At 40.4% G+C, this 57671-nt stretch carries 43 protein-coding genes (1 of these 43 running past the window's edge); 28 read left to right on the forward strand and 15 right to left on the reverse strand.

Annotated features, from left to right (window positions below; translation table 11 throughout):
• The first annotated feature begins 212 nt into the window (after nt 1-212).
• The 3 genes from aceK (at nt 213) to QL984_RS10685 (ending at nt 3502) form a co-directional block, all read left to right on the forward strand.
• A complete protein-coding gene (gene aceK, locus QL984_RS10675) occupies nt 213-1931 on the forward strand; it encodes a bifunctional isocitrate dehydrogenase kinase/phosphatase (protein WP_013464685.1) in 1719 nt (572 codons plus the stop codon).
• A 16-nt stretch (nt 1932-1947) separates the two neighbouring features.
• On the forward strand, nt 1948-2886 hold the full coding sequence (locus QL984_RS10680) for a LysR family transcriptional regulator (protein WP_013464684.1): 939 nt from the start codon (nt 1948-1950) through the stop codon (nt 2884-2886).
• A 172-nt stretch (nt 2887-3058) separates the two neighbouring features.
• Nucleotides 3059-3502 carry a PA2169 family four-helix-bundle protein gene (locus tag QL984_RS10685; protein ID WP_024601388.1) on the forward strand — a complete coding sequence of 148 codons (444 nt, stop codon included), beginning with the start codon at nt 3059-3061 and terminating at the stop codon, nt 3500-3502.
• Nucleotides 3503-3567: 65 nt separating this feature from the next.
• On the opposite strand, the gene QL984_RS10690 is transcribed toward QL984_RS10685, so the two are convergent.
• The 3 genes from QL984_RS10690 to QL984_RS10700 are packed head-to-tail and all read right to left on the reverse strand — an operon-like array spanning nt 3568 to nt 8240.
• On the reverse strand, nt 3568-6600 hold the full coding sequence (locus QL984_RS10690) for a TonB-dependent receptor (protein ID WP_036956219.1): 3033 nt from the start codon (nt 6598-6600) through the stop codon (nt 3568-3570).
• A gap of 9 nt (nt 6601-6609) precedes the next feature.
• Nucleotides 6610-7686: a FecR domain-containing protein gene (locus tag QL984_RS10695; RefSeq protein WP_036956218.1), complete on the reverse strand. Its 1077-nt coding sequence runs from the start codon at nt 7684-7686 to the stop codon at nt 6610-6612.
• Nucleotides 7683-8240: a sigma-70 family RNA polymerase sigma factor gene (locus tag QL984_RS10700; protein ID WP_013464680.1), complete on the reverse strand. Its 558-nt coding sequence runs from the start codon at nt 8238-8240 to the stop codon at nt 7683-7685. Before QL984_RS10700 ends, QL984_RS10695 begins: the two co-directional genes overlap by 4 nt.
• 300 nt (nt 8241-8540) lie before the next feature.
• Between QL984_RS10700 and QL984_RS10705 the strand changes: the two genes are divergently transcribed.
• The 6 genes from QL984_RS10705 to QL984_RS10730 all read left to right on the forward strand — a co-directional run bounded on the left by QL984_RS10705 (nt 8541) and on the right by QL984_RS10730 (nt 15840).
• A complete protein-coding gene (locus QL984_RS10705; RefSeq protein WP_013464679.1) occupies nt 8541-9149 on the forward strand; it encodes a PilZ domain-containing protein in 609 nt (202 codons plus the stop codon).
• Nucleotides 9150-9263: 114 nt separating this feature from the next.
• Nucleotides 9264-10319, forward strand: a complete 1056-nt coding sequence (locus tag QL984_RS10710; protein ID WP_013464678.1) for an agmatine deiminase family protein — start codon at nt 9264-9266, stop codon at nt 10317-10319.
• The gene (locus QL984_RS10715) at nt 10316-11209 is read left to right on the forward strand and encodes a carbon-nitrogen hydrolase (protein ID WP_013464677.1); all 894 of its coding nucleotides are present in this window, start codon (nt 10316-10318) and stop codon (nt 11207-11209) included. The genes QL984_RS10710 and QL984_RS10715 overlap by 4 nt, the downstream gene beginning before the upstream one ends.
• A 50-nt stretch (nt 11210-11259) precedes the next feature.
• Nucleotides 11260-14733: a transcription-repair coupling factor gene (mfd, locus tag QL984_RS10720; RefSeq protein WP_013464676.1), complete on the forward strand. Its 3474-nt coding sequence runs from the start codon at nt 11260-11262 to the stop codon at nt 14731-14733.
• The gene (locus QL984_RS10725; protein WP_036956216.1) at nt 14733-15569 is read left to right on the forward strand and encodes a peptidoglycan binding protein CsiV; all 837 of its coding nucleotides are present in this window, start codon (nt 14733-14735) and stop codon (nt 15567-15569) included. The genes mfd and QL984_RS10725 overlap by 1 nt, the downstream gene beginning before the upstream one ends.
• Before the next feature lie 16 nt (nt 15570-15585).
• The gene (locus QL984_RS10730) at nt 15586-15840 is read left to right on the forward strand and encodes a hypothetical protein (protein WP_013464674.1); all 255 of its coding nucleotides are present in this window, start codon (nt 15586-15588) and stop codon (nt 15838-15840) included.
• Between the two features lie 23 nt (nt 15841-15863).
• Here the strand turns inward: QL984_RS10730 and QL984_RS10735 are convergent, their stop codons facing one another.
• From QL984_RS10735 to QL984_RS10745, 3 genes are all read right to left on the reverse strand, one after another.
• Entirely contained in the window at nt 15864-17231 is a 1368-nt protein-coding gene (locus QL984_RS10735) for a hypothetical protein (protein ID WP_013464673.1), read from the reverse strand.
• A 107-nt stretch (nt 17232-17338) separates the two neighbouring features.
• A complete protein-coding gene (locus tag QL984_RS10740; RefSeq protein ID WP_013464672.1) occupies nt 17339-20026 on the reverse strand; it encodes a TonB-dependent receptor in 2688 nt (895 codons plus the stop codon).
• 755 nt (nt 20027-20781) lie between these two features.
• The gene (locus QL984_RS10745; RefSeq protein ID WP_013464671.1) at nt 20782-21210 is read right to left on the reverse strand and encodes a hypothetical protein; all 429 of its coding nucleotides are present in this window, start codon (nt 21208-21210) and stop codon (nt 20782-20784) included.
• A 337-nt stretch (nt 21211-21547) separates the two neighbouring features.
• On the opposite strand from QL984_RS10745, the gene ccoN reads away from it, so the two are divergent.
• The 12 genes from ccoN to ttcA all read left to right on the forward strand — a co-directional run bounded on the left by ccoN (nt 21548) and on the right by ttcA (nt 32967).
• Nucleotides 21548-22981, forward strand: a complete 1434-nt coding sequence (gene ccoN / locus QL984_RS10750; protein ID WP_013464670.1) for a cytochrome-c oxidase, cbb3-type subunit I — start codon at nt 21548-21550, stop codon at nt 22979-22981.
• A gap of 12 nt (nt 22982-22993) precedes the next feature.
• Nucleotides 22994-23668, forward strand: coding sequence for a cytochrome-c oxidase, cbb3-type subunit II (gene ccoO, locus QL984_RS10755; RefSeq protein ID WP_013464669.1), 675 nt, complete (start codon nt 22994-22996; stop codon nt 23666-23668).
• Nucleotides 23669-23674: 6 nt separating this feature from the next.
• Complete coding sequence (locus tag QL984_RS10760; RefSeq protein ID WP_010389598.1) at nt 23675-23860, forward strand: cbb3-type cytochrome c oxidase subunit 3; 186 nt, start codon at nt 23675-23677, stop codon at nt 23858-23860.
• Nucleotides 23857-24891, forward strand: a complete 1035-nt coding sequence (gene ccoP, locus QL984_RS10765; protein WP_013464668.1) for a cytochrome-c oxidase, cbb3-type subunit III — start codon at nt 23857-23859, stop codon at nt 24889-24891. The genes QL984_RS10760 and ccoP overlap by 4 nt, the downstream gene beginning before the upstream one ends.
• 149 nt (nt 24892-25040) lie before the next feature.
• A complete protein-coding gene (locus QL984_RS10770; protein WP_013464667.1) occupies nt 25041-25532 on the forward strand; it encodes a FixH family protein in 492 nt (163 codons plus the stop codon).
• An 8-nt stretch (nt 25533-25540) separates the two neighbouring features.
• A complete protein-coding gene (locus QL984_RS10775; protein ID WP_036956214.1) occupies nt 25541-27913 on the forward strand; it encodes a heavy metal translocating P-type ATPase in 2373 nt (790 codons plus the stop codon).
• On the forward strand, nt 27910-28077 hold the full coding sequence (ccoS, locus tag QL984_RS10780; RefSeq protein ID WP_008109812.1) for a cbb3-type cytochrome oxidase assembly protein CcoS: 168 nt from the start codon (nt 27910-27912) through the stop codon (nt 28075-28077). Before QL984_RS10775 ends, ccoS begins: the two co-directional genes overlap by 4 nt.
• Complete coding sequence (locus tag QL984_RS10785; protein ID WP_036956213.1) at nt 28070-28741, forward strand: sulfite exporter TauE/SafE family protein; 672 nt, start codon at nt 28070-28072, stop codon at nt 28739-28741. Before ccoS ends, QL984_RS10785 begins: the two co-directional genes overlap by 8 nt.
• Nucleotides 28742-28783: 42 nt before the next feature.
• Entirely contained in the window at nt 28784-29521 is a 738-nt protein-coding gene (locus QL984_RS10790; protein ID WP_013464664.1) for an FNR family transcription factor, read from the forward strand.
• Nucleotides 29522-29717: 196 nt separating this feature from the next.
• Nucleotides 29718-30872 carry a right-handed parallel beta-helix repeat-containing protein gene (locus QL984_RS10795; protein ID WP_013464663.1) on the forward strand — a complete coding sequence of 385 codons (1155 nt, stop codon included), beginning with the start codon at nt 29718-29720 and terminating at the stop codon, nt 30870-30872.
• A gap of 161 nt (nt 30873-31033) precedes the next feature.
• On the forward strand, nt 31034-31960 hold the full coding sequence (gene uspE / locus QL984_RS10800) for a universal stress protein UspE (protein WP_013464662.1): 927 nt from the start codon (nt 31034-31036) through the stop codon (nt 31958-31960).
• A 92-nt stretch (nt 31961-32052) separates the two neighbouring features.
• The gene (ttcA, locus tag QL984_RS10805) at nt 32053-32967 is read left to right on the forward strand and encodes a tRNA 2-thiocytidine(32) synthetase TtcA (protein ID WP_013464661.1); all 915 of its coding nucleotides are present in this window, start codon (nt 32053-32055) and stop codon (nt 32965-32967) included.
• Nucleotides 32968-33015: 48 nt separating this feature from the next.
• Here the strand turns inward: ttcA and QL984_RS10810 are convergent, their stop codons facing one another.
• Both QL984_RS10810 and QL984_RS10815 read right to left on the reverse strand, forming a co-directional pair.
• Complete coding sequence (locus QL984_RS10810) at nt 33016-34080, reverse strand: hypothetical protein (RefSeq protein WP_013464660.1); 1065 nt, start codon at nt 34078-34080, stop codon at nt 33016-33018.
• A 64-nt stretch (nt 34081-34144) separates the two neighbouring features.
• Nucleotides 34145-35203: a hypothetical protein gene (locus QL984_RS10815; RefSeq protein ID WP_013464659.1), complete on the reverse strand. Its 1059-nt coding sequence runs from the start codon at nt 35201-35203 to the stop codon at nt 34145-34147.
• 324 nt (nt 35204-35527) lie between these two features.
• Here QL984_RS10815 and QL984_RS10820 point away from each other — a divergent pair, with 324 nt between their 5' ends.
• On the forward strand, nt 35528-36817 hold the full coding sequence (locus QL984_RS10820; RefSeq protein WP_036956171.1) for an amidohydrolase: 1290 nt from the start codon (nt 35528-35530) through the stop codon (nt 36815-36817).
• 130 nt (nt 36818-36947) lie between these two features.
• Complete coding sequence (locus QL984_RS10825) at nt 36948-37580, forward strand: trimeric intracellular cation channel family protein (protein ID WP_013464657.1); 633 nt, start codon at nt 36948-36950, stop codon at nt 37578-37580.
• Between the two features lie 13 nt (nt 37581-37593).
• Here QL984_RS10825 and recD read toward each other — a convergent pair whose 3' ends face one another.
• The 6 genes from recD to QL984_RS10855 form a co-directional block, all read right to left on the reverse strand.
• On the reverse strand, nt 37594-39612 hold the full coding sequence (recD, locus tag QL984_RS10830) for an exodeoxyribonuclease V subunit alpha (RefSeq protein ID WP_290172710.1): 2019 nt from the start codon (nt 39610-39612) through the stop codon (nt 37594-37596).
• Nucleotides 39609-43175: an exodeoxyribonuclease V subunit beta gene (gene recB, locus QL984_RS10835; protein WP_036956169.1), complete on the reverse strand. Its 3567-nt coding sequence runs from the start codon at nt 43173-43175 to the stop codon at nt 39609-39611. The genes recD and recB overlap by 4 nt, the downstream gene beginning before the upstream one ends.
• Nucleotides 43162-46461, reverse strand: coding sequence for an exodeoxyribonuclease V subunit gamma (recC, locus tag QL984_RS10840; RefSeq protein ID WP_138764666.1), 3300 nt, complete (start codon nt 46459-46461; stop codon nt 43162-43164). The genes recB and recC overlap by 14 nt, the downstream gene beginning before the upstream one ends.
• A 169-nt stretch (nt 46462-46630) precedes the next feature.
• Nucleotides 46631-47692 (reverse strand): alkaline phosphatase D family protein, encoded by a 1062-nt coding sequence (locus tag QL984_RS10845; RefSeq protein ID WP_036956166.1) that lies wholly within the window; start codon nt 47690-47692, stop codon nt 46631-46633.
• On the reverse strand, nt 47689-48819 hold the full coding sequence (locus tag QL984_RS10850; protein ID WP_036956164.1) for an alkaline phosphatase family protein: 1131 nt from the start codon (nt 48817-48819) through the stop codon (nt 47689-47691). Before QL984_RS10850 ends, QL984_RS10845 begins: the two co-directional genes overlap by 4 nt.
• Nucleotides 48820-48888: 69 nt before the next feature.
• The gene (locus tag QL984_RS10855; RefSeq protein ID WP_036956163.1) at nt 48889-51162 is read right to left on the reverse strand and encodes a TonB-dependent receptor; all 2274 of its coding nucleotides are present in this window, start codon (nt 51160-51162) and stop codon (nt 48889-48891) included.
• A gap of 404 nt (nt 51163-51566) precedes the next feature.
• Between QL984_RS10855 and QL984_RS10860 the strand changes: the two genes are divergently transcribed.
• Nucleotides 51567-53306, forward strand: coding sequence for a PAS domain S-box protein (locus tag QL984_RS10860; RefSeq protein ID WP_036956241.1), 1740 nt, complete (start codon nt 51567-51569; stop codon nt 53304-53306).
• Between the two features lie 59 nt (nt 53307-53365).
• Here the strand turns inward: QL984_RS10860 and QL984_RS10865 are convergent, their stop codons facing one another.
• Complete coding sequence (locus QL984_RS10865) at nt 53366-54409, reverse strand: alkene reductase (protein ID WP_128583387.1); 1044 nt, start codon at nt 54407-54409, stop codon at nt 53366-53368.
• Nucleotides 54410-54582: 173 nt separating this feature from the next.
• On the opposite strand from QL984_RS10865, the gene QL984_RS10870 reads away from it, so the two are divergent.
• The 4 genes from QL984_RS10870 to QL984_RS10885 all read left to right on the forward strand — a co-directional run.
• Nucleotides 54583-55161, forward strand: coding sequence for a TetR/AcrR family transcriptional regulator (locus tag QL984_RS10870; protein WP_013464648.1), 579 nt, complete (start codon nt 54583-54585; stop codon nt 55159-55161).
• Between the two features lie 64 nt (nt 55162-55225).
• Complete coding sequence (locus QL984_RS10875; RefSeq protein ID WP_013464647.1) at nt 55226-55615, forward strand: DUF2750 domain-containing protein; 390 nt, start codon at nt 55226-55228, stop codon at nt 55613-55615.
• A gap of 229 nt (nt 55616-55844) precedes the next feature.
• On the forward strand, nt 55845-56957 hold the full coding sequence (locus tag QL984_RS10880; protein ID WP_128583386.1) for a methyl-accepting chemotaxis protein: 1113 nt from the start codon (nt 55845-55847) through the stop codon (nt 56955-56957).
• 299 nt (nt 56958-57256) lie between these two features.
• A protein-coding gene (locus QL984_RS10885) for a c-type cytochrome (RefSeq protein WP_058154430.1) crosses the window boundary here: on the forward strand, nt 57257-57671 show its beginning. It continues 467 nt past the right edge of the window; the window shows 415 of its 882 coding nt (coding positions 1-415); it begins with the start codon at nt 57257-57259; the stop codon falls past the right edge of the window.

Raw genomic sequence — 57671 nt, forward strand, 5'->3', positions numbered from 1 at the left:
ATACCAATTGCATTAAATTAGTGATCTATTATAGCGACAAAGAAATAAGTCGATAACAAGGCGAAAATTATGATACATAGTTGTTCTATATAAATAATTTTTAACGCAGCTAGCGGATTATTTAAAACGCTAGAATGATCATGTTTTTAATAAAATTGGTATAACCACCGGCATTATCCTAAACACCTAAAGGCGTCTATTAAGGAGTACTGATGCAACCACGCCAAATTGCTGAATTAATTTTAACCGGTTTTAAAAAGCATTATTTGCTGTTTCAAAGAACAACAGCCAAGGCTCCCTACGCTTTTGCTAAAAGAGACTGGCAAGCTATTAATGATATAAGTCGCCTGCGTATAAGCTATTACGATGATCGGGTAAACGAAACAACAAAAACACTAAGGGAACGCCAGCAAACAGACGCGCTAAACGAGAGCTTATGGCTTGAAGTGAAAAAGCTTTACCAACACTTTTTATGTTTTCATCCGCAAGCAGAACTTGCTGAAACATTTTATAATTCAGTATTCTGCCGCCTGTACCACCGCCGCTATTTTCACAATGACTTTATTTTTGTAGAAGCCACGCTCAAAGATGCGCCTTCTGTGCCCGTTGAAGCTGAATACCGTAGTTATTTTCCTGTTGTAGATGGTTTAAAGCCCACCATTAAGCGTATTATTAATCACTTTGATTTTAAGGCCGACTTTGTCAACCTAGAACGCGATATTCGTTTATTAGTTAAAGCCTTTTATAAACAAGCACCCGATACACACCACCAGCATTGGCAAATGCGTTTTGATATATTACATACCCCATTTTATCGTAATAAAGCCGCTTACATTGTGGGGCGCGTTGTATCACAAAGTGGCGTTCAGCCTTTTATTATTGCCGTGTTACACCATGAAGATAAAGGCCTCTATTTAGATGCCTTACTTACAAAGTCGTCGCAAATGCGCGTTATTTTTGGCTTTGCGCGTGCCTATTTTATGGTAGAAACTCATGCTCCTTCAGCGTTAGTGCGGTTTTTAAATCAACTTATGCCTAATAAAACCCTCGCCGAGCTTTACAACGCCATAGGCTTTCATAAACAAGGTAAAACCGAGTTTTATCGCGAGTTTTTGAATCATTTAACCCATTCTAATGACGAATTTACCATTGCTCCCGGTACACCGGGTATGGTGATGATGGTATTTACCCTACCCTCGTTTGGTTATGTATTTAAAGTTATTAAAGATAAATTTGGCGAAAGTAAGCCGTTTGGTCGCGATACGGTATTAAAACGCTATCAACTGGTTAAAAGTCATGACCGTGTTGGCCGAATGGCTGACACTATAGAGTATTCAAACGTCGTATTTCCTTTGGCACGATTTGATAGTAACTTGTTAGCACAGTTGCACAAAACCATTGGCTCATCGATGGTGATTGAGGGTGACTGGTTAATCATAAAACATTTATACATTGAACGGCGAATGACACCGCTTAATTTGTTTTTAGAAAATGCAGACGAAAAAAGTGCCGCCGATGCCATTGAAGAGTATGGCCAGGCGCTTAAAGAAATGATTGCCGTGAATATTTTCCCTGGCGATATGCTGTTAAAGAACTTTGGTGTAAGTAAGCACAAACGTATTATTTTTTATGATTACGATGAAGTGCAATATTTAACAGACATGAACTTTAGGGCACTACCCAAAGCAAAAAGTTATGATGATTATTTGATGGATGAACAAAGTTACTCGGTTGCTCCGCAAGATGTATTTCCAGAGCAATTATGTACCTTTGTAATGCCTAACCCAACATATAAACAATTTTTAACCAGTACGCACCCTGAACTACTTGATGTGAGCTTTTGGAAACAAGCACAACAAAATATAAAAAATGGAAAGGTGAGTCATATTTATCCCTATCCTACAGCACAGCGTTTTATCCATTACTGGTAAACGTTAAGGACACACAATGAATATAAGTAAAATAGATTTAAATTTACTGGTTTACCTCGATACATTACTGCGCGAATGTAACGTTACTCGTGCTGCTAACCAGCTTAGTATTACTCAACCGGCAATGAGTAATGGACTTAAACGCCTACGTAACCTTTTTAACGATCCTATTTTAGTGCGTACCAGCGATGGTATGGTGCCGACCGAGCGCGCTATTGAGTTACAGCCTGTTATTCGCGGTATTTTGATGACGCTTGAAGAAACGCTAGCACCTAATCGCGAATTTGAAGCTAAACAAAGTAAACGCGTGTTTAGAATTATGGCCAGTGACTATGCAGCCAGTACCATGGCACCGCGTTTATTAGGGAAATTACATGAAGAAGCCCCAGACACCACATTAGATATTTTAACGCCCAGCGATGTAACCTTTCATGATGTAGAAAACGGTAAAGTAGACATGGCAATTAACCGCTTTGAGAACTTACCGCAATCGTTTCATCATAAGCGAATTTGGAAAGATAGCTTTTGCTGTTTAGTAAAATCCGACAACCCTATTATTGAAAACTTTAGCCTAGATAGCTATTTAAAAGCCCGCCATATTTGGGTAAGTAAAACAGGCTTTGGTGTTGGGGTTGGCATGGATCCTAAAGATGTGCAAAAGCTGGGTTGGGTTGACGAAGCGCTCGCACATTTTGGGAAGCATCGAAATATTGCCACCTTTACTCGTAACTACCATGTTGCGATTCATTTAGCGAAAGAAAAAAACCTCGTGGCGACTTTACCTTCAAAAGCGGCCAATATTTATGTAGACGATCCGGGGCTTAAAATACTTGAACCACCCTTTCCAATTCCACCATTTGAACTTGATATGATATGGAGCCCTTTGTTACACAGAGATGCTAGCCATATTTGGTTACGTCAAAAAGTAGCCGAAGTAGCTGAAGAGCTTAAATAACCTTCTTACATGCTTTTATGTAAATTTTGCTTGCTAGCAGCATGTTAGCAAGCTTGCCTAGACCTCCCCATAATAATAAAACCATGAAAAACAATTAGTTAAAAAATAAAACCGCGTTGGAATGCCGCTTGCTTAGTTATCTATGTATTTTAAATTAACAGAGGTCATTATTATGAGCACCCATCAAGGACAAGAGATAAATCATATCACCGACATTATCCAAGTAATGAATAGCGGTATCGACTTTTACGAAAAAGCACAAGATAAAGTACAAGATCCTAGCGTAAGTGCATTATTTCAGCGCATGATCGACGCCCGCAAAGTAAGTGTTGAAAGCTTACAACCCTATGCAATTAATCAACAAGGTGCACGTGAAGATGGCTCTTCGTTCGCGGTAGAAGCACGCAGAGCATTTACCGCTTTGCTCAGTACATTTACTAGCGATAACGACCAAACCTACATTAAAGAGCTTGAAGAAGTAGAAGATAAAACCTTAGAAGAAATTAAAACAGCGTTAAAAAAGCCTCAATCACATGATTGTGAAGCGGCGCTGTCAAAGGTATTGCTTACCATGCAAAGCTGTCATGCTGAAATGAGTAAAATGCAAAAACATTAAGTTTAAAAACTATAAAAGGGCCTTACGGCCCTTTGGTTGTTAAATAACAATAGGAGAGTTATTAATTAAAAGCGGTATTCTGCACCTACGTAGTAGTAAGCACCGTTAAAACCAAATGGCGCTGAACGACGAGAGTACTTAAATACCCCATCACTGCTGACAATGGTATTACCTTGAGCATCTACAATAGTACCCGAACGTGAATTACCTATGGTGTTTTCATCAGGGTAAACATCAAATAAGTTATTTGCGCCAATATTTACCGATAAATTATCAGTTACAAAGTAATTAACTTTAATGTCAGTTAAAATTTCAGCACCGTAAGTCTGGCGACCGCCATCTTCAACTGTGTACTCACCAAAACGATTAAGTGATAAATTAACAGTCCAGTCGTCACGGCGATAAAGTGCACTTAAGTTAATGCGATCTTCTGGTTGCCATTCTTCGATGATAGAAATTTCTTGATCAGAAAACACATCATCGACTGGCACGGTTTCAAGACCAGAACCTGCAGGTGTAAATAACGACACCACATCGGTTTCGGTAAAGTTGGCCGCTAATGTAAAATCAAGTGTGCCGCCTAGGCCTTCTGTATTCCATGTAGCCACAAAGTCGATACCTTGCGTTTCTGTGTCAGCCCCATTTAAGAAAAACTGTCCTGCACCAGCACCCGAGCTCAATAACGCGGCATCAAGACTGTTTGATAAACCTTTGCCTAAGCGATTACTAATTACAATACGGTCGTCAATATCGATTGAGTAGTAATCAAGCGTTACATTAATATTATCGCTTACATTATAAACAATACCTAAACTGCGGTTTTGAGATTTCTCTTCTGTTAACTTAGGAATACCTAAACTTTGCGCCAAGGTTGAATCGTTTCTAAACGTGCCCACTTCTTCAGCCACTAAATTGCCATTAGGACCAACAACAAACTGCGTGCTGATATTGTTAAAGTACAACTGCTGCATTGAAGGCGCTCTAAAGCCTGAGCTTAATGCACCACGAAGTGAAATATCTTCGGTTAGTGACCAGTTACCCGCGAGTTTAAAGTTAACTGTATCGCCAAATCCTTTGTAATTATCGTAACGTAACGCCCCTGAGATAATCACATCTTCAATAACGTAAGCTTCAGCGTCTAAATAAAACGAGATCACATCGCGCGACTCATCAACCGACGATGCTGGCGATGAACCACCAAAGCCTTGTGTGCCACCTGATGCATTTTCGCTACCAATACCACCGCTTAGTCCATCATAAATATTAACACCATTGTTGGTATCGTAATCACGGTATGCGTATTCGCTGCCCTCTAAAATACGGTACTCATCGGTGCGTATTTCTGCGCCCATTGCTAATGAGTAATCATCAAAATTTTGAGTAAAATCAAGATTAATCGTTTGCAGTGATAGCTCCATACCATACGCGTAACCTTCACGTGGAATAGTGGCGCGAATATCTGCAGCGCTTAAGCCTTGGTCGTAACGTAAGAAGTTGGCATAAGAGGCATTAATCGTATCGCTAGTGGTGTAATCAATGCTGTTTTCACCATAGGTGTACGATAAGTCTAAGCTTGAGTCGTTATCAAACTGCGTTTTATAACCAAAGTTATATGAAATATCGTCAATCGTAGTGTTTATTTTTGGTAAAAAGCCAGCCGGAACTGTCGCATCACCATCTTGTAATACTGGGTTACCACCGGCATTGGCATTATGACGGAAAAATGCTGCTGATTCGTTATCACGCGTTGAATAGGTAATAAAACCGTATAGTTCACCCGCTCCTAATTCGTAGCCGGTGTTAACCGTTAAACCAAATTGTTGAGAGTCGGCATCGCCAATTCTAAATGTATCGCGTGGCGCGGTTAGTTCACGCGGGTCGCCTGCCAGTAACGTGCCGTCACTGAGCTCAGTACAACCATAAAATTGACATGAACCATGAAGCCCTGCACGGTTAGTTGGTGCGCGGTCACGGTAGTTTATAGTTGTATTTAAATAACCATTGTCACCTAAAGCAAAGCCTTTATTAAAGTCGATGTTAACAGTTTCGCCATCACCTTCTGAATACTCACCGTAGTTAATAGCGGCTTTACCACCTTCGCTGCCATCTTTGAGCACAATATTTATAACACCGGCAATTGCATCAGAACCATATTGAGCCGCAGCGCCATCACGCAGTACTTCAATACGTTTAATTGCTGAGGCTGGAATAGCGTTCATATCGGTACCCGCCGTACCACGCCCCACCGAAGTATTAATATGAATAATACTGGCTTGGTGACGACGCTTACCATTGATCAATACCAACGTTTGATCTGGCCCTAGGCCACGTAGCGTTGCTGGTCTTAATGCGTCAGTACCATCACTGATAGATGAACTTGAAAAGTTAAAAGAAGGTGCGATAGCTTGAAGCATGCGGCCAACTTCTGTTTGGCCGGTATTTTCGAGTGCTTCTGCACTTAAAATATCAACGGGGACAGGTAAGTCTTCAACTGAGCGCCCTGCCACACGACTACCTACAATAGCAATTTTTTCGATGTTTTGTTCTGCGCTTTGTTCAGCGGCATTGATTCCTTGTGAATTAACTGCAAGTAAAGCAGGTAATACAGCTGCACTAACTCCTGAAAGCTTCATCATGTTGTTATCTTTCCTATTGATTTGTTTGAGTTTAATACTCAGTAAACCATTTTGATCAACAACCGCATCGAGCTGTGTCTCAGCCAGTAATGCTTTTAGTGCATCAAGTTGAGAATAAAATCCATACAACGAATTTGCTTCGTATTGCTTGGCAAGTTCATACGAAAAAACCACAGTTTGTTCTGTTTGCTTAGCAAATTCTATTAAGGCTTTGTCTGCTCGTTGCGCTTTTATATCAAATTGCATCATTTGCCCCTCGGTTTGACTTGCATACACACTGATACTTAAAAACAGCGGTGCAACAAGGCCAAATTGAGTTAAATGGCACGTATGGTTACTGCGCAACTTATATAAACAGTTAGCAAACAAAAATCCTCTATAGTTTTTTATCATTTTTTTAATCTTTAAATTACTTTTTACACTCTTATGAGCAACATTGATTAACAATGGTGTGATTTTCATTACGATTACCTATGATTTTTTTTGATATTTTAGGCTAACAACATGCTCGCCTAAACGTTCATGTTCAATCGAAAAATTATTTTGCAAGCTCTCTAACAGGCCTGCCACATCACCCGCTTTAAAAACACCGGCCACTTTTATACGGGCTAACTCATCAGATGATAGTTCAAACCGCGTAGCGGTATAACGGCTGACTTCGTTTAAGGCATCTACCAGTTGCTCACCATTAAATATCAACATGCCATTTTGCCAAGCTAAGTCACGCTGTACATCATCAACCGATAAGTGTGTGATTGGTTTGGTAACGCTTTGTTCAATAATGGCTTTTTCACCGGAAATCACAATATTGGCATTAATTTGACGAATTTCATGATTGTTATTATCAGCTTGTTGATACGCTTTGAAATCATCAGCATTAACAGCAACGCTAGGATCGGTGATCATCACTTTACCCTCAGTAACAACCAGCTCGAGATCTGACGAAGTATTGCGCTGCACATTAAATACAGTACCGAGAGCGGTAAAGCTTTTATCACCGGCCATCACGCTGAATGGGCGTGATGCATCTTTAGCAACATTAAAACGGCCCTCGCCACGACTTAGTAACAATTGCCTACGGCCTTGGCTATAAGCGACTTCCAATGAGCTATTGGTATTAAGTTGTACAATTGTGCCATCTGGTAAAACATAGGTTGCTTGCTCACCAACTTTTGTTTTATAAATTTTTGTATAATTTACCTTGGCTAAATTTTTGTTGAAATTGCTATCTATATTTAGCAATAAATAGCTGCACATCATTAATGCAGCAACAATACTTGCTGCCATGCCAAATACATACGCAGGCTTTGTTTTGCTATTAGCCGATTGTTTATTTGGAAATAATACGCTGAGTTCGTTAAGTACACTCAGGTCATCCCAAAGCTGAGCTAATTCATACACCGCATTTTGATGAGCAGTACTTTGTAGCATCCACAGTTTAAATTGTTCCTGCTCTTCTTTTGTAAGGCCACGGTCAATAGCACTGATCCATTGCGATGCTTTTTCTAATATTAATTCTTTTGAGGTAAATTGATGGATGTTATTCATTTTGCTGCCCTCATTATGTCCGCACTTTGTTGGCAATGGTCGCTCTCATCGTGTGACTGTTCGCGCATATATAGCATGGTATTTAATAACCCTTTGGCAATGTGTTTTTCTACCGTACTTTGACTTAGCTGCATTTGCTGTGCGATCTCTTTTTGGCTCATTCCATAGACTTTTTTTAAAATAAAGCACTTTCTTACAACAGGACTTAATTGCTCAGTCGCCCGACAAAATAATAAAAAACGTTCTTTAGAGGTGTATTCGTCTTCTAATTGCATTGATTTAAGCAATTTGGGAAGTTCAGTTTCGTGGTTTAAAGGGGTACTAAATTTATTATCCCATTTAGCTATATGATTAAGTGCTAGGTGTTTAGCTGTTTTTAACATGTAGCTACGGGTGTATTGAATATCTTGCTTTAATTCAGCTTCATAACTTTTAACAAAGGTTTCTTGAACAATATCATCAACATCGTCAGGCAACACAATTTTAGACACGAAGCGCCGCAGTTGCGTGGATATGTCTGAGAATGTACTGGCTAATTTAAGTCCTCGAGCCACGTGGGTAGTCCCTTGTTATTATTATTACCGTAAGATTACGAGTTTTAGGGCTAATTACAAGGAGTTTTGTTAATTATTGGTTATTTATTAGTTGCTAACATACATAGTGCAATGTAAACGTATTACCTTTTAAAACTTTTTTAATCATTATGCCTGTTTGGTAAATATTGAAAGTTAGCGCAATTTTAGTTGATTTGGCTTTTTATAATGAGGGCAAACAGATATTTAGCTTAATTTTATTGGCGTGTTGTGTAGTAATTTAGTAGTCGCAACGCTACTATTAACGGATAGGAGTTACATATGAATAATCAAAAATTATCAGATTTTGAGCTTTATTTTCAAATTGAGGAAAGTAATCGCGTCAATCTGTTTGCCGTGGATGATTCGGCTGTGCCAAAAAGCTTAGCTGAACTTGACGCTGATATTCCGCCTTTATTTAAACTTGCTAACGAAGTAAGCAGTTTAGAGCAAAGCGCCTTAGGCCCTTTGCGTAATTTAGGTGATATTGCCCAAGAACTAACTACTTTTTTACAAGCTCAGTCGCGCAAAATAGATTTGATCATGAGTCATATTTTAGCCTCTGAACAACCAGAAGATAACTCTATCTATTGCGACAGTTACGGCGGTGGCGGCATTAAGTTTACCAGTGAACATTTGTATACATTAGGGCAAAAGTTTCGTACTAAACTTTTTTTACAACACGAGGCCTCTGCGGTGTATTGTTATAGCGAAGTGGTTGCCATTGAAAAACAAGATAATGAGCACTACCAATATACTCTGTTATTTGTATCAATAAGAGACAGCGACCAAGAGCTGGTTGTAAGAGCCAGCTTACATGCGCAAACTCGCCAGCTTAAAAAGCGCCAGCAACTTGAAAAAGCCAAAGAGAGTACAAACGATAAAAGCTAGCGTTTATTTACTTCTCAAATCGCTTTAAAATTGTGAGCCAAACGCTCATTTAGAAGTGACTTAGCAGTAATTGAACTGCTAAACTAGCCCCATCTTTATTTGTATTAAAAATCCATGAACTTTAGACTTTTACCTGAATGGGCCGAGCAAGACGCTGTTATGCTTACATGGCCGCATAAAGACACAGATTGGGCTGATAATTTAGCCCGTGTAGAACCTGTATATATTGAGCTTGCTAAGCATATAACAACGCAGCAAAAGCTTGTGATTGTGGCGCATAATAGCGCCTTAAAAATGCATATTACAGCATTGCTAAATAGCGCTAACATCCCTTTGAATCGTGTTCATTTTGTAGTAACCCCTACCAATGATACGTGGGCTCGCGATCATGGCCCGCTTACTTGTAGCGCTATTGACTCACCCGAGCAACTAAAAGTATATGATTGTACTTTCAATGGTTGGGGCAATAAATTTGAAAGCGCATTAGATAATCAAATTAATCGTACTTTGGTAAAAGAGTTAAGTAGCAAAAACAACCACTATCAAGCGCTCGATATGGTACTTGAAGGAGGCGGTATTGAAATAAACGAGCATGGTGTGTTGCTAACAACCAGCGAATGTTTGCTTAATAAAAACCGTAACCCAAATTTAAACCCAAGTGACATAGAAGCGCTTTTAAAAGCGCACTTGGGCGCAACAGACTTTTTATGGGTTGATCATGGCTATTTAGCAGGTGACGACACCGACAGCCACATTGATACCTTAGTGCGTTTTGCACCAAATAATACCCTTGTGTATGTGCAATGTGACGATAAAAGCGATGAGCACTTCAGCGCGCTTAATGCCATGCAAAAGCAACTACAAAGCTTTAAAACTGCCGATCGCACCCCATATAAGCTAATTGAGTTGCCATGGCCAAAAGCCGTGTACGATGATGAAAACACGCGCTTACCCGCCACCTATGCAAATTACTTAATTATTAACAATGCGGTATTAGTGCCTACTTATAACGATGTAAACGACCAACGCGCGTTAGCACAGGTTCAAAAAGCATACCCAGATCACACAATTATTGGGGTAAATTGTTTACCTATTATTGAGCAATTTGGCAGTCTTCACTGCATTACAATGCAATTACCTCGTGGATTTTTAGCTGGAGCAGCACAATGACAAGCCCTGCAAATTTATCAGTTGCCTTAGTGCAACAAAGCAACAGTGACAACGCTGAACACAATATTGAAAAATCAATTGCTGGCATTCGCGATGCAGCCAGTCAAGGTGCACAACTTGTTGTGCTACAAGAGTTACACCGTAGTTTATACTTTTGCCAAACCGAAGATGTCGACGTCTTTGATTTAGCCGAAACAATACCTGGGCCGAGTAGTAATACGTTAGGTGAACTTGCTAAAGAGCTTGGTATTGTGATTGTGGCGTCTTTATTTGAAAAGCGCGCTACAGGCCTTTACCACAATACCGCAGTGGTGCTCGAAAAAGACGGCAGTATTGCCGGTAAATACCGTAAAATGCATATACCGGATGACCCTGGCTTTTATGAAAAGTTTTACTTTACCCCAGGCGACTTAGGCTTTGAGCCTATTCAAACCTCAGTGGGCAAACTTGGCGTACTGGTGTGTTGGGATCAGTGGTTTCCTGAAGCGGCGCGTTTAATGGCGATGGCAGGTGCAGAGCTTTTAATTTATCCAACGGCCATAGGCTGGGATCCACGCGATGATAAAGACGAGCAAACCCGCCAAAAAGATGCTTGGGTTATTTCACAGCGAGCCCATGCGGTAGCCAATGGCGTTCCAGTGATTAGCTGTAATCGTGTTGGTCTTGAGCGCGACCCGAGTGGACAAAGTGACGGCATTCAATTTTGGGGTAACTCGTTTATTGCAGGTCCCCAAGGCGAAATATTGGCAGAGGCCGATAATCAAAGTGAACAAATATTAATGGTTGAACTTGATCAAAAACGCAGCGAGAACGTAAGACGTATCTGGCCGTATTTACGCGACCGCAGAATTGATCATTATCAAGATTTAACAAAAATCTATCGCGACTAAATAATAGTATGGCTCTTAGCAGCTAAGAGCCTAATTTAATGGAGTAATTAATGGCGTTTGAGCAATGGGCAGCCTTGCCTTGGGTAAAATCTCAAAAAGATAAAATTCAATGGGGCGAGCTTTTAGGCAGTGGCTTGAGCATTGCCATTGCACAAGGTGTAAAACAACAAGATAACTTAGTGTTAATAGTTACGCCAGATACACCAAGTGCTTTGCGCCTTGAAACCGAATTAGAGTATTTGCTTCCTGATAATCCGGTAATGATATTTCCGGATTGGGAGACATTGCCTTATGATCATTTCTCTCCCCATCAAGATATTATTTCAGCGCGCTTAGCAACGCTTAATACCCTGAAAAACGAGCAACAAAGCGTGCTCATTATGCCTGTATCAACGCTGATGCTGCGCACGGCCCCAGCTTCGTTTATATACGGTTCAACGCTTAATTTTAAAGTGGGCGATAGATTAGACACCCACGCTTTGCGTGAAAACTTAGAGCAAGCGGGTTACATGCACGTGCAACAAGTTATGGAGCATGGCGAATATGCAATACGTGGCTCTATTGTTGATTTATATCCGATGGGCAGTAAACACCCATTTAGGCTCGATTTTTTTGATGACGAGCTTGATACCATTCGCTTATTTGATGTGGAAACACAACGCTCAGATGAAAAAGTAGAAAAAATTGAGTTACTTCCTGCCCATGAGTTCCCCACTAACGACACGGATATTGAACGCTTTAGAATAAACTACCGTGAAAAGTTTGGCGCAAGCGCAGAGCAAGACTCTGTCTATATGCAAGTTAGTAAAGGTAATTGGCCTGGAGGTATTGAATACTACATGCCATTATTTTTTGATGGCTTGGCGACTATTTTTGACTATTTGCCTGAATCAACAACCGTGATGCAGCTAGGCGATTTAGAACATGCGGCGGATAACTTTTGGCACGATGTTAATGTACGCTATGAAAACCGCCGTGTGGACCCCTTGCGCCCACTTTTACCGCCGGATGAATTGTATCAGCCAATCAATGAGCTATTTTCAAACCTGGGCAATTATGGCCGTATTCGTTTATCGCAAGCAAAATTGGGCACTAAAGCGGGCAATAAAAACCTTGCCGTTAATGAATTACCCAATGTCCGCATTGATCATAAACAACATGAACCTTACAACGCATTCATTAGCTATGTGGCAGAGCAAAAAAAGAAAAAAGGCCGAGTTGTCATTAGTGTTGAGTCGGATGGTCGACGTGAATCTTTACTGAGTATATTAAAACCCAGCGGCTTGAAATTTAAAGAATTTGATACTTTTGAGCAATTTACCAACAGCAGTAGTGACGTTGGTTTAATTGTAAGCCCACTTGAACAAAGTGTCGTGCTTAGCACAAAACCTAGCCTGAGCATTATTACTGAGCAAGAATTGCTTGGAATTAAAGTATCACAACGCAGACGACGTAAGCACAAGTATGAAGCAAGCCAAGATGCGCTAATTCGTAACTTAGCAGAGTTAAAAGAAGGCCAACCGGTTGTGCACCTTGACCATGGTGTTGGCCGTTATCAAGGACTGCAAACAATTGATGCTGCCGGTGTGGTTACTGAATTTGTAACCATTATTTATGCCGGTGAAGCAAAGCTCTATGTGCCGGTATCAGCGCTTCATATGCTTAGCCGTTACTCTGGCGGTGAAGAAGCCAGTGCCCCACTGCATAAGCTCGGCTCTGATGCGTGGGATAAGGCAAAAAAACGCGCCGCTGAAAAAGTACGCGATGTCGCTGCTGAATTGCTCGATATCTACGCTCAGCGCCAAGCAAAGCCGGGTAATAAATTTACGCTGGATGGCCAAGCTTATCGTCAATTTAGTGATAGCTTCCCGTTTGAAGAAACGGATGATCAACGTAACGCTATTGAAGCTGTACTGGGTGATATGCAATCAAAACAAGCCATGGATCGCTTGGTCTGTGGTGATGTAGGCTTTGGTAAAACCGAAGTAGCAATGCGTGCAGCCTTTGTTGCGGTTAACGATAATAAGCAAGTTGCTATTTTAGTCCCTACCACCCTACTTGCTCAACAACACTACGATAACTTTAAAGACCGCTTTGCTGATTTTCCAATTGAAGTGGGTGTATTGTCTCGGTTTAACTCAACTAAAGAGCAAAAAGAAACCCTTGAAAAAATGAGTAATGGCAAGCTTGACGTGGTTATTGGCACGCACAAACTAATTCAACAAGACATCAACTTTAAAGATTTAGGCCTGTTAATTGTTGATGAAGAACACCGATTTGGGGTGCGCCAAAAAGAAAAAATTAAAGCCCTGAGAGCTGATGTTGACATACTCACCCTGACCGCTACGCCTATTCCTCGTACGTTAAATATGGCCATGAGTGGTATGCGCGATTTATCTATTATTGCTACCCCACCGGCTAAACGCTTAGCCGTTAAAACGTTTGTGCGCCAACGCGACGAAGAGCTTATTCGCGAAGCGGTACTGCGTGAAATTAAACGCGGCGGCCAGGTGTACTTTTTACACAACAATGTAGAAACCATTGAGCGTGTTGCTCAAGAAATTAGCGAATGGGTGCCTGAGGCAACAGTTACCTCAGCCCACGGGCAAATGCGAGAGCAAGAGCTTGAGCAGATCATGACCGATTTTTATCACCAAAAATACAATGTACTGGTATGTACTACGATTATTGAAACCGGCATTGATGTACCCACAGCAAATACCATTATTATGGACAGAGCCGATAAACTAGGTCTTGCTCAGCTGCATCAATTACGCGGACGTGTTGGTAGAAGTCATCACCAAGCCTATGCTTATTTACTCACAGGTAACCCTAAAGCGCTCTCTAAAGATGCGAAAAAGCGTTTAGATGCCATTGCCTCATTAGAAGATTTAGGCGCAGGCTTTGCCTTAGCAACCCACGATTTAGAAATTCGTGGTGCCGGTGAGCTATTAGGAGACGATCAATCTGGACAAATGCAAACCATTGGCTTTAATTTATACATGGAAATGCTTGAACAGGCTGTTAACGCGCTTAAAAATGGTCAAGAGCCAACCCTTGAAAATTTATTACAAAAACAAACCGAAGTTGATTTAAAGCTACCTGCCTTGTTACCTGATGATTATATTCATGATGTTAACGCGCGTTTAGGTATGTACAAGCGTGTAGCAAGTTGTGCTAACCTTGCTGATATTGATGAACTGCAAGTAGAATTGATAGATCGATTTGGTTTATTACCTGATGCAGCTAAAAACCTATTTAGTTTACAACAACTAAAAATGCAGGCGAGCAATTTGGGCATAACCAAAATAGAAGCTAACCCGAAAGGAGGCTACTTTGAGTTTAGTCAAAATACCAAGGTTAATCCTAGCTTCATTATTGGTTTGATACAAAGTGCGCCACACATTTATAAAATGGATGGCGCAAATAAATTACGCTTTGCCATTAGCGAGGCGAATGCCCGTGAACGCTTAAAAATGATCACTGCTATGATTGCAGATTTCGAAAAAAAGGTTAGCCATTAATGTTGCTGAAAAAATCGCTGGTTATTTTATGCTGCTTATTTAGCAGTACTGCATTTGCAGAGCGCTGGTTTGAAGTAGAAGTGTTAATATTTAAACAGCGCCCTGCTCCTTACTTACAAGAAGACTTTAGCTTAAAGCATGACGCCATTGAAGATAAAAACACCTTAGATTTATTGGCCTCTGCTTATAAAAACCAAGCAATGGACGCGTGTATAAACGGTGACCCACGCTTTCAAACACGTACATTTGCTGACACTTTGGTTAATTCAAACCCACAGTCTGCAGCGTGTAACGACAGCATTGATTATGTAAAAAGTTACGATGTGCTGCCAGTAACCCCTCAAGCACCAGTACAAGATACGATGGAGCAAACTTACCTGCTCGCTCCTGAACAACTGCAGTTTGAACAACAACGCCAAGCTTTAGACCGCAAAGGACTCACCCCTATATTACATACCGGCTGGCGGTTTGAAGGCGCAAGTAAATCACGCTCCCCTAGTATGCACTTATTTGCAGGCAACCAATTAAAAAACAATATGAACACCGGTTTTAGTTACGCCAATTCCGACTTTATTAGCTTACTTGATACTCCTGAGCCATTGTTTAATAAAGCACAGTCTCCGACCATGAAATGGGAGTTAGATGGCTTATTGAAAATACATTTACGCCATTATTTATACATTAATGCGGATTTCGACATTAGTGAAAAGCAAGATAATGGTGAGCTAGAATCAGCCCGTTTTTCACAATTTAGACGCGTTTTCAGCGAAGATATTCATTACTTTGATCATCCTCGTATGGGTATGATTGTACAAATTCGAAAATTTAACCATTAACAGTAGGAAAATAATAATGAAGAAGCTCCTAATAATTGCTGCAGCACTGAGTCTTGCTGCTTGTTCAAAAGTAAGCATGGAAAATTACGAAAAAATTAAAATTGGTATGGACAAAACAGAAGTTGAAGCACTTTTAGGCAGTGCTGATAACTGTGTAGAAAAAACATTACATACTAGCTGTACTTGGGGTGATGACGCTAAAAACATCGAAATTACCCTGGTATCAGACAAAGTAACGCTTTACAGCAAAAAAGGGCTAACGGATAAATAAGGACAACAAAGGAATAACGTATGTTATTCCTCTTTTTTTGCATCGCTGGTGTAAATAAGCTCTATGTTGACTATTTTACTGCGGTTTAAAGTGATTTTGTAACGCTGATAGAGCGTTTTATCCGGTTCGGTTAGAACCAATACCATGTTTAACTGATAGCGCCTTTCTACTCCCTGTTTAGAAATTTTATTGTTTTCTAAATGATAGAGCTTCCCTTCCCCTTTTTTTAAATAACGTGCAAACGGCGCGAGATTAAATTGCAGCGTTTGCTGCAAGCTATCGTAGCCTGGCAAAAATTCTTTAGCACTTACCCGGGTTTCACTAGCAAAATGCAGCCATTGCGCCGCCTGTTTGTTTTGCTGACGACGCTTAGAAAAAATTTTCCTCACTTCTTTGGGGATTTTTTTAAACCGAGTGTACTCTAACCAAATAAACTGACTCGCCACTTTATCTTTTGTGATACTGTTTTTAAAAATAAAGCGCCATTTTGGCCGCCCTCGCACAATAGCACGCCAAATAATACGGGTAATATCTTCTTTAAATATTTCTCTTAGCCCGTAAATAACCCCTAAAATTAGAATTAATGAAGCGGTTATTTCAGTAAAGGTAGAACGCGCATTTAAAATAACCACCATCACAAAAGCCATTATAACAGCTGTTACAGAGCCTTTTACCAACCGCTTTAAATAGCTATTAAGATAGCGTGTTTGGCGCTGTAAAATCACTCCATGCTCTATTAAACGCTGGAGTAAACGCATCTTATTAGTAATTCTGTTGGCGTCTTTAAGCGTTGAGTCAGAATTATATTGCTGCTCTGCTCGATACTCACTCTCTGACTTACAAAAGTTTAATAAGTCATTTCGCTCTTTAGCGTGATCGCTACTACGCGGGCCTTCATCAAGTAGCTTTAAAAAAGTTTGTTCAATTTGCCAGCTTAGGTAGTTATCAGCATTAGTATAAAACGGGATCAGCTTTTCGTTATCTGGGGTGTAACGTCTGAGTTTTCTAAGTAGGCTTTGGCTTTGTTCACAGAGCTCCATGGCTCGTTGATAAAACTCATCGCTTTCTTGAATTTTTAACGCATCTTTAATATCGGCATCAATTGCCAGACGCACTTGATAACAATATAAATTTAAATTTTGTCGGTAATCTTGCTGCTCACCTTTGTTCTTACTCACAAAGCGGCTTCGTACCAATGGAAGATGAATGTTATTCGCGTTATAGGCTACAAAAGATTTAAATTGGTTATTAAAGTAAGACTCTTCGCTGAGTGTTTGCGCGTTAATACCCATTTCGTTTGGGATAGAAAAATAAAGATCGAGACGCTGCTCTGCACGCGGTGATAGTTGCGGTTCAATAACAAACGATAAATTTTCGTCTTGCTTTAACAATGATGCCTCCTTCGGTTACCTACCTGAGTTTACGTGCCTCTTTAATTTTGTTCAACAAAAAAGGCCTAGTAAAAACTAGGCCTTTTAGTAGTTCTAATGAATTAAAATTAGAACTTAACGTTTACGCCAGCGAATAAACGACGACCTAACGTATCAAACGTGTACGGGTCAGTGTTTGAATCGTTATTACCTGAGTAATACGGTGGCTCTTTATCAAATAAGTTATTAACACCTGCAGACAATGTCACTGTATCATTAATTAAGTAAGATCCACTAATGTCATGGTACACAACTGAAGGCGTTGAAGGTGCATAACATGTCTCACCATCAATACATGCGAAGCTATCTAGGCCAGCAATGTAGCGTGCTTCATAAGTTGCATCCCAGTTATCTCCTTTAACTGTTAAGTTAAAGTTTGATTTGATATCTGCGTAACTACCAGCTCCACCCGTAATGTAACCAGCGTAATCTACAACAGCACCCGTATCAACAACGTATTCATCTAAATATGTTGTATCAAGGCCAGCTCTCCAGCTTAAGCCTAATGCATCAAATGAATACTTCAGATTTAAGTCAATGCCAGATGTTTTTTCAGAACCAATATTACGAAGCTGATTATTGAAAACAATGCGACCATCAGCTTGTAAAATTGCACCTGTGCTTGCACAAAGTTCGTTTGAACTGCTGTTTGAATTACCAATACATTGATCAACAACGAATTGGTTGTTGTATGTTGAAATAGCATTTTCGATTTCAATGTCGTAGTAATCTACGGTCATTGAGAAACCTTCAAACCATTGTGGTTCGTACACCACACCAAACGTTAAAGTATCAGCTTCTTCTGGTGTTAGATTTTGATTACCGCCCACAGTTACTTCTGCCTGGCTATCAGCACCTGGGTATTTTACTTGCTCATAAGATGGCGCATTACCTGAGTAAAGCTCATCTACCGTTGGAGCACGGAATGCGGTTGAACGTACGCCACGGAACATCAATTCATCATTTGCTTTCCAAGTAAAACCAAGTTTCCATGTTTCATCAGAACCAAAAGTGCTGTAATCAAACGCGCGGATTGCCGCACTTAATTCAACATATTCTGCAAATGGAAGCTCAGATAGTAAGGGTAATGCAAACTCAACATAAGCCTCATTCACATCAAACCCACCACTTGTTGGATCTACACGTGGATCGTTACCTAGACCTTGAGCAGCAATCGAATCAGGATTATACCATGCCTTTTCTTGGCGACGCTCTACACCCGCTGCAAATGCAGCATAACCTGCAGGTAGCTCAAACATTTCACCAGATAATGAAGCTGCCAAAATAAATAACTGGCTTCCACCTGAGTTTTGCTCTGTGTATATATAATCTTGAATGTTTTCTTGTGACCAAGATGCCTCATTTAAAGGCTTAAATGTACCTGCAGCTAAGTCTTCTGTGATTGCAGAAACGTTGTGCAGATTACTCATTTTATCAACAGAATCATTGCGACCAAAGTTTGCTGATGCATCCCATGAATAATCACCAATAATACCTTCAGCACCCACAACAACACGAACAGTATCAACTGTTTGCGATAAGTCACGAGTACCACTTTCAGCCATACGACGACGGTAGCTTATTTCATCACCATAGGCGTAATTAGTCGGTGTTGTAACGTAATTATCATTAGCATCTTTTACAAATGCACCATTAACGACTTGTCGCTTATCATAAGTTTGTGACAGTAAGCTGTCACCCATATCTTCGGTATATTTAAAGCCAAAGTTGATAGGCTGTGGTGCTAACTTTTGCTCTGACCAGCGCTTAGTATAGGTAAACTCGCTGAAAAGCATTGTGTCATCATTTAGTTCATAATTACCTAAACCTGTGATGTTTAAGCGTTCCATAGGTGTGTATAGGTAGCTTTTAGACGCATAGTTGTATGCATCGTTTTCATCGGTATAGCGGTGTAAGTTACCGCCAAGGCCACTTAAACCAGCATCGTCAGCAACACCCTGCTTCTCGATTTCACCTTTATCGTTGATGATATTAGCTGTATTAACATTGTAAATATGGCCGCCTTCGCTGAATGAAGAACCGCCACAGAAAAGTCCATTTTCGCCTTCAAATAAAGGACATGATGAGAAACCACGATCACCTTGACTTGCTTCACCACGATCAGTGTATTGAATACCAAAAACCATATTACCTTTGTCAAATGTTGTACCTAAGGTAAAGTCGATTGATGTTTCTGACGCATCATGTTTTGAAGTCATGGCTGTGTTGACGTTTAAATCTAAACCTTCAAAGTCATTTTTAAGGATAATATTTACAACACCCGCTACAGCATCTGTGCCGTATACAGCAGAAGCACCGTCTTTAAGTACTTCAATTTGTTTGATCATTGATACTGGAATAGTATTTAAATCAACCGTTGAAGCCGCACCAGTACCTGAATTGATCATACGACGACCATTAACAAGTACTAAAGTACGCTGTGAACCTAAACCACGTAAATCTATAGATGCACCACCGCCAGAGCCATTATTAACGCCAGGGTTTGTCATTGCACCACCCGTAGCCGTCATTTGTTGTAATACGCTATCTACAGATGTTGCACCTGATGCTTTAATTTCATCGGCACCGATAAGTGTAACTGGGCTAGCAGTTTCCATATCTGAACGCTTAATACGAGAACCCGTTACTTGAATTTTTTCAATTGACTTTGCTGCTTCGTCTGCAGCTAAAACCTGAACACTTGAGAACATTGGGATCGCTGCAATTACAGCTAAACCAAGAGTTGATTTTTTCATGGATGAACCCTACTTGTTGAAAATTTACCTAAATTGGTAATGCTCACTTTTATGAGAATTTTGAGTGAGCGGGAGCAACTTAGGCGCCTTTAACTGAATGAAAACTTAACGAACGATCACTATGCAACCAATGAAAATTAAGACGTCCCACGAAAGGAACAAAGGTTACAGTATGTTTCATTGTTAATTAATAAAAACAGTTAAAAATCATAAACTAAAGACCAAGCAATCACATAAAAAACACAGCTGAAATCAAATGAGTAGAGTTTGTAATCAAATGTAATTATTACAATAATGTGCCCTAAACAGGAAAATTAACATGTTAATCACAGCTCGTTATTAAAACGGTAAAACTAGGTGTTAATTCCTAACCATATTTATGCAAGTAGATTGTTTATTTAGTCTGAATTTTTTTGTTATAAGTTTTAATCATGCAAATTTTATGTGTATTGAAGGTTTCAGACGGGCTGCCAATTAAACTAAAAACGGCTATCAAAGTGGGTCCATTAGATAAATCTACATATAAATGATATAGGTGCTTTATTGCACGTATGAGCACAATTGAATAAGTAAGCCAAGCAGAGCTTAAGTTATAAACTTGGAAGGTAAATGGGTATATAAAAGCTTTATTAAGAATGGTTATTTTATCAGATGTACTTTAATTACAAATAACTATTAAATGTGAGGCATTTGGCTTTGCCGCTATAATTTTACGGGAATGGCGCAGTTAAAAACCACGCCTGAGTAGAAAGCCTTTAATAGGTAACGTTAAAAAAATATTCAACATTTTCACTTATGCCAGTGTTTGTATCGACAGTAGTAAGAATAAGCTTCCACACCATGTTTTTTTCTGAGCAAATCCCTACCATAGTATTAGCTACCCAAACGCTGCCCTGATTTTTAAATTGTACGGGAATGTAACCCATATACATGCTAACGCCTTCTAATTTAGCTGCAGTTATTGTTACACCAGTCGGTAACTGAGTGTAAATTGAAAACGGTGTCTCTGGTGATAGGGTTTCTTCGCTTAGCCAAACTTTAACTTGATTTGGAAAAATACACGGGTTGTTATTTTTACACTCTGTTTGTGATTGATTTACTTTTGGTGTTGATGTTGATCCAGAAAAGTCACAACCTAGTAAGAATAGTAGAAAAGAAAGTAAACATACTCTATATATATACATGCAGGTTCTCAAAGTATCTAATGTATTAGCCCAACATTTGGGCACGTTGGTTGATTATCGGCTTTAATGGGCAAGTAAGGTACAAATCACCTCAAAAAATAGACAGCAAGTTAATAAAGTTTGATTGATGTCATATTATTACGCAATTGACCTATCTTTTTAAGGCCAAAAAATTTATCATTTCAACCGCAAAAAAAACAAGTATTTCTTGAGATTATTATCTTTAACAACCACATATTGTGGGTTTTAGATAGTATACTTTGGAATAATAGTAGGTCCTACTTTTACAAGTAGGTAATTCATTTCTAAACGCATTTATTGCAGCGGAAGCCAGAAAATGAGCCAAACAGTAGCATCACAAACTGAGTACAATTATAAAGTTGTACGCCAATTCGCTATTATGACAGTGATTTGGGGCATCGTTGGCATGGGTATTGGGGTTCTGATAGCTGCCCAATTAGCTTGGCCAGCTCTTAACTTTGACACACCATGGTTAACTTACTCTCGACTTCGTCCGTTACACACGAACGCAGTAATTTTCGCATTTGGTACAAGTGCACTTTTTGCGACGTCTTATTACGTCGTACAACGTACATGTCAAACGCGCCTTCTTTCAGACAAATTAGCCGCCTTTACCTTTTGGGGTTGGCAGTTAGTTATTGTTCTAGCAGCAATTACTCTACCTATGGGTATTTCAAGTTCTAAAGAGTATGCAGAACTTGAGTGGCCAATCGATATCTTAATTGCTGTTGTTTGGGTAACTTACGCTATTGTATTTATGGGCACTATTGCAAAACGCAAAGTAGCGCATATTTATGTAGCTAACTGGTTCTATGCTGGTTTCATTATTACCGTTGCTGTTCTACATATTGTTAACAGCATGGCAGTCCCAGTCTCATTGACTAAATCATATTCAATCTATGCAGGTGCCGTAGATGCAATGGTTCAGTGGTGGTATGGCCACAACGCAGTAGGCTTCCTTCTAACTGCGGGTTTCTTGGGTATGATGTATTACTTTGTACCAAAGCAAGCGGGTCGCCCTGTTTATTCATACCGTTTGTCGGTTGTTCACTTTTGGGCACTTATCTCTCTTTACATTTGGGCAGGTCCTCACCACCTTCACTACACTGCGCTTCCTGATTGGACGCAAAGCTTAGGTATGGTGATGTCTATTATCTTATTCGTACCGTCTTGGGGTGGTATGATCAACGGTATTATGACGCTCTCAGGTGCATGGCATAAGCTACGTACTGACCCTGTTTTACGTTTCTTAGTGGTTTCATTGTCTTTCTACGGTATGTCGACGTTTGAAGGCCCGATGATGGCAATTAAATCTGTTAATGCGTTATCGCACTACACAGATTGGACTGTAGGTCACGTTCACTCAGGTGCATTAGGTTGGGTTGCGATGATTTCTATCGGTGCTATTTACCACCTTATCCCTGCGTTATTCTCGCAAGGTCGTATGTACAGCATTAAATTAATCAATACACACTTCTGGTTACACACAGTGGGTGTTGTTTTATACATTGTTGCAATGTGGATTTCAGGTGTAATGCAAGGTCTAATGTGGCGTGCAGTTAACTCTGACGGTACATTAATGTACAGCTTTGTACAGTCGTTAGAAGCCTCTCATCCTTTCTATGTTATGCGTTTCTTAGGCGGTGTATTCATCGTTACAGGTATGCTGGTTATGGCTTATAACGTTTATCGTACAGTTTCAGCGAAAAATAACTCGTTAGAACTTGATGAACAAGCGCAGTTAGCATAACGGAGTTAGATAATGAGCAATAAAAATTCACAAAACAAACACGAAATTATCGAGAAAAACATTGGCCTCATGGCCATCTTGACTGTTTTCGCAATCAGCTTCGGTGCATTAGTAGAAATTACGCCGCTAATGTTCCAAGACGATACAACCAAGCCAGTGGATGGGTTACGCCCGTTAAACGCACTAGAGTTTGAAGGTCGCGACATTTATGTACGTGAAGGTTGTGCTAACTGTCACTCTCAAATGATCCGTCCATTTCGTGATGAAGTTGAGCGTTACGGTCACTACTCTGTAGCAGGCGAGTCAGTATGGGATCACCCTTTCCTTTGGGGTTCTAAACGTACTGGCCCTGACTTAGCACGAGTAGGTAAACGTTACTCAGATGATTGGCATTATGCGCACTTAATGGATCCACGTGCCGTGGTTCCTGAGTCTAATATGCCAGGTTTCCCTTGGTTAGCAGAGAACACGCTTGATACAAGTCTGACTCTGAAAAAACTACAAATTTTCCGTGACACGTTTGCTATTAATCCAGAAAACCCAAAACACCCGGGTCTAGGTTATGGCAGTGACGAGGAATTAATCGCTGACATTGCTAAGGTTGATGCAATGAATGACGGTAAAGGTGCAACAGAAATGCAAGCCCTTATCGCTTATTTGCAACAACTTGGCACACATTTGAAGTAGATTATTATGGACTACGGGACATACAGAGGCATTTTGACTCTGGTAATTTTAGTATTATTTATTGTGATTGTTGGATGGGCATATAGCAAGCGTAGTAAAAGTCGTTTTAAAGACGCTGCTAATGTCATATTTGAAGATGAAAAAAAACACAACAATACACTCTCTAACGAGGAAAAGGGGTCTGAGAAATGACTAGCTTTTGGAGTATATGGGTTATTGTATTAACCCTTGCATGCTTAATCATTATCTTTGGTCTACTAGTTTGGAACTTAAAAAACTATGTAGGTGTAAAAGAAGGTGAAAGCTGTGGACATGAGTTTGACGGCATTCAAGAATTAAACAATCCACTACCGAAATGGTGGACTTACATGTTCTTCGCAACGTTTGTGTGGTCTGTTTATTACTTAGCAGCCTACCCAGGTTTAGGTAATTGGGAAGGTTTAGCAAAATGGACAAGCTCAAACCAAGGTATTACCTCTTTAACTGAATCGAAAGAAGCAGTCATTGAAGCGAAAGAAGATGGCCGTTTTGTAAAGCTAGATGCTGAATACCGCGCTGCTGAAGAACGTTTTGGTCCTATTTTTAATGAATTGGCTCAAATACCTGTTCTAGATTTAGTAGAGTCTAAATTTGCTGGTGATGCAGCACAGCAAGTTGCGCTAGAAAACGGCACTAAACATGAGCAAACTCAAGGTCAACTCGCAGTTGAAATTGGTCAACGTTTGTTCTCACAAAACTGTGCACAATGTCATGGCTCTGATGCTCGTGGTGGTACTGGCTTCCCTAACCTTACTGACAACGATTGGTTGTACGGTGGTTCTCCTGACAAGATCAGAGAAACATTACTTTTAGGTCGTGTTGCAGCAATGCCACCTTGGGGTGATGCATTAGGTGAGCAAGGCGTGAAAGAAATGACGGCTTACGTACTTAGCCTATCTGGTCGTACTGTTAACCAAAAAGATGCCGATGCAGGTAAAGCAAAATTTGCTATGTGTGCTGCGTGTCATGGTCCAGATGGTAAAGGTTCAGTTGCCCATAACCTACCGTTTGGTGCACCAAACTTAACTGATAACATTTGGTTATACGGTGGTTCTCAACGCGCTGTTGAAGAAACACTTAACCATGGCCGTGCTGGTGTAATGCCTGCATGGAAAGAGATTTTAGGCGAAGATAAAATTCACCTATTAACTGCTTACGTTTACAGCTTATCGCAAGATAAATAACGATAAAGTTAACAAAACGTTTCAGTTTTAATCTTTTTATTTCAGTAGATTAATTCAGATCAAAAAAGCCTCCACTCGGAGGCTTTTTTTTAGTCTTTTCATTCTATTTATTATAATATAGTCGCACATTAATTAATTTTAGAGCGACTATGCAACCGACTCCGTGGTATAAAAATTTTTGGCCTTGGTTTTTAATCTTCTTTCCTTTAGCTGCAATTATTGGCTGCATTAGTTTATTTATTACAGCCATTGGTAACGGCCCAGATATGGTTGTAGATGATTACTATAAAAAAGGCAAAGCAATCAACTTAGAACTCGTTAAGTTTGATAAAGCAAAAGCGTTGTATTTACATGGCGACCTAAATGTATCAGATGAGCGTGTAAGCTTTAAATTTACCAAAGGCGATACCAGTAATATACACGCATTAAGATTGTCGTTTTTTCACCGTACTATAAAAGCGCACGATTTTGAGGCCACTCTCACCCCCAATGCTAATCAAGAGTTCACTGCATTATTAGAAAGCTATACACCAGGCGCATATTCGGTGTTTATTGAACCCGTTGATAACAGTTGGAAAATGAAAGAAAACGTTAGTTTACCAACCACCGCCACCGTTTTAGTGACTCCTAACTATAAGTAGTATTTAGTATGTCTAAAAATTGCTTTCATTGTCTTGAAAGTGTCCCTGCTGGATTTAGCGCACATGTTGTTATAGACAATACCGCTGAGCCAATGTGTTGCATTGGCTGCCAAGCTGTTGCACAAAATATCATTGACCAAGGGATGACCGACTACTACAAATATCGCACTGTTAGTGCCGGTAAAGTAGAGCAACTCGTCCCTGAACAACTCGCTTTTATTAAAAGCTATGACAATGAAGATATTCAAGATGGGTTTATCAGTACGCATAACGACAACTCTGAGGTGCTTCTCAGTGTTGAGGGCATTACCTGCGCCGCCTGTGCCTGGCTTATTGAAAAGCAATTACTTAACCTTAAATCGGTAAAGCGCGTTGATGTAAACACCTCAACTAATCGCGCTATGATCCAATGGGATAAAAGCGCAACCCCTTTAAGTGAGCTAATCACCTCACTGGCTGAAATAGGCTACAAAGCCTATCCATTCCAATCAGATTTAGAAGCCCAGCAAAAACAACAAACAGCTAAAGCCTATATTCGCCGCCTCGGCGTGGCAGGCTTAATGACCATGCAAGTGATGATGTTTGCCTTTGCTATGTACTTTGGTATGTTCTCTGGGATGGACAGCAACTTTGAACAGTACTTTAGATGGATCAGCTTGATCCTTGCAACGCCCGTAATTTTATACAGCGCCCTGCCCTTTTTAAGTAATGCAATTAACGGCTTAAAAGCAAAACAACTGAATATGGATTTACCGGTATCATTGGCGATTTTTGGTGCCTATGGTGCAAGCTGTTACGCCACCGTAATGGAAGTCGGTGAAGTTTACTTTGAATCTATTTGTATGTTTACCTTTTTACTCTTATTAGGTAAATACTTAGAATTTAGAGCGCGCTTAAAGGCCAGTGAATTTACAGCCAACTTACAGAAGCTACTGCCACTGACTGCCCGTACACTCGATGAAAACGGCAAAGAGCACATAATTGCCGCTAAAAAGCTCAAGCTTAACGATATCGTTTTAATAAAAGCAGGCGAAACTATCCCTGCCGATGGCATCTTAGTCAAAGGCAGCACCAGTGTTGATGAGTCTATGATGACTGGTGAACATCAGCCAGTACGAAAGTATATTAATCATAACGTGTATGCGGGCACGGTTAATCATGATGGTATTATTGAAATAAAAATCAATAAGCTGGGCCAAAATACCCTGCTTAATCAAATTATTCGCCTGCAACATAATGCCCTAACAAAACGCCCACGGTTAGTAGAAATTACCGACAAAGTCGCGCAGTGGTTTGTTGCCGTATTACTGGTATTTGCCTCTCTAACCGCCATTGGCTGGTATCAAATTGACCCTGATGTCGCTTTTTGGATCACTATATCGGTGTTAGTGGCCACCTGCCCGTGCGCATTAAGTTTAGCTATTCCAACCGCGTTAACGTGTGCTGTGGCTACCTTAACTCGTAAAGGTATATTAATTAAGCAAGCACATGTGCTCGAAACACTCTCAAAACTTACTTTAGTTGCTTTTGATAAAACCGGTACGCTTACGCAAGGTAAATTTAGCCTCGACGTTGTTGACATACTTGATGGTAAGTACAGCAAAGAGCAAATTCTTGATATTGCAGCACAGCTTGAGAGCTATTCTGAGCACCCTATTGCTAGCGCCTTTAAAGAGTTTAAAGGTCAGCGTAAATTTGACGATGTACAGCTCCATCCAGGGGTTGGGATCAGCGCTCAATACGATAATACGCACTACGCCATTGGTAAAAGTGGCTGGTTTGATACCAAAAAAACCAATGCGCAAGCTACCCTTTACATAAACAAGCAACCCGTTGCACGCTTTTACTTTGTTGATAAAGTAAAAACAGATGCCGATAAACTCATTAACTCGTTAAAGGCTGCCAATCTAAGTTGTCATATGCTAACAGGTGACGCCTCAGATGCCGGTGCCAAGGTGGCAAAAAAATTAAAGCTTGATTCAGTACAAGCCAGTTGTAGTCCCAAAGATAAACAAGACGCCGTTGATCATTGGTCAACTCAAGGTGAAGTTGTTGCTATGGTTGGCGATGGCGTAAACGACAGCCCAGTCTTTGCCAGCGCTCACTTATCAATCGCCATGGAAACAGGAGCTGATATCTCTAAAAACAGTGCCGATGTTGTGCTGCTTAACAGTGATTTAGCCTCTATTGATCATTTGTTGACGATTGCTAAGCAAACACGGCGTATAATTAAGCAAAACCTAGCGCTTTCTTTATTATATAATGGCTCTATATTACCGCTTGCTGCTATGGGTTTAGTTGCGCCTTGGATGGCGGTAATTGGTATGTCTGCCAGCTCTATTATTGTGATATGTAATTCACTAAGGCTATTAAAGTTATGAGCATAATTTATATTTTAGTTCCTATCGCTATCTTGTTTGTACTAATTGCCATTGGCGTGTTTTTTTGGGCAGTAAAAGGCGAGCAATTCTCTGATTTAAACAAGCAAGGCCACAGTATTTTGTTTGAAGACGATAAAGAGCAACATAATAAAAGTAATGATTGATCCAATTTTTGTTAGCGCTTTTTTAATGGGGTTGATTGGCAGTGGCCATTGCATTGCTATGTGCGGCGGCATTGCCAGCTCATTACAATTAGCCAGTAACAAGCGCCAAACTTGGTTGTATTCTCTAGCCTATAATAGCGGCAGAGCGCTAAGTTATATGCTTGCTGGTGCCCTTGTTGCCGGTATTAGTAGTCAATTTGCCACACAAAACTCGGCCTTTGCACTGTTTTTATCATTTTTAGCGGGCATGTTTATGTTACTGGTCGGCGTTTATATCATGCGCTTAGCCGCGACATTACAATGGCTCGAAAAACTCGGCAAAACCCTCATTTGGCAGCACTTAATTAAACTTAATAAATATTTAATGCCCATTGATTCCCCATTAAAAGCGCTTGGTTATGGCGCACTATGGGGCTGGTTACCGTGCGGCTTAGTATATTCTGCGCTCACATGGGCGATGACCAGTGGCACTGCCATAAATGGTGCTCTGGTTATGCTGGCATTTGCCCTAGGGACGTTCCCTGCCATGATCACCTTAGGTGTGGCTGCACAAAAGCTCAATACGCTTTTTAATCACCCTTGGACGCGAATAATATTAGGCAGTGTTATCATTTGGTATGGTATCTACCTTCTGATCATTGCAACAGACAAGCTAGTGCATTAACATTGGTAAATGTTGTGCATAGAAATTTAACGGATTGAACTTATGGATTTTTCTCAAAGTCGTGCTAAAGGTAATTGTGCCATTAGCTGTAATAACTGCAGTATTAGCCAGTTATGTTTACCATTTTCTTTAAATGGCCAAGAAATGGATAAACTTGATGAGATCATTGAGCGAAAAAAACCATTACACAAGGGTGACTACTTATTTGAGTCGGGCGCACCTTTAAATGCAATTTATGCAGTTCGTTCGGGGTCGTTTAAATCGTATACCTTGTCAGAGCAAGGCGATGAACAAATTACAGGCTTTCATTTAGCGGGTGACCTTGTTGGCTTTGACGCCATCAATAAAATGCAACATCAAAGTTTTTCTCAAGCACTAGAAACCTCAATGGTATGTGAAATTCCCTTTGAAACTCTTGACGAACTAGCCGGTAAACTGCCTAAATTGCGCCAACAAATAATGCGTTTAATGAGCAGTGAAATAACCTACGATCAGGAAATGCTGTTATTACTGAATAAAAAATCAGCAGAAGAACGTCTTGCTAGCTTTATTTATAACTTATCAGAGCGTTTTGGTGAGCGTGGTTTTTCACGTAAAGAATTTAGATTTACCATGACCCGCGGCGAAATTGGTAACTACTTAGGTTTAACAGTAGAAACTATCAGCCGTTTATTAAGCCGTTTTCAAAAAGCCGACTTAATTAAAGTAGAAGGTAAATTTATTACTATTTTAGATAATGACGCTTTAGCCAAAACTGCTGCGATTGTTAAGCCTCGTTAATAATCATTTCTCATTTTAAAATTAATCCTACCCTGAATTGGAGCGTAATTATTGCAATTATGCTCTATCTCTACTAACACTTTGAGTAGAGGTATTAACCATTCACTTTTAAGAGTCGATGAATGAATTGTCTGGCTCATTTTTTAATATAAAAGCAACTACGTCCTATTAAACTCTTACATAGAAGGACAATCTTATGCCTAAATCTTTATTTCTATTTATCGCTCTTTCTTTAAGTATTTTATTTAGTAGCCAAGCATCGAGCTCAATGATCCCCGATGACGGCATTGATGACTCAGAAGCACTAAAAGACTTGATTTTAAACACTGCAGAAAATTCTGAGCTTAAAATAGACAAGCCAGGAGTTTATGACATCTGCTCAGCTATTATTGTTAGAAATCTTAACAATATTGTTATTACAGCTAATACTGGCGTTATACTAAAAAAGTGTGACCAATTTGAAGGAGAGTATATTTTATCCTTTTATAATTCACGCTTCATAGAAATTAATGGTTTTATTTTTAGAGGGTTAACCACAGACAAAATTAATTATGTTTGGGGTGAGCAAGGTATCCTTTTTGCCGGCTCCGAAGATATTTCAATTAAATATAATCAATTTTTTGATTTTGGCGATGCGGCTATAAGAGCAACATCTTCACACTTATCATCCCATGATACGAATATCAATTCTTTCAGAATTGATATTCGTAATAATTACTTTGAAAATGTCACACAAGTAACAACTACTCACCCGTGGAATAATAACTATGGAGGTACGCATGATATTACAGTTGAAGATAATATTTTTGAGGGATTGAAGGGATCATTGAAATTTGCCACGGTTAAACCTGTATCAAAGGCTCTAGTAAGATATAACACTTTCAAAAACACCAAAGGCACCGCTATAGAAATTACTTATTACTCTAACGTAAAAATTATTGCTAATACCTTCATAGACAGTGATAAGTTTATCCTCAATGCTTACCCTAACAAACCAAAAAGTGTGACCGAGCCTTTTAATTGGGGAAGTATTTATTTTACTCACAACACAGTTTTACGTTCTAAGGGAGGCATTAGAATACAGTCAGATGTAACCGGCGAGCTAATAGATGACAAATACGTAAGAGGCATTTATATCAATAACAATCACTTTATTGACGTTGATATGACTGTTTATCCTGAAAAGAAATATTGGTATCTTATTAACTTATTCAGTAGAGGTGGAAAGAGTTATCTGTTTTCTACCATTAAAGATAATGTTTATAACTTACTACCTGAAGTGGGCTTTGTGAAAAAAACGAGTGGATTCACTGTAGAAGACAACACTTTAATAAAACCTGAGAATAATTAAATTTTTATAAAGCCGTACATGCTTTTATCCAAGATAAAGAGTTTTAAAATTAGAGAAACTTTATTTCTTGATATAGAACAAGAATATTAGTGCTACCCCTTTAACTGTTGTGTATTTGCGTTACACTCAAGGTATAACTGTTAAGTGAATGGAGTAGCACAATGGAAACGATTAAACGTATTATCGCGGTTATTGACCCAACTAAAGACGATCAAAATGCCCTCGCGCGTTCAATAGATTTAGCCAAAAAATCAGGGGCTAGCATTACCGCCTTTATGACGGTGTACGATTTCTCTTACGAAATGACTACTATGCTCTCTGGTGATGAACGTGAAGCAATGCGTAAAGCGGTGTTAAAAGATCGCGAATTATGGTTAAAAGATCTTGTCTCTCCTTATCAAAACATTAATATTAATACCCAAGTCATTTGGCATAACCGCCCTTACGAAGCCATTATTAATACCGTTATTAATGATAAATATGACCTAGTGATCAAAGGTACTCATCAGCATGGTGCGCTTAAAGCAGTTATTTTCACGCCAACAGACTGGCACTTAGTCAGAAAATGCCCAACCCCTGTATTATTTGTAAAAGATATGGCGTGGCCAGCACATGGGAATATTTTAGCGGCTGTTAATGCAGTCAGTGAAAATGATCAGCACCTGTCACTGAATAAACGCATAATTAAAGATGCACAATTTTTAAGTGAACTGGCTAATGCTAAACTTAACTTAGTCAATGCATACCCTGCTACACCGGTTAATATAGCAATAGAGATCCCTGAGTTTAACCCAGGGTTATATAACGAATCAGTTAAAAAACATCATATTGAATCAACCAATGAACTCGCTAATGAGTTTAAACTAACCTCTGATCAATGCTTTATTGAAGAGGGATTGCCAGAAGATGTGATACCGGATGTTGCAAAACGCTTAAACAGCGAATTAGTGGTTATTGGCACGGTCGGACGGACTGGCTTAAGCGCTGCCTTAGTAGGCAACACTGCTGAGCATGTTATTGACAGCCTTGATTGTGATGTACTTGCACTTAAACCTGATGGGTACGTAAGCCCGCTTGCAGAAAGTTAGCGTTTGCAGTAGCTCCCATATTACATATGGCATATAATACGCCCCTTTATTTTTAGCAATTAATTTTGCCGTACTATTTACAAGGGGGCGTAGTGTCTCATTCTGCTCAAGCCAAAGCTCAATACAACTTAAATAAGCTTCAAAAGCGTTTACGCCGCCTCACAGGTCAAGCTGTCATGGACTTTAACATGATTGAAGAAGGTGACCGTATTATGGTGTGCTTATCGGGTGGCAAAGACAGTTACACTATGCTCGACATGTTGCAACATTTACAACGTGTTGCACCTATCAAGTTTGATTTATTTGCAGTAAATCTCGACCAAAAACAACCTGGTTTTCCTGAGCATGTGCTTCCTGAGTATCTTGATAATTTAAATATTGAATACAAAATTGTAGAAGAAGATACCTACAGTATTGTTACTGATATTATTCCTGAGGGTAAAACAACCTGCTCGCTTTGCTCTCGCTTGCGCCGTGGTATTTTATATCGCACGGCTAAAGAGTTAGGTGCGACTAAAATTGCACTGGGTCATCACCGCGATGATATGATAGAAACCTTGTTTTTAAATATGTTTTATGGCGGAAAACTAAAAAGTATGCCGGCTAAACTAATGAGCGATAACGGTGAGCATATGGTTATTCGCCCACTGGCATATTGTAAAGAAGCCGATATAAGCAAATATGCGTTCAGCCAAGGCTACCCTATTATTCCGTGTAATTTATGTGGCTCACAAGAAAACTTACAGCGTAAACACACTAAAAATATGCTGGAGCAATGGAATAAAGAGCACCCGGGCCGTATAGAGAGTATTTTCACCGCCATGCAAAACGTTGTGCCTTCACACTTAGCTGATAATCAATTATTTGATTTTACCAACTTGCAAACGGGTGACGTTATTGATGGGGGCGATATCGCGCTCGATAAACCAGATATTCCAAAAGCGCCAGTTAATAATGAACAAGATGAAACAAACCAAGCCGACGTGGTTACCATTAATTTAAGCTAATTTTTAAGGGTTTGCAGTAATGCAAACCCTTCACTTTGTTCTATGCTGCTACTGACCAGCAGCTAATCCTTGTAAAAACTCTAAACTCTGCACTTCTTGTTTGTTTGCCTGATAAGGCAACTGCTGTAAGCTGTCGTAAGCAAAATCTTCAATAGTAAACTCGCTAATTTCACTTTCACCAAAACTGTTAAGCTCACCTGGGCTTGGCGACATACGTTCAATAACAAAGTCCCTCAACCGTAAGTCATTCGTTTGCTTGGGCAAAACAGACCAATGCGCTTTAAAGTCAATTTGCTGACTGCCCTCATTTAAACGTGCTTTAGCAACTAAATGTGCCAATGGCGAGGTGCCACTGTATAAGTTAGCTCTTAAACGGTATAAGCCACTTTTTATAACTGTTAAATTAGCAGGCACTATCATATTATCATTACGTGGATACGCGTTATCAAAGCTAGTTAGCGTTGCACTAGGCGGCATATAGTGTATTTGTGCCACCACAGGAACTATTTTACCCGCGATATCTGCTTCAACTAATAATTGTAAATTACGTGGATAGTCTTCTTCACCTTTAAATATCATTGCCAGCTCATTTTGACGAGCCACACCGCTTTGCGTTTTTAGCGACTTTTTGGTGTCTGTATTACTGAGTGTCACTACCGCCTTACCTAAATTTGGGGCGCTTACGGTTAGCTCTATAGCTTGTGGATACACATACCGATATTGAGACAAGCTCACTGTTAACTCCCCTCCTTGCTCACCCACTGGGCTGCTAACAGGAAAGAACTGATTTGGCTTAAGTCTGTCCTCATCATATACCGTTAATGGTTGTGAATAAGGCGGAAACGCCAAACTTTTCTGATACTGATCAGCAACCACAGAGGCGGCTTTGGCTAAGTCTTCATCAAATGCTGACTGAGTTACTGAGCTGGTTTTTGTTGTTACCTTTGTCACAGGTTGGCTTAGCGTGCGCTGCTGAGCAGGAGGTGTCGATATCGGCTTTTTATCATTAAGAGGGGCTTGTTTTAGGGGGTAACTTGCATGACCCTCATCAATTAAAAACCACATAATTAGGCCCAAGCTGATAGCAAAGCCAATCACGTAGGACTTTTTCATCGGTTAGTTATCCTATATAAAACGTGTAGTACGTATACTACACGATGTTTTAAGTATGCTTATATCACGGGATCACATTATATATAAGTGCCGATGCACTCAAATTATCTGAGTCTTTTACATAACGATATTGTTTCTTCCAAAACCAACTACCTGTGGTTTCATCTACGGTTTCAAACCCTAGCGTGTCGCCAGCTACCGTAATGTTATTCATCGCAATCGTTACATTTCCTTGGCGCTGCGCTTGTTGAATCTCGTTATGACTATAACTGTTAGTCATCATTAATGGATAATGATATGGCATAAAACTATTAACAGCATCACCTTGCGATTTTAAACGCCCATTAGTGTCAATATTGGTGCTACAGCTACCAAATGAGTTTACAGAGCTTGCACCACATGATGAGTGAGTAGCCACTACCGAGTCGTCATTACCGCGTAAAAATCCAGCCGTTAAACCTAAGTAAGCATTACCATCGGCTACAAAACGTAAACGAGGTGTGCGTGCATCAGGTAATGGCGCAATTCTGCGTGCATTATTTACTTTTAAATCGTGCAATACGCCTACCGCCTCATTAACTTCACTGCCTAACCACCACGTTAGCGCGGCATCTACAGCAAAATTCCACGATGCGCCTGTTAATGTACTCACCGCTAAGTCGGCCAATTCACTGCCGCCACCAGCACCCGCTAAATCAAAGGTGGCAATAATATTAAGCGGCTGTAATCCGGCATTTTCAAGCCAGTTTTCTTGGTTATCTATAATATATCGGGCAACTAAGTCACCGGTTGAATGAGTCACAAATACACAGCCTGGCTCGCATAGATTTGAGCGAGAAATTTGCTGTAGTTTAGGCCATACCCAATCGGTGGTGATTTTTCCTTCTATTCGTTCATATGCAGGCCAATCGATGCGCTCATCTGCGCGGTTCACCCAATAAGACTGCCAATAGCTTTGTCCATTGTTTACCACATCACTGGCTGCTCTATTGGTAAGTTGTGATACCTGCAAACCATGAATTAAAATTACCTTATACTCTTTACTGAGCGCAGAAAAACTCATCAGCAGGCTTAATGCTGCTGCAAATAAAGAGACGCGTTTAAATATGTGTGTGTTGTTCATATTAATCCTTAACTGATTCAATATTTTTATTATGCTTAGCTTGTTACACGCTGTTGTCGGTGCATGGTAAAAGCAACGCATTGACCAGTATTGGGAACAAAGTTAAAAAATGCAACATTTTGTTATCATTTTCACTGTTAAGGCTAAATATCTGCGTTAAAATACGACAAAAGCGCTAAACTATTGTGCTATTTGGAACAGTTTATAAGTTTTATAAGCCGCCATTGAAAACACCATGAACTTTTTTATTAACTATCGCATGGCACTACTTTTTATCAGCGTAATAGCGTAAGTTAGTTACATACGAACAACCAAGGAATCATAATGATAAAAAAAATAATGTGTGGTGGCTTTTTATTAACCGCCATTTCCGCGCCTAGTTTTGCCGCGAGTGTTAACACCCAACTTGAACAAGCAACACAAAGTGTGAGTGAAAAGGTCATTAAATGGCGTCGTCACTTACATCAATATCCAGAACTGAGTAATCGCGAATTTGAAACCGCCAAGTACATTACTGAACATTTGAAATCACTGGGTCTTGAAGTACAAACCGGTGTTGCTCATACCGGTGTTGTGGCAAAATTAAGCGGCGGTAAAAAAGGCCCTTTAATCGCATTGCGTGCTGATATGGATGCTTTACCGGTTACCGAACAAGTTGATTTACCCTTTGCCTCTAAACAAACATCAACCTATCGTGGCAATGAAGTAGGCGTTATGCATGCCTGCGGGCACGACACTCATGTTGCTATTTTAATGGCCGTGGCAGAGTCACTGGTAAAAATAAAAGATCAGTTAGCGGGCGAAGTACTGTTTGTATTTCAACCGGCTGAAGAAGGTGCCCCCGAGGGCGAAGAAGGTGGCGCTGAGCTGATGTTAAAAGAAGGCTTATTTAAGCAAAAGCCTGAGGCCGTGTTTGGTTTACATGTCACCAGCTCACTCAATACAGGGCAAATTGGCTTTCGTGAAGGGCCACTAATGGCCAGTGAAGATTCTTTCACAATTAACGTAACGGGGCGTCAAACACATGGTTCACGTCCATGGAATGGCGTAGACCCAATTGTTGCTTCATCACAAATTATTATGGCAACTCAAACAATCGCCTCTCGCCAAGTTGATGTAACTAAAGCACCTTCAGTCATTTCGTTTGGCGCAATTAATGGCGGCATACGCTCAAATATAATCCCTGATAATGTAGAGCTGATTGGTACCATTAGAACCTTTGATCAAACTATGCGCGCCGATATTAAAAAACGTTTAGCTAAAACCGCTGAGCTGGTTGCCGAATCCGCTGGTGCTAAAGCCGATGTGCATATAGATCACGGCTACCCTGTCACAGTAAACAATGTAGCACTCACCCAAAAAATGACCCCAACGCTTGCCCGTATTGCTGGTGCTGACAATATTATTACCACCGATTTAATTACCGGCGCAGAAGACTTTAGTTACTATGCGCTTGAAACCCCTGGGCTGTTTTACTTTTTAGGCGTCACTCCAAAAGATCAAAACGCTAAAACGGCAGCAAGTAATCATTCACCTCAGTTTTATGTTGACGAAAGCGCCTTACAACTCGGCGTAGAGTCATTATCTCAACTGGTTGTTGACTACTTACAATAACAACTCAACGTAACAAGCACAGGGGTAATAACCTTGTGCTTGTTTTATTAGAGAGTGTTATTCAGCTAATATAAATCCCCTTTCGCTTACCTTTAATTATATAAATTCTCAATCAGGTAAGGACACCTTAATGACAGCAGAATATTTTAATTTTTTAAGCCTAATTGGTGTGGCTTTTTTTGCAATTTCAGGTGCGTTATTAGGCCATGATAAAGATATTGGCGGATTTGGAGTGGTGGTTGTTGGCTCAGTCACTGCGCTTGGCGGTGGCACGCTCAGAGACATACTTCTTAACCAACCCGTTTTTTGGATAGCCAACCCCGATTTTTTATATGTCACCTATGGCGCTATTTTTGTCACTGTTATGTTTATTCGCCACTTACCCGATGTGTCTAACTATTACATGTTGTTGGTTGATGCAATTGGTATGGCTATCTTTAATGTGGTCGGTATCGAAAAAGCATTAATTGAAGGCACCACCATGATGGTTGCACTTACAATGGGCATGACTACGGGGATATTTGGTGGCTTAATACGCGACGTGATCTGTCGAGAAGTGCCGTTGGTGATGCGAGAAGAGCTCTACTCCACCGCCTGTTTTGCAGGAGGCTTGACCTATGCCGCGCTATTTTTATTAGAAGCCCCTTATTTATGGTGCATTCTTGGTTCGCTGTTGGTCAGTGTTTTTTTAAGATTGGGCGCGCTCCATTTTGGCTGGCAGCCCAATCTATTTAGAAAAAGAACACCAAAAATAAACGATTAGTATAAGCATTGCGTTACACTAATCGCTCATAGAGTCCTGATGCCCGTGACACACTTTTACCCATCGCCAGTTGCAGCACTTTTTTATCTGCTACCAGCTCAAAGGTCTGCTTTGCACGGGTAATACCGGTATACACTAATTGCCGGTTAATACCGACGCTCGCTTGTTTAAGTGGTGGCAATACCATAGCAGTGTAACTAAACTCTGAGCCTTGCGATTTATGAATGGTCATAACATACACTTTATCGTGCGCTGGGAGTCGTGCAGGTGAAAATGCACGTTCATTACCCTGCTCATCAATAAACAGTGCTTTGAGTTGGCCACTGTCATCAGGCATTAAAATACCTATATCGCCGTTAAAAAGTTTAAGTTGATAATCGTTTTGGCTAATCATAATAGGCATACCCGTGTAATGCCGCTGATTAGGGTTAACGCTAATTAACCCTTGCTGTTGCAATACACGCTCAATACGTTGATTTAAACTATTAACGCCGTAATCGCCTTCACGCACCGCGGCAAGTAATTGATAGCGGGCAAAAGCCTCATGCACTTTGGCAACACTAGCTCCTTGGGCAATCAGTGTTAAATAATCACCGTAGTGACTTGCCGCGCTGTTTATAAGCTTTTCAATCGGTGTAGAGACAAAATCGTAGTCTAAAATAACATCGCTAAAATGCCCTTGCGTACTGTGTTGTTCAACATAATTTAAAATACCCCGATCATTGGTATTAACAGCCAAAGCCAATTGGCCTATGCCACTTTGGGCATCAAAGCGATAACTATGTTGTAAAAAGGCAATGCAATCAGCCAGTTTAAACTCACTCTGAGTTTGCGCGCCAAGTTTAGCTGCGCCATTAAAACACACCTTATTTAATTGCTCACAGCGTGCTTTTGAATATTGCGGTGTTTGCCCAAGCACTAAACCTTGGCATAAATCACTCATTACACTGCCGGTATCAACCGAGGCGAGTTGGTCTTTATCGCCGAGTAAAATCAATCGGGCATGCGCTGGCAAGGCCTCAATTAATTTAGCCATGAGCGATAAATCGACCATACTGGCCTCATCAATAATCAATACATCAACATGCAACGGATTGCTTTTATCGTGCCTGAATTTATTAGTAAATGGCTTAACTCCCAACAAACGATGAATGGTTTGCGCACTTTGCGGGATCAACGCATTAATATCAGCCGGTATTTCTGTGAGCTTATTTTTAGCTCCTAAAATTGACTCTGTTAATCGCGCCGCTGCTTTACCTGTGGGTGCTACTAATTTTATGCTCAATGGTGCAGCCTGATATAACGACTGTAAAATGGCTAACAGCTTTGTCACCGTGGTAGTTTTACCGGTTCCGGGGCCACCGGTGATCACACTAAAGCCCTTTGTTGCAGCAATGGCACAAGCGACCTTTTGCCAATCAATATCAAGCGTTGGATTATCAGGAAAGTAGCGTGTTAATAACTCAGTAAGGACTTCATCATCAATATTGAGTTGTCGCTCACTCATTGCCAGTAATCGCTGCGCTAAAGTTTGCTCATACCCTGCTAAACGCGAAAAATACAACCGCTGATTAAACAATTGCAGCGGCTTGTGATCCCCCACACTGTGATGCGCGTGTAAGTAACTTATTGCTGCCTCAGTCGTAAAATCGTCACTAAATGGGGTGAGAGTGTCAGGTACGGTGCCTTCTAATTTACTAAAGTCGCTTTGGCGTAAATTAAACGGATTAGCCCAATCAATTTCTGTTAGAGTTAAACAACTATGCTGGCTTTGCTGTGATAAACACAGCATTAAAATAATATAAAATAATTCGTCATAATCATGTTCAGTATTGTTACCACTGAGTAATTCAGCCAGCTTTACATCCACAACACGTACGCGGTGCTGCTCAGTTAAATAGCTAAGCAGCGGCACAACTTTAGGTGTTTGAGTTACAGAGTCCGCTAGTTGTTCATTGAGTAACGACGACTCATCAACAGGCGCGTCGTCAAAGTCATCAAACAAACCGGGTTGTTGGTTTAAATCACTCATAGCATCGCTCCTTGGCTAAACAAACCATCTAAAATAATAACTTGCTCTGTACTTAACTGTTTAAAGTACACCCCTTCACCCGCTGGCATACCGCGTAAAAAGGTATAATACACGCCGCCTAAATGCGTCTCTATGGCATAGTCAGGAATACGTTGTTTAAGTAATCGATGCAGCGCTACGGTATAAATTAAATACTGTAAATGATATTGGTGGCTGGTCATGGCTTGCTCAAGCTGCTCTGGCTCATAATCTGCAAGGGTACTGCCCAAATAATTCGATTTATAATCTAAAATATAATACTTGCCTTGGTAACAAAAAATTAAATCTATAAAGCCTTTTAGTAAGCCTTTTACATGGGCAAATTCAAGTTTGCTTTGGCTAAAATCAAAGTGTTTAATCAGCATTTCGTTGAGTTTAGGCGCACTTAGGCTAGCAAGCGGTAAGTTAAACTCCATTTCAACAAGACAATCACTCGGTGATAATTGACTCAAGCTTAAATTATTTTCACTATTTAACGGGCAATTAAGCGCATCGAGTATCCATTGCTCGGTAATTTGCTGCCATTGCTCATCAATATGGTATTTTTCAAAGGCACGTTTAATTACTGCCGATAAGTTTTGCTCTGGATTTGAGGGGTGAACAAGCGGGCTGGTAAAATCAAGTTGCTCGAATATTTCGTGTAAGCAACTTCCTGGTTTTGCACCTTTTGGAAAACTATACGGTGAGAGAAGTTCATCTTGTTGCACCGCAAACTCATCTCTTTGATGATCTTCATCGCTGCGCCCAGGTGCCAGTTGGTCAGTATGCTTTTTAAAGCTCAAGGCACTAAAACTGGTTGCCCGCCAATCGCGTTCAATCTGCGTGGTTACAGTATTAATACTCAGCGCCTGCTTTTCAACGTGTTCATTATTAAAGCGAAGTATGCCCTGCTCGAGTAATTCACCCGAGGTAATTTGCAGATATTCCATCGAATCATTGGCATCACAAAACTCACTTAAATGAGTGCGCCATGTTTGGCTGCTGGTTAACGCTAACCCTGAGAACAACACATGCCCAAGCGCACTACTTTGAATCGCTAAGCGGCTACTTTGCCCTTGCCCGATGTTATATACACCCAAGGCACAAAAATGCACTGCACGGGTCAATGCGACATACAATAGGCGTAAATCTTCGGCTAGGCGCTCTTGCTCTGCTTGTTGCAAGGCGTCTTCGTCTTTACTTAAATCAAAAATTAACTTGCCGTTATGGTGATAAAGCGCGTCTTTAGTTTCACGATAGCCACTAGCAAAGGGCATAAATACCAATGGATATTCAAGCCCCTTTGAGGCATGCATAGTGACAATTTTAACCAAATTTGCGTCGCTCTCTAAACGTACTTGCACAGTTTCGCCATCTTGTTGGCTCACCTTTTGCGCAAACCAACGCAACAAACGAAGTGTCCCTTCAAGCTCTATTTGTTTTTGCTGCAGTATTTCACCAAGGTGTCTAAAGTCGGTAAGCCAACGTTCTACGTTATAGCCCAAGCCTTGCCATTTGGCACTGAGTTGATTATGACTCAGTAAGCGTTCAAGCATGGCCATAGCCCCTTGCTTGTGCCAAATATGGCTAAGTTGAGCAAAAAAGTTTAAGTGTTCTTGCCATGCATTTTCATCATCGGCCAAAGCAAAAATATCGTTATAACTTAAACAGAATAATGGCCCTGCGAGTACACCTCGTAGTAGCGACTCGTCGTACTGGCCGTGCAATGCGGTTAAAAAGTTGAGTAAATGGTGACTTAGCTCTTGGCTAAATACACTATCACGAGACAAATACACGCTGGCAATATTGGCTTTGCTCAAGGCCTGCTTCATTATTTGCGCTTCAACGCGATCGCGCACCAAAATACAAATATCAGCAGCGCTTACCGGCTTACTGCCAATACAAGCTATTCCTTGGTTTGCTTGCTCGAGTAACGTAACAATTTTATTAGCAAAATGGGTGGCTAAATGAGCTTGCCCTAAGCCTTTACTGGTCGGTTTGCCTTTTTCATCGCCAGCTTCATCCACAAACACATTAAATTCAAAGGCGGTGGCCGGTTTGCCATCAATTAAAAATGTATCTTTGGCTTTTTTACCCTTGGCTTTCACTTTATTAAAGGGAATGGCATCGTTATAAATAAAGCTGTTATCGTATTTACTAAACAAGCTATTTACGCTGTTGACGATATCGCTGCTGGAGCGAAAATTAGTGCCTAGGGTAAATTGTTGCGACTGCTCTACGGCCTCTTTGGCACCAATGTAGGTAAATATATCTGCGCCCCTAAAGCCATAAATAGCTTGTTTGGGATCGCCTATCATGGCTAAAGTGGTATTGCTTTGAGCATAAATTTTACTAAAAATACCGTACTGAATAGGGTCGGTGTCTTGAAACTCATCAATCATTGCCACCGGAAATAACTGCGCAATTTTTTGCGACAATACGTCACCTTGCTCACTATTAAGAGCCGTATGTAAATTAGTGAGTAGGTCATCAGGGGTGATCACGCTTTGCTCTTGTTTGCGCTTAACTATGGCCGCTTTTACCCAACTTGCCGCATATTGCACTATCGCAATTTTTAGCCCTTGTTTAATGGTATTGTTAAGTGCAGCTAAGGTATCGAATTGGCTAATAAGTGGATGAGTCAGTAATGTGCCATTTTTTTTATAATTAGCGGTATTACTTAAATTCTCGCTGCTCCAAACCTCAAACGAATATTTGTTAGTACCAAATTCAAAAAAGTCATCATTGCCTAAACAAAACGCTTCAAGCGCCGCTAAGCTGCCTTTTCGTGCCGGTGTTTTTGAGCCGCTTAAATCGGATGCTTTCACAGCGCCAATAAATTCTTGCTCTAGGCACGCTTTTTTAAAGGCGGGTACAAGCTCCAAGTATTCATCTCGGGCTTGCCACACATCCTCTAAATTTACTTGCGGTGTTATTTCGGCGTTGGCTTTATTTAAAATACTGCTTACTTGGCTAAATAATGATTCAGGTGCGGCAAACACCTCTAAAATCGCATTTGTTTTTTGCTTATTAAGCGGGTAGACAAACGCGCGCCAAAAATCTTTTATGGTCTCAAGCAGTATCTCGCGCTCATCTAAAATAAACTCTAAGTTAAACGCGACCCCCGACTCAAACGCATGTTGTTTTAGCATCCGCTGACAAAAACCATGAATGGTAAAAATAGCCGCCTCATCCATTGATTTAGCTGCTGCATCGAGTAAGTCAAACGCACGATGTTTATCATCAACGCCCGCTATCACACCTTCAATGAGTTCATCGTTTGGCTGTTGCCCCAATAAAGCATCACGCGCGGCAATAATACGGCTACGAACACGGTCTTTAATTTCTTGGGTAGCGGCATCGGTAAAGGTTACCACCAAGATTTGCTCAACGCTCAAAGGCGTACTCAGCTCACCGGGTATTTGCATGCCCAATAAATAACGTAAATACAAACCCGTGATCGTGTAGGTTTTACCTGTGCCTGCACTGGCTTCAATTAAGCTTTGCCCTGATAATGGCATAGTGAGTGGGTTAAGCGCTTGCATAGTCACTCTCCTTGGCGTGCTCAAATAACGGGACAAATAATTTTTCGCTCCATTGTATAAACTCCTCTTGGCAATCATTGAGCGATTGCACCGTGAGACGAATATAAGGGTTTTCCCCTTCACCTCGGCCAATATACTGTGGGCTAAATTTACTGTTAGCTTTTGCCATATCGCCACCGCTTTTCACATATTCGTAACCACTCACCGGAAAAAACGCCACCGGCGCGTTTCGCAATGCTTTGTATAGTTCAAACCAATCTGCAAGCAGCAAGTCGGCATTGGCTTTACTCATAGGGGCAAAGCTAATTTGTTTATCTAAACCCAGTAATAAGGTTTCAACCTCTTGTTCCATGCTTTGAGCTGCCAGGTGATAAAGAAAGCCTTTTATTAAATCTTTGGCTTTAATACTGGCACTGCGGTAAAACACTTGTTTTTGCATATACACATGGTTAAGCCAGCCTTCAATGGTGGTATTTTCAAGCGCAAGTAACACTTCTATCGGTTCGCTTTTACCGGCTTTTATTTGCTCTTTTACTTGCCCTGCAAGCGCATCAACTCGGTGCTGCATACCCTCATAAATTAAGCTGCCAACATTGGCTTGGGGCAACTCACCGCGCTGCAGTATTTGCTCGGTACTGAGCGGCGTATTGTTAATGTTTGCTTCAAGTATTTCGTCAAGGTAAAAATAACGGCGCAGCGCATCTAGGCTAAACGGTTCTTCGTCTTTCGCTATATCGTTAAATTGCGGCAAGCGTAACCCTAAACTTTGTTGATAAAAGCTCTCTTGGGCATGGCATACACTACGAATAAACACATCAAGATCAAGTAGCTCAGGGGGTGTTACATCAAGCGCAGTGATTGCTTTTGGCTCAATAGCCTCGCTAGGCAGCCAAATTGGGTTATAGCTGTGATTATTTACTCCCGCCTGTTCATCGCTAGGAGCTGAGTAATACAGGCTATTAAAAGGCTGCAAATGCTGCTGCGTAATAAGGCATTCAGGCAAGGGTTTATCACTGGGTTCGCTAAGTTTAAAACTGCGTCCAATGTATTCTAAAAGCTCACTTACTAGAGTTGATGGCATGCGCGGCTGGTTGTCAAAACACGAGCGGCCAATGTAGCTCATATATAAATTATCTCGAGCACTTAAGAGCGCTTCTAAAAAGAGGTAACGGTCATCGAGTTTACGTGAACGGTCACCTTTTTGCTTTTTAGAATAAGGTACTAAGTCAAAACCGATAGGCTGCACGGTACGTGGGTAATCGGCATCGTTCAAGCCTAGCATACACACCACCTTAAACGGCACGGCGCGCATTGGCATTAACGTACAAAAGTTCACTTGTCCTACTAAAAAGCGCTGACCTACACCTTTTTCTTGTATACCTTGCTTGATTAGATAGCTCACTATGCGCTGCGAAACGGCTTTACTGTAGTCGCCGTTGTCGTGGTGCTTCGCAATATCTTCGAGCACCTTTTGCAGCACTAATAAATCCCAGCTATCATCGCTTTCGCTCTCATACACAGCATTGAGTAGCTCACTTAATATATGGGCTTTATTAGAAAGCGTATCATCAGGGGTGAGTTTCGCTTTAAAGTCTTGAAGCACATCAATAAAATGCACCAGCTTATTGAGAGTATCAAGCGCCATACCTTCTACTTCATCGGCGCTGTAAATACCATTAAATGGGCACTGTTCGTCGCGCATGGCAATCCCCAGTAATAAACGGTTCAAGCCATGTTGCCAGGTATTTAAATCAATGGCGGGTAAATCAAAGCTTTGTTTATGCTCAGCGTTTATGCCCCACTTTACCCCTACTCGCTCAAGCCAATAATGTATTTGCTCGTATTCATGGGCTTCTAGGCCAAATTTTTCGGCAATTTGCGTAACCTGTAATAAATCAAGAATATCCGACACGCCAAAGCGCGAAAACGGTAAATTAGCTAAACTGGCAAACGAGCTCAGTACTGGTTTTTCTTGCTCTATGGCTAAATCGGCAAGGGCGTATGGTATAAATCGGCTGCCCTGCGCACCACCAAAAACGGCCTCAATGTAAGGGCTATAAGTACCTACATCAGGCATCATGACGATGATGTCTTTGGGGGTAAGCGTTGGGTTTTGATTAAACAAATTGAGTAAGTAGTCGTGCAGGCGCTCGACTTCCCTTAATGGTGTGTGGCAGTCACTTAACGTAATGCTGGTATCGTTTGCACTTATGGGCAGTTTACCCTCATCGTTTATAAACCATTCTTTGTTATCGGTAAGCGATTCACCTTTAAAGGCAAGTTGGTATATTTCGCTTTGCACTTGCCCAAGTAAGGTATCGTCAAACGCATCAATAAAACCATCAATCCAACGGGCATCAAGCTGCACCAGTTGCTCAAAATAATCGCGGCCGAGTTTACCCCACGACGACAACAACGGATTACCAATAAAATAGTATTCTTCATCAGGATTCGTTTGCTTTTTTTGCTGCGCTTCCACCAGCGGCATTTTGGCGTATTTAGCGTTTATTTTAGCCGCTGTTTTTTCATCGATTATATCGCCCCAATAATGCTCGCTGGGGTTAAAAAAGAATAAAAACACCTCAGTTTTTTTACTCAAGGCTTCAAACACGTCAAGCTGTGAGCTGGCAATCGCAGATATACCAAATAGGCTAATACGCTTTGGCAATAAGCTGCTATCCATACTCTCAAGGGCGCTGAGTAATTGTCCTTGCATGTTGGCGCGGTGAAATTGGCTTTGCCCAAGTGTTTTACTTAATTTGACAAGGCGGCGCCACAAATCGGGTTGCCAAGGAGCAATGCTGATATCTACATCGTCAAGCGTATCAACACCGCTATCCCAAGTGGCTATCCAATGGGGGCGATACATTAAATATTGGTCGTACACATCGGCTATTTTTTCACATAGGGCAAAGGTTTTTTGGCCGTCAATATCCCCCTCTAAATAGGTTTTTAGGGGTAAAAACAGTGGCTCGTCAATACAAGTAGGTAAAATTGCAAACAGTTTCCAAGCAAGGTTCGGTTTATTAAACGCCGACTCTTTAGGCACGTTTGGCAATAGTTGCTGGTACAACTGCCAAATAAAGCTCGACGGCAGCGGAAAGTCTACCTGCGCAGCCACGCCTAAATTTTCACTTAAACCAATTTTTAGCCACTGCGACATACCCGGCGATTGCACTAACACCACTTCTTTATCAAATGGGCTTTGCAACGGGTTTACCTTTAACAGTTGATGAAACTGCGCTTGCAGGGCTTCCATACGGTTTGATTGAATAATATTGAGCATACGATACCAGCCTTACTTGAGATAAAGGCCAGTGTAAGATATTTTCAATTTAAGCGGTAGCGCAAAGGAGGAATTGGCGTTAATAAATCAGCATGTTAGCCAGTAGCTAGCTGTTTTTTTAAACGCACAGGACTCACTTTAGTCACTGTGCGTTTTTATATTAAACCAACTATTGGTATGGGCTTATGCTAGATAAGCTAAAGTCACTTTGCATTATTACGTTACCATCAATGCCTTTGAGCTTAAGTGACAAGCCTGGATCTGCTTGCTGCCAATCAATGGTTAAATCCCCATAGTTAACATTATGCGTGTAATCACCGACACGATGTTTATTTGGGCTAACGTCTTTCCACTTTTCTGTCAGGCCTGAGCTGGTCATTTCAATGAGTGGGTAATCAAGATTGTGTTGATACCTTGAAATTTCCCCCCAATGGGTATCGCCGCTGATGATCACCACGCCATTTATTTGGTGTTTTTTAATTAACGCAAATAAACGGTTTCTATCCTCTGGAAAATTTGCCCACGATTCCCAGCCAGTAAAATCAGGCAGTAACTGCAAGCTTGATGCAATTAGTTTAATCGCTGCTGGCTTTTTAAGTTCGGCTTCAAGCCATTGCCACTGCGCCTCCCCTAGCATAGACGCGCCTTTTACTTCGGTTGGACTATACGGGCCTTGGTTATTTGCTTTACGCTTGGTGTAATACTCAAGTTCGCTCACTGAATTAAGTTTATCGCGATTAAAACGTAAGTCAGGCATGATCACTTGCACGGTTTGCTCGCCTTCGCCATACATGTAAGAGGTATAAATACCATCAGCACGGGTTCGGCGCGCTGAGTTTGCCGGTTCATCCCAAAAATCGAGCATAATTTGCCGAGATGCTTCTTTATGCGGGTACTCTTTACCCGCATCGTTTTGACCATAGTCGTGATCGTCCCACATGGCTATTAATGGTGTATTTGCTTTTAAGGTTTTAAAGCCAGGCTTTGCCCCTAATCGTTGGTATTTATTTTTAAGCACGGCCATGTCGTTAGTATCGCCATAAATGTTATCGCCTAAAAAAATAAATAAATCACTCTGCTCTTTGTTGATGGCGTTAAATATAGGAATGTCTTTATCTTGATGCCCACACGAGCCAAACAATATTTTAGAGGGCGCAGCCATTGCGCCACCACTAATAACAAAAGCAAGTAACAGCGCTGAATGATTAAAGGTTTTTAGTAACTGTTTCATTTTAAAATCTCATTAATAGCCGGTGCCATATTAGGGTTAATCGTGTCTGGGTTTTGCCCAAGTGCTTTTAAAACGGTGGCGGCAATTTGCGCTTGTTTAAGCTCATTATCGGTTTTTATTAAGCCATTACCTTTAATTGTAGGACCAATGGCAGCAAGCCAAATATGCTCTGAGCCAATAATTCCCTCAGGAAATGCCTTTTTACCCTGCTCCGACTTTGCTAATGCCCGTTTAGAGCTGTGATGTTGCCAATCGTTTGCGTAGCTGCCACGGCCGTGATCGGTAGTAACAATTAACGTAGTATTATTTTTATAACCTGCTGTGCTTTGAATGGTTTGCCATAAATCTTTTAAAAATGCATCGCTTTGTTTGGCCGACTTTAAGTAAGCATCGTAATGGCCATCGTGAGCAAAATCGTCAGTTTCCCCTAAGCTAATCACCAATAATCTTGGCTTTTTAGCCAGCATATAGGCTTTAGCAAATCGATAGGTAAAACTATCAAGCCGCACATTGTGCCATGGGCTGGGGATTTCTGTTTGTAATGCGTTTAACAGGGGCGCATCGGCAAATAAATCATCGGCAATAGGCATAAATCCTGCATTTACATACACATGACTACGCTTAGTATTTACAATGTAAGGAAACACATCCCAGCTACCAAATAAAGCCGTGCTGTTTTTAAATTCAGGCTGCGCATCTAATCGCTCTAAAATGGTTTTATTTGGATTAAATACTTTATCGTTACTCTTAATGTTTTCATCCACTTCGCCGGTAAGAATTTCGTTATAACCAGGGTATGAAAAATACCATGGATTACTCACTGACATCGCTGAGCCGTTTGCTCTGTCGCCCATAATTACGCCTTGAGTGGCAATCGTTTGTGTTAAAAACGGCATTAATAATTGCTGGCGCTGTTGCACCCTTTCATCCCAAAATTCATTGCTTAACTGTGCTGGTTGCTTAACAAATTCTTTATTATTGAGCAGGTTTTTATCGGCACCATTAAATACTTCCTGCCAGCGCACGCCGTCAAGGGTGACTAACACTACATTTTGTTGAGCAGCCAATGCCACATTATTAAACAATAAAATTAAACTTAATCCGGTTATTTTTATCATGCTTTTCATTGTGTTCTCATCAATCTTTTTATAGCAAAAAGCCCATCGGTGATGAGCTTATATAAGGTTACATTAGGTTTAAAAAGTAGCCGTTAATGTAACTGCTGCTGTGCGTGGTGAGCCAATAAAGTAAGTACTCCCATTGCCCGTACCACCTGCTAAGTAGCTTTTATCGGTAATGTTATAAATCACAAAGGCAATATCAACGGCTTTAAACGGGCCTGCGTTAACTTCGGCTGCATAACCTGCGTTTAAATCAAGCACGGTGTAACTGTCTACATCGCCACGCTCACCGGTGTATTTAGCAGATAAACCAAAGCGGAAATCGCCACTGTAGTAATCGGTTGATAGCACAAATAAATCATCCACTGAGTCAATTACTTTGCCTCCAGCTTCAAAGCCTGGCGCATCGCCTTTGTATTCAGAGCTATTATTGGTGTATGAGCTATATACATTCCACTCATTATTAAGCATGTAACTTGCTGACAACTCTAAACCTTTTGATTCAATACCGCCCACATTGAGGTACGAGCCGTTTGTGCCTATGGTGTAGTCTATACCGCCCGTGTCGCTGCCTGGTGCTATAAAGGTGATGCGGTTATCAAACTCAATTGAATAGGCCGTTGCTGTTAATTTAAGTGCATTATTTTGATAGCGTACACCCAGGTCAATATTTTCAGCGGTTTCTGGCTTAATTGCTGATAAGTCAGAGCTATCGCGTTCAAGCACACCGTCTTTAATAGCGGCAAAGTTTTCGCTATAGCTGCTAAATAACTCAGTATTACTATTTAGCTGATACAAAATACCACCACTAAATAGAAGGTCTGAATCACTGTTTACTTTAGCTGTTGTGGCGTTTTTATAGTGGTCATACTTTTCTATATCCACTAAGTATTTTTTTACCCCTAGGTTTAAGGTAAGGTCGCCAAATGTCATTGAGTCTTGTGCATACCATTTAAGCGTATCAGTCTCAAAGGTGTTTTTGTATTGCGTCCAGTATGGGGTGTTATCAAAATGATGATAAATACGGGCATCTATTACTTTATGCCAATCACGCGACTCATCACGGTCGCTTTGCTCATACCAAAAACCCGCTTCTATATCGTGCATGCCAAAGCTAGCTTGATAATTAGCAGTTACCCCTAAACGATCTTTATTGTAATGAGTATGACGATAAGACATAACAGGCGTTGCATCAGCGTCGTAACACGCAGGATTAAGCTCAGGGCCCGACTCCCATGGCCAGTTTAAACTTGCGGTACAACCTGCGTTCGGCGCAAGTGGATTACCGTTGCTATCGGTAAAACCATAAGAGCCCGCGTTTGTGCCCCCCTCGGTGGTTGGGTTGCCATTTTCATCTACAGGGGACGTTAAATAAGGTGGGATCCAATCGCCACGGCCAGAATTTTTATGATAATACGGGCTAACGGTTAATAATGAGGTTGGAGAAATCGCGTATTCAAATTTTAAATAGCCTAGGGTATTTTCGCGCAGGGTGCCCCAACCTTCTGCAAACATTTGGTCAAAGTGCGGAACGCCTGTCCAGTTCCATGTTAGTTGATCCCAATCAGGGGTTTGTTCAAATTGTTCTAGGCTCACGCTATTGTAGTTGCTCTCGCTTACATCGTCGTACGATAAACGCCCTGTAATAGTTAAATTATCAAGAGTGGTAACAAATTTCGCCTCAGCGTGTTGGTTATCTTTTCCGCCATTGCTGCCTGAGCCAATCCAGCGGCTGGTATCGGTTTGTGAGTAACTCACGTACGCTTGGGTATTATCGAAAATGGTGCCAGTTTCGTGCTTAACATAATAACGCGAAGCATCGTGACTGCCTGAGGTATAAGCAAAGGTGGTGCTTTTATCTAAACTCGGTGCTTTACTTACAAAATTAAAAGTACCGCCTAATGCCTCTAATGAGGCAGATTTAATATCTGAGGTACCTTGGCCAACTTCCACTGTCACCAAGTTTTCGCTATCGAGATAACGATTCGCTTTAGCCCCGCCACCATAATTAGAGCCACCATTAGGAATGCCGTCTATCGTCATACCTAATTGCTGTTGGTTAGAGTCAATACTAAAACCACGCATGGTAATGGTTGTTGACCAATCATCGCCGCCAAATGCGTCGCCTTCGTTTATGCTAATCCCTGGCAAGTTATCAATTACCGATAACACACTCGATACCGAGCTTTGTTGTTCTAGCATCGCAGGTTCAATAACGTTGTTTGCATAACTGGTTGGTTTTGCAGTAACAGTTACTTCTTCTATCACGTTATCGTTAGCATAAGCTGGAGTTGATACCGCCATGGCCACAGCCATGCTCAAAATCGATTTATTTTTTAAAGCGTACATTGTTGTCCCATTTGATTCTAATTATAAAAAGGTAATTATGAAAGCGGGCACAGTCTATTTTTTAAGTATGACAACGAGGGGCAATTTTATTGACAAACAGGTTAAACAAATATGAGTTAATTATGACGTAAAGTAATCAAATCAAGCACATCGTAATTAAGAGCAATCAGACTAAAACAGCACCCAAAAGCCAAGGGACTCTCTAAAGTCATAAAATTTTCTCACTCTTTCTAACTGCAATTGATCAAAATCTTATTTAACTTAGATATAAAGAGTTAAGAGCCCATAAAGTGATAACTTTTAGCCCAAAAACACGGTTTTATACAAAGTTAAAAAACCAATTTTGCAATCAGCTTTTTCTGGGCTATCTTTTTATTAACGCTTTACTTACAGGTAGCTGCACTATGTTTAATTTTTTCGCTAATAGCGCTGAGCAAGCATTAAAACAGTCTATTACGGCAATTGTTTCCATAGATGAAAAAAACAATATTGTCTTTTATAACAAAGCCGCGCAAAAATTATGGGGCTACACAGAAGATGAAGTACTCGGTCACAACATACGAAAACTAGTCCCTGACGAACATAAAACAAACCACGACGACTATGTAAATCATCATAGAGAAACCGGGCAAGACAAAATTGTTGGCAGCTACCGAGAAGTTGAGTTACAAACTAAATCGGGAAGTCGCATTTGGGTCGAATTAGCGCTTTCTCAGGTGAAAGTAAATAACAACAAACATTACACCGCTTTTATAAGAGATATATCAGCAGAGCGTGAAGCAAAAGAAATCAATGAGCAATCGTTAGAGCAAGCCCTTGATGCAGTTGTATGTATTGATGAAAATAATTGTATCACTTTGTATAACAAAGCCGCAGAAACACTGTGGGGTTACAGTAAACAAGAAGTAATGGGAAACAATGTAAAAATGCTAGTACCCCATGCAATACAACATAACCATGATGAGCTTGTAAATGCAAACCGAGACACAGGTGTCGATAAAATAGTTGGTACCAGTAGAGAAGTTGAAATTGAACGCAAAGATGGAACAACCGTGTGGGGGCGATTATCGCTATCGAAAATTAAATTAGCTAATCGCGTTATTTACACAGCTTTTATCAAAGATGTAACGCAAGAGGTAATAACTAGAGAAGAACAACGGATGTTGTCACTTGTTGCAAACGAAACAGACAACGCGGTAATAATCACCGATCCTAACGGCTATATTCAATATGTAAACAATGGATTTGAACGTTTAACAGGATACGCTTTAAGTGAAGTAAAAGGTAAGAAACCAGGCAGTTTTTTACAAGGCAAAGATTCTGACAAAAACATGATAGAAACGATACGCACACATCTTAAAAATCGAACTCCTTTTTATGGAGAAATATTAAACTATAAAAAATCGGGGAGTGCTTACTGGACCTCGCTATCTATCAACCCAGTAATAAGAGAAGGGAAATTAGAAAATTACATTGCAATTCAAGCTGATATATCTGAAGTAAAGCAAATGGCGCTTGATTTCACAAACAAACTAGAAACTATCGGCGAGTCTATAGCTATGTTGCAAGTGTCTCTTCATGGTGAAGTACTTGATTGTAACGAATTACTAAAAACGGCATTAAAACCCAATTTTTCTGTAGAAGAGTTTGCTAAAAATCTGATTTCTGATCTCAGCGTTGAAGAAAGAGCATTTTTAGACAAAAACAAACATATCTCAAAAACTTTTGAACTTGAAAAAAATAATCAATACAGTGCCTTTGATGCGAGAATATGTGCTCTTCGTGATGTTAATGGTCAAACCACTAGTTATATGTTTATAGGTTTAAACATAACGGAAAGAAAAAAAGCAGTTAATCAAACTCAAATATCAATGAAAGAATTATTAGATATAAGCCAAACCATCAGCAAAATAGTAGAAACAATTAATGGAATATCAGAGCAAACAAATTTACTTGCACTCAATGCTGCTATTGAAGCCGCAAGAGCAGGTGAAATGGGACGCGGTTTTGCCGTTGTTGCTGACGAGGTAAGAACTCTTGCAGGCAATTCAAAGGCATCTTCTGAAGAAATAAACGGCTACATAAAAGAAACGGTTACTAAAATTCAAGAGCTTGCAGAATTATCTAAAAAGATAGATTCATAAATCCGCTTTTAAGTAATAAGCCCACATTTGTGGGCTTATTAGTGAGAACTCTTTAAAACTTAAACTAACTCAGCAAGCATCTCATCACTATAAGGTGTCACTTCTTCACCATTTTTAATTTTGCTAATGTAATCTGGGTTAGCAATAAGTGGGCGACCAATGGCAATTAAATCAAATTTATTATCGTTGATCGCTTGTTTGGCAGTTTCAAAACTATAACTACCTACACCCACTAAGGTACTTGCATAACCAGCTCGTAAAAATTCAGAGGTTGATTTACCTTCTAGTGAATCAAAACGCATGCTGTCGTCAAAAATACCGCCATGTAAATAGGCTAGTTTGCGGTTTTCAAGCTCAGGTAATAAGTAGTCAAATACTGCTTTATCACGGTTATCTTCGCTCATATTAAAGTAGGCACCTGGTGTTAAACGCATAGCGGTACGCTCATTACCTACAACATCAATTATGGCATCGGTTACTTCGAGTGCAAAACGAGACATATTTTCTGGTGTTTGCCCATACTCGTCATCACGCTCATTGGCAGCATAATGTAAAAATTGGTCAATTAAATAGCCATTAGCACCATGAATTTCCACGCCGTCAAAACCTGCTTCCATCGCGTTTTCTGCCGCTTTAGCGTAGTCAGCCACTAAGCCTTTAATATCATCTTTAGTGGCAGCTTTTGGCGTAATATAAGTTAGCTCGCGCATACGCGGTACTGAACCTTCAACCCCTATCGCCGATGGCGCCAGAACATCACCACCAAAAAAGTGAGGGTGAGCAACACGGCCAACATGCCATAATTGCGCGAACATTTTACCGCCATTGGCATGCACGGCGTCAGTGACTTTTTTCCAACCTTGAACTTGTTCACTAGTGAAGATACCCGGTGTATTTGGGTAACCTTGTGCATCGGCACGAATAATAATTGCTTCACTAATAATTAATCCTACATTAGCACGGCGAGCGTAGTAATCAACCATCGCTTGTGTAGGCACTAAATTGTCATCTGCCATACAACGAGTTAGTGGTGCCATTAGTACGCGGTTTTGCAGTTCAATGCTGTTATTTAATTTAAAAGGTGAAAGTAAGTCTGTCGACATAATGTTTATCCTTTATTGAATGTACATTCAAGATAAGGTCACTTGAATGAATATTCAAGTATAATTTTGAAACTTTGTTCAAGATTGCGTAAACTGCTTTACCTAAACGCTGCTTAAGGTAGGATTATTGTTGAGAGTTCGTTTTACCTACTCTGCCAACAAGAAGAGTCATTATGAGAACTGCAGAATTTGATACAGAGTTTGTACTGCGCCAAGCAATGGCGATGTTTATGCTTCACGGTTATGCAAAAACCAGTATGCAAAAACTTACTCAAGCAACCCATTTACATCCGGGCTCGTTATACGCGGCATTTGGAAGTAAAAAAGGCATTTTTTTAGCCGCTACTGAGCAATACCAAACCGATCGCAATACACAGTTTACGGCGCTGTTTGAGCACAGCAGTTGTATTTTAGATACGCTGAAACAATACCTTAATATCATTGTGCAAGAATGCGTTGACGGTGAAGCAACCAAAGTGTGCCTGCTCACAAAAAGCATTAGCGAGGTAGAGGGTAACGATCCACAAATTTGCCACGTATTGCGTACTAATTTAACTGCATATGAGCATGCTTTTGCGCAGCAGTTACAAAAAGCAATTGATAATAAAGAAATTACCAATGGCCGAAGTGCCATAGAGCTGGCACGATTTTGTGTTATGGGTATATATGGATTACGCACCTACGCATTAACAAACCAAGACCCCGACGCACTAAACCAACTAGCCAATGAGCTACTAGCAGCCATCAGCTAAACTAAATTTTAAAGCGCAGCAGCTCGCTGCTCTTTGTATACTCCACAGTGAGAGAGAGCCAAAAATGACCACCGATAATTTATCAAAGCAAGACGACGTAATTTTAGGCCTTGGCGCAAAAAAACGACTCGCATACATGTACGAAACCGTGCAGCAATTTAAACAAGTGTGGATTTTAAACGATGACGACGGCTGCGTAATGCTCACTAACGAGGACGACGATTGCGTGCCGGTATGGCCAACACGAGAGTTCGCACAAGCCTGGGCAACCGGCGAATGGCAAGGCTGTACACCTAAAGCAATTCCAACAAACGATTGGTTTAGCCGCTGGACACCTGGCCTTGAAGAAGACGACTTACTGGTGGCCGTGTTCCCTACCGAAGAAGACGACGGCACAATTTTATTCCCTGATGAGTTTCAAGCCCAGTTGAGTAAATCAATTAGGAAGTACTAACTTCTAAAGCAGTGTTCACCTTAAACAAGCTTATTATAAGCATTAAAAGAAAAGTTTATTTACCAAAAGGTTATAAAGCATCTATTATAGTGTTGTAACTTACTTTTATAAAAATCGACCTGGGTGGACGTCAATTCCACCCCTGTAAAAAATCGAATAAAGTAATCAATGTTCAGGTAAATTTAATAAAAAATATACGTTTATTTTCTGTGTTTAAATTGGGGTCTACATGCTGTTCAATTCAAAATATAAAAACAAAATTAATGAGTTAAATAACGAGTTAATTCAATTAAAAAAAACCAATGAAAAGCTTGAAGCGCAATTGTTAGCAGCAAACAGCGAGCAATCACAACAAAACGACAATGAAATAGCAAATGATACAGCCTTTGTAAAACAGCGTGAATTAAACACATTATCATTACAGTCATCTGATTTAATTAGTGACATCAGAGAAAGCTTAGCCTCAACTTCACATAAACTAATTAATGATATTACGTCATTTAAGTCATCCCAAGAATTACTTGATACAATTTTAGATATGTTAGCAACGACTTCATCGTCAACACATAATATCTCAAGAGATACAAAATCAGCCACTAAATCCGTTAAAGAATTGCAGTCAGTAACAATCGGAATTAATGATTTTGTAAACATAATTAAAGGGATTTCTGATCAAACAAATTTACTTGCACTTAATGCGGCCATCGAGGCCGCTAGAGCCGGAGAGCAAGGACGAGGCTTTGCTGTTGTGGCAGATGAAGTAAGGACGCTCGCTCAGCGCTCTTCTGATGCATCTAACGAGATCTCTAATTTAATAGCTAAGGTCAATGAGCAAATGCAAAGCGTTGTAAATAACATTACTAACGTTAGCGAAGAAAGTGATGGCATTGCAAATAGCTCATCAGAAATTGATGCTACCGCTAAAAAGGTGGTTGAACTATCACAAAATATGTATAGCGTTATTGTTAATTCAAGTGCCGATGCATTTATTCAAACAGTAAAAATGGATCACATTGTATGGAAATACGATATTTATAAAGTCATTTTAGGCCAATCAAATAAGACTGCAGAAGACTTTTCTGATCATACCATGTGTCGTTTAGGTAAATGGTATTACCAAGGTGAAGGTGCATTAAAATATTCAAGCATTAACGACTTTAAAGCATTAGAGCAACCACATGAAGATGTCCATAAGAATGGCTTTGCTGCTTTAGAAGCATTCCAATTAGGCGATATCAATACTGCTGTAGAAAAAGTATCTCTTATGGAGCAAGCAAGTTTTAAAGTAGTGGACATACTTAGCGCTTTATCACACAAAATTATGGACTATAACTGTAAGTAAAATAGTCAAAAAACACCTCACTTTGCATAGCGTTATGGTTCATAATCATTTGGCTATGCATACCAAACTTATATAAATTAATCACAAACTAATGACACCTCCACCTAAGCACTGCTGTTCAATAATCAAACTAACTAAATTATTAACCCTTTAAGTAATCGTTAACTATATTTTAATGATAGTGGGTCACGGTTTACCGATTCATCTTACCAATTTCACCGGTATTAAAAACACTTAGCCACATTACAGCAATAGTGAGCACTGTCGTTTAAATACTCTTTTTTATTTAGGTTTTAATTATGTTTAAAGTTCATTTAAGTGTTTTATTCGCGACGTTGTTTACTTTGCCCGTATACTCACAAGAAGCGCAAACACAATCACTTGTGCAAAAAGCGTTAAGTAATGCGCCCACAATTATAAACTTATCAGCAAATCACCCTAAAACCCTAGTAACGCCCGCTATTAATGAGCTCGATGCCAGCCCTGAGTCGGATTTAATTCGTTATGGGCGCTTATTAATTATTGATACCTATAAACAACTTCCCAATAACGTAAATAATAAGCTCAATTGTAGCACTTGCCATCTTAATGAAGGGCGTGTAGCTAAAGCCGCGCCTTATGTGGGCATGAATGTGGTATATCCAAAGTATCGTTCACGTAATGCAAAAATAAACACCATTGAAGACAGAATTAATGGCTGTTTTCAACGCTCAA

It is taken from the genome of Pseudoalteromonas sp. APC 3495, from assembly GCF_030407645.1.
Classification (GTDB): Bacteria; Pseudomonadota; Gammaproteobacteria; order Enterobacterales; family Alteromonadaceae; genus Pseudoalteromonas; species Pseudoalteromonas tetraodonis.

What these genes read in the sequence shown, in the direction of transcription:
- aceK (WP_013464685.1), top strand. Translation starts at nt 213, where the DNA reads ATGCAACCACGCCAAATTGCTGAATTAATTTTAACCGGTTTTAAAAAG.
- QL984_RS10680 (WP_013464684.1), top strand. Translation starts at nt 1,948, where the DNA reads ATGAATATAAGTAAAATAGATTTAAATTTACTGGTTTACCTCGATACA.
- QL984_RS10685 (WP_024601388.1), top strand. Translation starts at nt 3,059, where the DNA reads ATGAGCACCCATCAAGGACAAGAGATAAATCATATCACCGACATTATC.
- QL984_RS10690 (WP_036956219.1), bottom strand. Translation starts at nt 6,600, where the DNA reads ATGAAAATCACACCATTGTTAATCAATGTTGCTCATAAGAGTGTAAAA.
- QL984_RS10695 (WP_036956218.1), bottom strand. Translation starts at nt 7,686, where the DNA reads ATGAATAACATCCATCAATTTACCTCAAAAGAATTAATATTAGAAAAA.
- QL984_RS10705 (WP_013464679.1), top strand. Translation starts at nt 8,541, where the DNA reads ATGAATAATCAAAAATTATCAGATTTTGAGCTTTATTTTCAAATTGAG.
- QL984_RS10710 (WP_013464678.1), top strand. Translation starts at nt 9,264, where the DNA reads ATGAACTTTAGACTTTTACCTGAATGGGCCGAGCAAGACGCTGTTATG.
- QL984_RS10715 (WP_013464677.1), top strand. Translation starts at nt 10,316, where the DNA reads ATGACAAGCCCTGCAAATTTATCAGTTGCCTTAGTGCAACAAAGCAAC.
- mfd (WP_013464676.1), top strand. Translation starts at nt 11,260, where the DNA reads ATGGCGTTTGAGCAATGGGCAGCCTTGCCTTGGGTAAAATCTCAAAAA.
- QL984_RS10725 (WP_036956216.1), top strand. Translation starts at nt 14,733, where the DNA reads ATGTTGCTGAAAAAATCGCTGGTTATTTTATGCTGCTTATTTAGCAGT.
- QL984_RS10730 (WP_013464674.1), top strand. Translation starts at nt 15,586, where the DNA reads ATGAAGAAGCTCCTAATAATTGCTGCAGCACTGAGTCTTGCTGCTTGT.
- QL984_RS10740 (WP_013464672.1), bottom strand. Translation starts at nt 20,026, where the DNA reads ATGAAAAAATCAACTCTTGGTTTAGCTGTAATTGCAGCGATCCCAATG.
- QL984_RS10745 (WP_013464671.1), bottom strand. Translation starts at nt 21,210, where the DNA reads ATGTATATATATAGAGTATGTTTACTTTCTTTTCTACTATTCTTACTA.
- ccoN (WP_013464670.1), top strand. Translation starts at nt 21,548, where the DNA reads ATGAGCCAAACAGTAGCATCACAAACTGAGTACAATTATAAAGTTGTA.
- ccoO (WP_013464669.1), top strand. Translation starts at nt 22,994, where the DNA reads ATGAGCAATAAAAATTCACAAAACAAACACGAAATTATCGAGAAAAAC.
- QL984_RS10760 (WP_010389598.1), top strand. Translation starts at nt 23,675, where the DNA reads ATGGACTACGGGACATACAGAGGCATTTTGACTCTGGTAATTTTAGTA.
- ccoP (WP_013464668.1), top strand. Translation starts at nt 23,857, where the DNA reads ATGACTAGCTTTTGGAGTATATGGGTTATTGTATTAACCCTTGCATGC.
- QL984_RS10770 (WP_013464667.1), top strand. Translation starts at nt 25,041, where the DNA reads ATGCAACCGACTCCGTGGTATAAAAATTTTTGGCCTTGGTTTTTAATC.
- QL984_RS10775 (WP_036956214.1), top strand. Translation starts at nt 25,541, where the DNA reads ATGTCTAAAAATTGCTTTCATTGTCTTGAAAGTGTCCCTGCTGGATTT.
- ccoS (WP_008109812.1), top strand. Translation starts at nt 27,910, where the DNA reads ATGAGCATAATTTATATTTTAGTTCCTATCGCTATCTTGTTTGTACTA.
- QL984_RS10785 (WP_036956213.1), top strand. Translation starts at nt 28,070, where the DNA reads ATGATTGATCCAATTTTTGTTAGCGCTTTTTTAATGGGGTTGATTGGC.
- QL984_RS10790 (WP_013464664.1), top strand. Translation starts at nt 28,784, where the DNA reads ATGGATTTTTCTCAAAGTCGTGCTAAAGGTAATTGTGCCATTAGCTGT.
- QL984_RS10795 (WP_013464663.1), top strand. Translation starts at nt 29,718, where the DNA reads ATGCCTAAATCTTTATTTCTATTTATCGCTCTTTCTTTAAGTATTTTA.
- uspE (WP_013464662.1), top strand. Translation starts at nt 31,034, where the DNA reads ATGGAAACGATTAAACGTATTATCGCGGTTATTGACCCAACTAAAGAC.
- QL984_RS10810 (WP_013464660.1), bottom strand. Translation starts at nt 34,080, where the DNA reads ATGAAAAAGTCCTACGTGATTGGCTTTGCTATCAGCTTGGGCCTAATT.
- QL984_RS10815 (WP_013464659.1), bottom strand. Translation starts at nt 35,203, where the DNA reads ATGAACAACACACACATATTTAAACGCGTCTCTTTATTTGCAGCAGCA.
- QL984_RS10820 (WP_036956171.1), top strand. Translation starts at nt 35,528, where the DNA reads ATGATAAAAAAAATAATGTGTGGTGGCTTTTTATTAACCGCCATTTCC.
- QL984_RS10825 (WP_013464657.1), top strand. Translation starts at nt 36,948, where the DNA reads ATGACAGCAGAATATTTTAATTTTTTAAGCCTAATTGGTGTGGCTTTT.
- recD (WP_290172710.1), bottom strand. Translation starts at nt 39,612, where the DNA reads ATGAGTGATTTAAACCAACAACCCGGTTTGTTTGATGACTTTGACGAC.
- recB (WP_036956169.1), bottom strand. Translation starts at nt 43,175, where the DNA reads ATGCAAGCGCTTAACCCACTCACTATGCCATTATCAGGGCAAAGCTTA.
- recC (WP_138764666.1), bottom strand. Translation starts at nt 46,461, where the DNA reads ATGCTCAATATTATTCAATCAAACCGTATGGAAGCCCTGCAAGCGCAG.
- QL984_RS10845 (WP_036956166.1), bottom strand. Translation starts at nt 47,692, where the DNA reads ATGAAACAGTTACTAAAAACCTTTAATCATTCAGCGCTGTTACTTGCT.
- QL984_RS10850 (WP_036956164.1), bottom strand. Translation starts at nt 48,819, where the DNA reads ATGAAAAGCATGATAAAAATAACCGGATTAAGTTTAATTTTATTGTTT.
- QL984_RS10855 (WP_036956163.1), bottom strand. Translation starts at nt 51,162, where the DNA reads ATGTACGCTTTAAAAAATAAATCGATTTTGAGCATGGCTGTGGCCATG.
- QL984_RS10860 (WP_036956241.1), top strand. Translation starts at nt 51,567, where the DNA reads ATGTTTAATTTTTTCGCTAATAGCGCTGAGCAAGCATTAAAACAGTCT.
- QL984_RS10865 (WP_128583387.1), bottom strand. Translation starts at nt 54,409, where the DNA reads ATGTCGACAGACTTACTTTCACCTTTTAAATTAAATAACAGCATTGAA.
- QL984_RS10870 (WP_013464648.1), top strand. Translation starts at nt 54,583, where the DNA reads ATGAGAACTGCAGAATTTGATACAGAGTTTGTACTGCGCCAAGCAATG.
- QL984_RS10875 (WP_013464647.1), top strand. Translation starts at nt 55,226, where the DNA reads ATGACCACCGATAATTTATCAAAGCAAGACGACGTAATTTTAGGCCTT.
- QL984_RS10880 (WP_128583386.1), top strand. Translation starts at nt 55,845, where the DNA reads ATGCTGTTCAATTCAAAATATAAAAACAAAATTAATGAGTTAAATAAC.